Below are 57,671 nucleotides of genomic sequence, written 5' to 3' on the forward strand. Positions count from 1 at the left end.
CTTCCCTTCCGAGGGCTCAACGATGGGCTGGAGCGCAAACTGACAGATTTGGTTGGCCATCAGCCCCAGACGTTCGCCAAAGGGTAACGCTTCGGGTGAAAGCGTCCATTTTTCAGGAACGTAACGCGCACCCGACGGAGCCGGACGTTTGCCCATAATGAACGTCTGAATAAATTTGAACACCCGATCGTCAGAGGTCAGATAGCTGTCCAGCTTGCTGTAATGCAGGACCGACTCCAGCACCTCTTTCGGTGACTGCATCTGCAGATCGAACAGCAGCATACCGACGTTTTCGAAGCGTCTGCGCGGGCCATAATCCCGCATCAGTTCAACCACTCCACTGTGCCGCTTATCATCACGGATTTTATGGAACAGTTTAACCACACTCTCTTCCGACCCTTCCAGGATTTGCAAAACGTCACTCCCTTTAGCAAGGAGTACACCGGTAATGTTCAGTTTTGCGTTACGGCCTCGGGCGCGCTCCACCAGCTCCCGCAGCTCGGTAGAGGGGCGGGATAAATTCAACTGGCTTCGGTAAATCAGAGTCGTCAGCACAAAAATGGGTTCCGATGAGAAAGAGAGGTGCCTTGAAGCTATTATTTAACATACTTAATCAATGCGACCTAACATATTCACACCACAAGGAACGTTACTGTTTCCCGTCCCCAATGCGGCTGTTGATCCTCTCCTGCATGTAGTCGTAAAACGGGTTCGAGGTGACCCGCATCAGCGCCTCTTTTCCGACGCTCAATACGGACGTTTCGCCCCAGAGCGCAATTGTTCCCAGGCTAATGCCATAGCGGTTTTTCACCCCAGGCTCACGGCCATAGAGATCGTCATCCGGCGGGAACGGCACCGCAACATGCGACAACGAATAGACATCCTGCGGCCAGGACTGCGCAAGCGGCACGACCGTTTCCTGGGTGCTTCCTGCCGGGGTGATTTTCGCCACCGTCGAGAAACTGTGCTCGTCGGCATTGGTGACGACCGTGACACTGTAACGTCTCTGCATAACCGGCAGTAGTGCCGAGGTTGCCGTCCAGGACGACGGTTTGAACAGCGGACGGAAGCTCGCCGCCTGGTTGATATCAAACACTACCAACTCGCTGCCGTTTGCCGGAAGCTGATCAAACAGGCCGGTCACCACCGCGCGGGTGCTGACCGTAGAATCCATAACCGACTGGAACGCCAGGACCGGCGGCAAACTCGCCAGCCTGTTCTCCCGCGCCTCGCGGCCTATCTGCTCCTGAAGAGCCTTCGTCAACAGCCACGACTGGCGGGCGGCGTTCACCGGGAACGAGTTATATTTATACGGGTTATATTCCGGGGAGATGTTCAGCCACGCCGCTTTTGCAAACGCTGGCAGCAGTGCCGGTAATCCGGCGAAACCAGCAAACCGCGCAAATGCCGTCACGCCGATCATCGGTGACAGCAGTATCACCTGCTGCGGTCGACGAAGCGCAGGCGCGTCCAGCGCATCGAGGGCATATTTCATCGCCAGCGCCCCGCCGTTGGAGTAGCCCACCAGATGCAGCGGCACATTCTCGCCCGCCAGACGCGTGGCTTCCCGCACGGCAAGGCGCGTTGCCGCCAGCCACATCTCCCAGTCAACGTCCGTCAGCGCGCCGGGCGCGGTGCCGTGCCCGGGCAAGCGCGGGACAACCGCGACAAAGCCGCGTTGCTGATAGTTCACGGCAAGGTGCCTGACGCTGTAAGGCGAGTCGGTCAAACCGTGCAGCAGCACCACCGCGCCGCGGGGCTTTCCGGCAGGCATCAGCACAAATGAGCGGTTGGCATCGGGTGAAAACTGACCGGGCCACACCAGGCTCTGGCGGTAATAGCGGTTTAACGGGGTTTGTTCCTCGCTCCTTGTTTTCGCCGTCACTGCGCTATCAAGATCGGCGAAAATGGCGTTTTCCCGGGCAACATACCCGGCAAAATCGGCGTTATCCATTTCACGCACGGACATCTCGTCTGCCCGCCAGGTATGCCACAGATGCAGTTCCGGCCCCTGCTGCGAGAGATACACCCGCACCGCCAGCAGAACGAGCAGGACGATCCCTACGACCATCCCTATTTTCTTTGCAAGCGCCATCAGGCGCACGCTGACTCGCCAGGGCAAATTCGCCATGCCGGGATCCCTTTTATATTCACAGTACATCTATCTTATCAAAAATGTGAACGGGCTGACGTATTCACCAAATTCATACCTGCCGCGTCAGACAGTGCACCAAAAGTGAACTACGCTGCACAAATGTTGATCATTGGTTAAACAAATATTGCATGAAGTTTACCGCACAGCGGGTTTCATCCGCCCTGTGAACATGGCACGCGTCATGCATTGTTAACCAGGTAACACAAACCCAGCCATTGACAGCCTGTTAACAGCGAGGCGGTATGACGACGAAACCTGAGATGTTGAGCCGTATCGAAGCGACGTTCAGCCAGCTCACGCCCAGCGAAAAGCGGGTCGGAAGCTGGCTGCTGGCGCACGCCGCGCAAATCCCGTTTGAAACGGCTGAGAGCGTGGGTCAGGCGAGCGGGACCAGCGGAATTACCGTCGGACGCTTCCTGCGCAAGCTGGGGTATCGCAACCTGGAAGATGCCAAAAAGAGCCTGCGCGATCCGTATCAGCCCTGGGGCATGAACGAGCGGCTGGACTCCTGGCAGCAGCAGCGACCCCTTTCCAGCCGCCTTCAGCATGCCCTGTCGCTGGAAGTGGATGCCATCACGCAGGTGTATCAACTGGCACAAACGGACGCCTTCCGTCAGGTGGTGCACAACCTCGCCCACGCGGAGGCGGTATTTGTGCTGGGGATCCAGTCCACGCGCGGGATTGCCAACGCCTTCTTCAGCCACCTCGAGTACCTCCGCCCGCGCGTGAGCTATTCGGAGGGCGCTTCAGGGAGCTGGGTTGAATCCCTGAACTCGGGATTTTCGCACCCGTACGTCGTACTGACCGATACGCGCACCTACTCCTCGATGGCTCGTCAGTACTGCCGCGTCGCCAGCGAGAAAGGCATTCCGCTGGCCTTAATCACCGACATCTGGTGCCCGTGGGCGCGGGATTACCCGATTGATTTACTGCAGGTGAAAACCGATACCGGCCATTTCTGGGATTCACTGGCCCCCGTGAGCTGTCTGTTCAACCTGCTGCTGTCGGGCGTGGTGGAAGCGCTGGGCGATGCGCTTCCGGCGCGTCTGGCGGTCAACCGACAATTACAACAAGAGTTTGGTCAATTCGAACGCTAAAGGAGCGGAGCTATGCCCGAAGAGAGTGAACTGATTGATGTGGCGAAGACGTTTCCCACGCTGCATATCGATCTGAAGTACGCCACCGCCGACAACATCACCGGCCGCCCGATCTATCAGGAGGCGCTGTGCCTGCTGCATACCGACGCGGCTACCGCGCTGGCAAAAGCCATCAGCATTGCCACGCTGGCCGGGCTGAAGCTGGTGGTCTACGACGCCTATCGGCCGCAGCAGGCGCAGGCTCAGCTGTGGGATGCCTGCCCGAACCCGGAATATGTGGTCGACGTGGCGATTGGCTCCAATCACAGCCGCGGTACGGCCATCGACGTCACCCTGATGGATGAACATAACGCCGTGCTGGATATGGGGGCCGGTTTTGACGAAATGCATGACCGATCGCATCCGTATCACCCCTCCGTGCCGCCGCACGCCCAGCGCAACCGTCTGCTGTTGAACGCCATCATGTTTGGTGGCGGTTTTGTGGGTATCAGCAGCGAATGGTGGCATTTCGAACTGCCGAACGCCGCCAGCTACCCGCTGCTTGACGACCGTTTTGCCTGTTTTCCACTGACGCACACCCCTCTTTAAACCTGGAGCACTGCCATGAAAACATCGCTTCTCTCGACGCTGATCGCCGCCACACTGACGCTGAGCGCACCGCTGGCGTTGGCTGCCGTCCCGAAAGACATGCTGGCGATCGGCAAAGCCGCCGACCCGCAAACGCTCGATCCTGCCATCACCATTGATAATAACGACTGGACCGTCACCTATCCGTCCTACCAGCGTCTGGTCAAGTACAAGCCAGGCTCTACCGAGGTGGAAGGCGATTTGTCGACGGGCTGGAAGGCGTCCGACGACCAGAAAGAGTGGACCTTTACCCTGGCGGATAACGCGAAATTCTCCGACGGTACGCCGGTCACCGCTGAAGCGGTAAAACTCTCTTTTGAGCGCCTGCTGAAGCTCGGTCAGGGGCCGTCTGAAGCCTTCCCGAAAGATCTGAAAATTGATGCCGTCGATGACCATACGGTGAAATTCACCCTCAGCCAGCCGTTCGCGCCTTTCCTGTACACGCTGGCAAACGACGGGGCCTCCATCATTAACCCGGCAGTGCTGAAGGCCAATGCCGCGGATGATGCGCGCGGTTTTCTGGCGCAAAATACCGCCGGCTCCGGGCCGTTTATGCTCAAAAGCTGGCAAAAAGGCCAGCAGCTGATCCTGGTGCCTAACCCCCACTGGCAGGGTGAAAAGCCGCACTTTAAGCGCGTCTCGGTGAAAATTATCGGTGAAAGCGCCTCGCGCCGATTGCAGCTTTCCCGCGGCGATCTGGACATTGCCGACGCCCTGCCGGTCGATCAGCTTGCGGCCCTGAAGCAGGAAGGCAAAGTCGCCGTCGCGGAATACCCGTCCCTGCGCGTGACTTACCTCTATCTCAACAACAGTAAAGCGCCGCTCAATCAGGTGGATTTACGCCGGGCCATCTCCTGGGCGACGGATTATCAGGGGATGGTGAAAGGCATTCTGAGCGGCAACGGCAAGCAAATGCGCGGCCCGATCCCGGAAGGCATGTGGGGCTTTGACGCCACGGCAATGCAGTACAGCTTTGATGAGGCCAAAGCCAAAGCGGCGCTGGAGAAGGTCAAAGACAAACCCGCCAGCCTGACCTTCCTCTATTCGGATAACGACCCGAACTGGGAGCCGATCGCCCTCTCAACCCAGTCCAGCCTTGGCAAGATTGGCATTAACGTCAAGCTGGAAAAGCTGGCCAATGCCACCATGCGCGACCGCGTCGGCAAAGGTGATTACGACATTGCCATCGGCAACTGGAGCCCGGACTTTGCCGACCCGTACATGTTCATGAACTACTGGTTCGAATCAGACAAAAAAGGGCTGCCGGGCAACCGTTCGTTCTATGAGAACAAAGCGGTCGATTCCCTTCTCCAGGCCGCGTTGAAAACCACCGACCAGGCGGAACGCACCAAAGATTACCAGCAGGCGCAAAAGGTGGTCATCGACGAGGCGGCCTACGTTTATCTGTTCCAGAAAAACTACCAGCTGGCGATGAACAAAGAGGTCAAAGGCTTCACCTTTAATCCGATGCTTGAGCAGGTATTCAACATCGCCACCATGAGTAAATAGCGGTTCTCGCCGGGGGAAAATGTATGACGTTCTGGAGCATCGTGCGCCAGCGCTGCTGGGGGTTACTCCTGGTAGTGGCCGGTGTCTGTATTATCACCTTTATTATTTCACACATGATCCCCGGCGATCCGGCCCGTCTGCTGGCCGGCGATCGCGCCAGCGACGAAATCGTGCAGAACATCCGCCAGCAGTTAGGGCTGGATCAGCCGCTGTATATTCAGTTTGGCCGCTACGTGGACGCCCTGGCGCACGGTGATTTAGGCACGTCCATCCGTACCGGACGGCCGGTCGCCGAAGACCTGAAGGCCTTTTTTCCCGCCACGCTGGAACTGGCCTTTTGTTCTCTGATGCTGGCGCTGGTCATCGGCGTGCCGCTGGGGATTTTATCGGCGGTGTACCGCAACCGCTGGCTGGATCACCTGGTGCGTTTAATGGCGATGACCGGGATCTCCACGCCAGCCTTCTGGCTCGGTCTGGGCGTCATTGTGCTGTTCTATGGGCACCTGCAGATTCTGCCGGGCGGCGGCAGGCTGGACGACTGGCTCGACCCGCCGACACACGTTACCGGGTTTTATCTGCTGGACGCGCTACTTGAAGGCAACGGTGAGGTCTTTTTCAATGCGCTTCAGCACCTGATTTTACCCTCGCTGACGCTGGCGTTTGTTCACCTGGGGATTGTGGCGCGCCAGGTCCGTTCGGCGATGCTGGAACAGCTTAGTGAGGACTACATCCGCACCGCGCGCGCCAGCGGCCTGCCCGGCTGGTACATCGTCCTGCGCTACGCCCTGCCCAATGCAATGATCCCGTCCATCACCGTGCTCGGACTGGCGCTGGGCGATCTGCTTTACGGCGCCGTGCTGACCGAAACCGTCTTTGCCTGGCCGGGCATGGGCGCCTGGGTGGTGACATCCATTCAGGCGCTCGATTTCCCTGCCGTGATGGGCTTTGCCGTCGTCGTTTCGCTGGCCTACGTGCTGGTTAATCTGGTGGTCGATCTGCTTTATCTGTGGATTGACCCGCGAATCGGGCGCGGAGGTGCCGAATGATGTTAACGCAGGAAACGCCCGTCCCGGTGAAAACCGCCAGACAACGCATCAACTGGGCAAAGCTGTTCTGGATGCTGCGTCAAAGCCCGCTCACGATCGTTGGCGGCGTTATTATGATTGCGATGCTCTTCCTGATGGTGACCTCACCGTGGATTGTGCCCCATGACCCGAACGCGCTGGATTTGACCGCCCGCCTGCAGGCGCCTTCTGCGCAACACTGGTTTGGTACCGATGAGGTGGGACGCGACCTGTTCAGCCGCGTGCTGACGGGCAGCCAGCAGTCGATTACCGCCGGGCTGGCGGTCGTGGTGATTGCGGGTGGCATCGGTTCGCTGCTGGGCTGTTTGTCCGGCGTACTGGGCGGGCGCGGCGACGCCATCATCATGCGGGTGATGGACATTATGCTCTCGATTCCCTCCCTGGTGCTGACCATGGCGCTGGCCGCCGCGCTCGGGCCAAGCCTGTTTAACGCCATGCTGGCGATTGCGATTGTCCGCATCCCGTTTTACGTCCGCCTGGCACGCGGGCAAACCCTGGTGGTACGCCAGTTTACCTACGTTCAGGCCGCCCGCACGTTTGGCGCTTCCCGCTGGCATTTGATCCGCTGGCATATCCTGCGCAACGCCCTGCCGCCGCTGATTGTGCAGGCTTCGCTGGATATCGGCAGCGCTATTCTGATGGCCGCCACGCTGGGGTTTATTGGCCTGGGCGCGCAGCAGCCCACCGCCGAATGGGGGGCGATGGTGGCCGTAGGCCGTAACTACGTTCTGGACCAGTGGTGGTACTGCGCCTTTCCCGGTGCGGCGATTTTGATTACCGCCGTGGGCTTTAACCTGTTTGGCGACGGTATCCGCGATCTGCTGGATCCAAAGTCAGGAGGGAAACAGTAATGACCGAATCGGTACTTAATATTGAAGACCTGCATCTGAGCTTTCCGATTTTTCGCGGTGAGGTCCACGCGCTGAACCACGTCTCGCTGGAGATCAACAGGGGCGAAATTGTCGGCGTGGTGGGCGAGTCGGGATCGGGTAAATCCGTGACCGCCATGCTCGCCATGCGCCTGCTGCCGGAGGGCAGCTACCGTATCCATCACGGTCAGGTGAAATTACTCGGCGAAAACGTCCTGACGGCGTCCGAGAAGCAGCTTCGACAGTGGCGCGGTGCCCGAGTGGCGATGATTTTTCAGGAGCCCATGACCGCCCTCAACCCGACGAGGCGGATTGGCAAACAGATGGTGGAGGTGATCCGCCAGCATCAGCCGCTTTCGCGGCGCGAGGCGCAGCAAAAGGCAATAACCCTGCTGGAAGAGATGCAAATCCCGGACGCGAAGGCGGTGATGGAACGCTATCCGTTTGAACTGTCCGGCGGCATGCGCCAGCGGGTGATGATCGCCCTTGCCTTCTCCTGCGAGCCGGAGCTGATCATCGCCGACGAACCGACCACCGCGCTGGATGTCACCGTCCAGCTCCAGGTGCTGCGCTTACTGAAGCATAAGGCGCGGGCCAGCGGTACCTCGGTGCTGTTTATCAGCCATGATATGGCCGTGGTGTCGCAGCTTTGCGACAGAATGTATGTGATGTATGCGGGCAGCGTGATCGAGAGCGGTGCCACGCACACGCTGATCCACCGCCCTGTGCATCCCTATTCCATTGGCCTGCTGCAGTGCGCACCGGAAAACGGCCAGCCGCGTGACCTGCTTCCCGCCATCCCCGGGACGGTGCCCAACCTCAGCCAGCTTCCGCAGGGATGCGCTTTCCGCGAGCGTTGCTTTGCCGCCGGGGCGAAATGCAGCGAAACGCCGCGCTTACAGCCCACTGGCGCAGAAGGCCAACAGGCTGCCTGCTGGTATCCGCAACGGGAGAAACACCATGTCTGATGTACTGCTGGAACTGGATAGCGTGCACGTGAACTTTGCCGCGCGCAAAAACTGGCTGGGGCGCGTAACGGAGCAGGTCCATGCCCTCAACGGGCTCGATCTTCAGATCCGTCGGGGGGAAACGCTGGGCATTGTCGGGGAATCCGGCTGCGGGAAAAGCACGCTGGCCCAGCTGCTGATGGGCATGCTTAAGCCCAGCACCGGCGCATGCCAGCGTGCGCACCACGCGGGCGGCATGCAGATGGTGTTTCAGGATCCGCTCTCCTCGCTCGACCCGCGATTGCCGGTCTGGCGCATCATCACCGAGCCGGTGTGGGTGCAAAAACGCAGCAGCGAGCGCGAACGCCGTCAGCTGGCGGAGGATCTGGTGCTGCAGGTTGGTATTCGCCCGGAATATCTCGACAGGCTTCCGCACGCCTTCTCCGGCGGGCAGCGCCAGCGCATTGCCATTGCCCGGGCGCTCTCGTCCGACCCCGATATTATCGTGCTCGATGAACCCACCAGCGCGCTGGATATCTCCGTGCAGGCGCAAATCCTCAACCTGCTGGTGACCCTGCAACAGCAGCGTAATCTGACCTACGTGTTAATTTCGCATAACGTCTCGGTGGTCAGACACATGAGCGACCGCGTGGCGGTGATGTACCTCGGGCAGATTGTGGAGCTGGGCAGCGCCGTGCAGGTGCTTGGGGAGCCGCGCCATCCCTATACCCGTCTGCTGCTCGACTCGGTTCCCCACACCGGTGAACCGCTGGATGAAAATCTGGCGTTACGCAAAACGGAGCTTCCCGGCAACCGTCATCTGCCTGAAGGCTGTTTTTTCCGTGACCGTTGCCCGATGGCAACGCAGGGGTGTGAACGTCCCCAGCCGTTACAGCCCTCACGCGAGGGCCGTAACGTCCGCTGCTGGCGCAGTCTGGGTTAAATTTGCGCCATCCCGCCGTCCACAAACAGTTCGGTGGCGTTAATAAAGCTGGCCGCGTCGGAGGCCAGAAACGCCACCGCTTTACCCACCTCACCCGGCGCGCCTAAACGCCCCAGCGGTACCTGCGCGGCCAGCGCGTCGTACAGCCCCTGACGGTGTTCTTCCGGCACCAGATCGCCGAGACCTGGCGTTTTGATCGGACCCGGGCTCACCACGTTGACGCGGATCCCGCGGCCCTGCAAATCCAGCGCCCAGGAGCGGGCAAAGTTGCGCACAGCGGCCTTACTGGCGCTGTAGACGCTAAAGTTTGCCGTCCCTTTAATGGACACCGTCGAGCCAGTCAGAATAATCGACGAGCCGGTGGATAACAGCGGCAGCGCCTTCTGCACCGTGAACAGCACCCCGCGAACGTTGGTGCCAAAAATCCGGTCAAACTGCTCTTCGGTGATCGCGCCCAGCGGCAGCATATCGCCGCCACCCGCATTGGCGAACAGGATATCAAGACGGCCTTCTTCTTTTGCTATCCGGGCATAGACCTCATCCAGATCGGCAAGCTTTGAGACGTCAGCGCGAATGCCTACCGCGGTTGAAGCAATCTCTGCTACCGCGGCGTCAAGTTCGGCCTGACGACGCCCGGTGATGTACACCTTCGCGCCCTGCGCCGCCAGCTCCTGCGCCGTGGCAAGACCAATACCGGTACTGCCGCCAGTGACCAGTGCGATTTTTCCTGAGAGAGTCGTGTTCATGTCATTTACCTTTTGTTGGGTTTGCGTTGGACAAACTTTAGCCCTTGCGGCATTAGTGAAAAACAGGCAAAAATGAAAATGACTATTCACCCACAGAAATAATCAGAGGTCATCATGGACCAGTTAATGGCGATGCGCGCTTTTACGCGGGTAGTGGAGTCCGGCAGTTTTACCCGCGCGGCGGACTCTCTGAATATGCCGATCGCCACGCTGAGCAAGCTGGTTAAATCGCTTGAGGCGCACCTGGAGATACGCCTCCTGCACCGGACGACTCGCCGGGTGGTCGCGACGCCTGAAGGGATGGAATACTATGAAAAAGCGCTCAGGGTGCTGATTGATATCGAAGATATCGACACCTCGTTTCGCGTTTCCCGCGCGACGCCAAAAGGGCATTTGCGGGTTGACGTGGGTGGATCAACCGCCCGGGACGTGCTCATCCCCCTGCTGCCGGGTTTTATGCAGCGTTACCCGGATATCCGCATCGACCTTGGCGTGGCCGATCGTCCGGTCGATCTCATCAGCGGTAACGTAGACTGCGTGATCCGCGGCGGCCCGCTGGACGACTCGACCCTCATCGCCCGTCATCTCGGTAATGCCGAAATGGTCACCTGCGCAACGCCGGGTTACCTGAAAAATCATGGCATCCCGGCCTATCCGCAGGAGCTACGCAACGGCCACAAGCTGATTAGCTATCTCTCTCCCGTCACCGGACGGGCATTTCCGTTTCGCTTCAGACAGAACGGCGAGGCGCTGGAAATCAACATTCCGCACTATCTCGGCGTCAATGAAAGTAATGCCCATCTGGCGGCTGCCGTGGCGGGGTTGGGGATCGTTCAAACCTTTGAGTATTCGGTAAAGCCGTATTTGCAGGCGGAAACATTGACGGCGATCCTGGGCGACTGGCGCCCTGCCGCGTATCCGTTTCATGTCGTTTACCCACAGAACCGGCATTTGACGCACCGTCTGAAGGTGTTTATTGCCTGGCTGGCAGAGGTGTTTCCCGCCGCGCTGAAGGGGTAGCCGGGCGCGAACCCGGCTGTGGCTTAGTTAAGCTTATAGTCCAGCGTAATCTCAGCTTTCAGGAGCTGCGATACCGGGCAGCCCGCTTTTGCTTTCTGAATAATGCCATCGAACTGCTGAGGGGCAATGCCGGGAACGGTCACCTTGCTTTTCAGGGCAACCTTAGTAATGGCAAAGCCGCCGTCGGTTTTATCCAGAGAGACGTCCGCAGTGGTATCAATGGAATCGGCGGTATAACCCGCTTCCCCGAGCATCAGCGACAGCGCCATTGAGAAGCAGGCCGCATGTGCCGCGCCAATCAGCTCTTCGGGGTTGGTCCCCTTTTCGCCCTCAAAGCGGGTATTGAAACCATAAGGCTGTTGATTGAGAACGCCGCTCTCGGTGGAAACTGTTCCTTTTCCGCGCTTAATGTCGCCAGACCAGTGTGCCGAACCGTGCTTATGAATAGTCATTCTTGCTCTCCTTTTGGCTTACAAAGGGTTAAGTATAGACTACGCATCTGACCCACCCTGGAACACAGACAATTCCAGGACTTTCACCTGCTGTACCGACAAAAAGGATAATGATATGGCGCTAAAAATCAGGATGGCCGTTGCCGTAACCGCACTGGCTGTTTCGCTATCTTCACCGGCGAAAACACCGGAGAACTTTATCTATACCAGCTCGGGCGATCTCGGCGCGGCGTTTCCGCTTGTTGCGCGAAGCGACATCGGCGGCGTGCAGATCGTTTACAACTGGCGCTTGCTGGAACCCGAGAAGGACAACTATGACTTCTCGCGGATTGAACAGGATCTGGCGCACGTTAAGGCCGCCCGAAAAAAGCTTTTTATTCAAATTCAGGATCGTTTCTTTGAGCCGGACGCCCGCTACGTTCCGGACTATCTGATGCACGATAAGCGATACGGCGGCGGAATTGCGCCGCAGTTCGATAATCCAGGTGAAGGGAAGCCAGTCGGTTCAGGATGGGTGGCGCGTCAGTGGGATCCTGCCGTGCGCCAGCGCTACCAGGCGCTGCTGGCCGCCCTTGCGAAACGCTTTGATGGTGAGGTGTATGGGGTAAATCTGCCTGAAACCGCCATTGATATCGACGAAAAAAATCCCCCCGCCGGGTTTACCTGCGACAGCTATTTCGCGGGTGAAATGGAAAATCTGGCCTTCGCGCGGAAGGCTTTTCAGAAATCACATGTGGTGCAATATGTGAACTTCTGGCCGTGCGAATGGGATAATGACCACAACTACATGGGGCGTCTGTTTGCGTATGCCAGCGCCAACAATATCGGCCTCGGTGGGCCGGACATTGTTCCCAACCGCAAGGCACACATGAAGAATGCCTATCCCTTCTTCCATAAAAATAAACAAGTGCTGCCGCTCATCGCCATGGCGGTTCAGGAACCGACCCTGACCTATAAGAATCCTCAGACCGGTAAGCCCTTTACCAAAGCAGAGTTTGACCAGTTCGCTGAACGCTATCTCGGGGCCGATATTATTTTCTGGAGCACAACGTCTCCCTGGCTAAAGGCAAAGTAATCGCCTGCGCATCCCGCTCTTAAGCCAGGTAACGGGCCAGTTCGTCGAGGAACACGCGCAGCGCGGCAGGCTGATATTCCCGGGACTGATAAATGCCATGGATGGCAAGCGGTTTCGGCTCCAGTGCCTCGAGTACCGGCACCAGTAATCCCTTTTCCAGCGCAGCAGACGCTTCGCGCTCCGGCAGCATGGCGATACCGCAGTGCTTAATCGCCGCGTCCATCAACAGCGAAGAGATGCTGGCGCTCAGGTTGCCGCTGACGGCCACGCTCAGGCTTTCACCTTCCGGCGTCAGGAAGTGCCAGGACTGGCCGGCGAAAAAGCTGTAGTGCAGGCAGTTGTGCTGCGCTAAGTCTTCGGGGCTGACGGGGTTACCGTGCTGTGCCAGATACTCCGGCGAGGCGCAGAGCACCGAGCGACACTCCCCCAGCCGGCGGGCAATCATGCCGGGTTCGGGGTTGTCGGTAATGCGCACGGCGACATCAATGCGCTCTCCCACCAGGCTGACCGGGTGGTTATTCACGTCCAGCTCAATGCGCAGCTGCGGATAGCGCAAGAGCAGACCAGGCAGGACCGGCGCAATCAGATGCATGGCGGTAAAGTGCGCACAGGCCACCCGCAGCGTGCCGGACGGAAGATCTTTCTCCGACTGACCTTCAATTTCCTGCGAGATTTGCGAGAGCGTCCGCGTTTTTTGCAGCACCTTTTCCCCTGCCGCGGTCAGCGTCAGCTTGCGCGTGGAGCGGTTAACCAGCCGCGTTCCCGCCCACTTCTCCATTTGTTCAAGATAGCGGCTCACCATCGGTCGGGAAATGCCCAACGCGCGGGCTGCTGCGCTCAAACTTCCCAGCTCGCATATTCGGTTGTAGACCTGAGCGGCGATAACGCGATCCATATAAGCTCCATTTGCTCGATTTATGAAACTAAGCATGTCTTGTTTCAGGAATTCTGGCAAATGCGAATATCCGTACAATAGAGACATTCCTGAACAACAGAGACAACAGCATGAAACTCACTCACCTTGCCCTGCTTTCCACCCTTATCACGCCGGCTGTTTTTGCCGCGCCGTTGACCATTGATACCTATAACCCACAGGATAAAGGCATTTTCGCGGTATCCTCCACGCTGGTTTCCGGCCCGAAAGAGGCGGTGCTGTTTGACGCGCAGTTCAGCGTGAAAGATGGTGAAGCGCTGGTAGAGAAAATTCGCCGCAGCGGTAAAACCCTGAATAAGATTGTGATCACCTCCGGCGATCCGGATTTCTATTTTGGCCTGCAGCCGCTGGTCAAAGCCTTCCCGAATGCCAAAGTGGTGGCCACGCAGCACGTTGTTGACCATATTAAGGCCACCAAAGACGCCAAGCTCGCCTTCTGGGGACCGCAGATGAAAGACGGCGCGCCAACGGAGCTGGTCGTCCCGCAGGTGCTTGCCTCCACCACGTTCATGGTTGACGGGGAAAAGGTCGATATCGAACAGCCAGACAGCTATGCGGCCTATGTGTGGATCCCGTCAGCAAAAACGATCCTCGGCGGCACCGGGGTAGCCTGGGGTATTCACGTCTGGACGGCAGATACCCAAACCCCAGCAAGCCGCAAGCAGTGGCAGGAAACCCTGGAGAATATGGCCGCGCACAAACCAGAGCGCGTGATCCCGGGTCACTATCTTGGCACGCCACCCGCCGGGACTGGCGCGATTGATTTTACCCACGACTATCTGCATCGCTTTGAAAAGGCCTTGTCCACGCATAAAGATTCCGCAGGCGTCATCAGCACCCTGAAAAAACAGTATCCGGGTCTGGCGGAAGAGAGCTCACTGGAATTAAGCGCCAAAGTGAATACCGGCGAAATGAAGTGGTAATTTAAAATCTGCTCCTGCTATATTTCCGTGATAGCAGGAGCACCACCAAAATATCCCCGCCGTTCCCCGTCGAGTTGCCCACACATTTTAAAAGCGCATAAAAGCATGCACTTATGTCATTTTTATTTCTAAGATGAATCTGAGCCACAACCGGGAAAATATTTGCCATCCTGTTTATGAATTAAATTTTTGCGAGCCGTACCATTAAACAGACAACGACACGGAGGCAGCATGTTTACTTATTACCCGGCGAATACCACAGCAGCACAACCTGAACTCGTTAACGCGATTGCGCAGGGTCTTCACGCCGAGCACGGTGCTGTGACTGAAGATGACATTTTGATGGAACTGACTAAGTGGGTGGAATCCACAGATAATGACATCCTCAGTGACATCTACCAGCAGACCATTAACTACGTTGTCAGCGGGCAAAACGCACCTTTGTAAAAACCTGCTAAGCTGGATCAGCAACCTAAGGGGTTACATTTCGTTTGCGTAAGCAAACTGGTCCTTAAAACTATCAACAGGATTGAGGAGTTAACATGAAATCGAACCGTCAGGCACGCCATATTCTGGGACTGAACTACAAGCTTTCTAATCAGCGTAAAGTGGTGATTGAAGGCGACCATGAAACGCAGGTCACTCACACCACCGGCAGAAAACGCCACGCGGGCAAGTAAGTTCCAGACTGAGATCCAGAACACCATCGGTAATCCCGATGGTGTTTTTGTTTATGTGTTGCGGTAATTAATATTTAGCTCCTTTATAATACCGCCTGACCGCACCCCATCGCACAGGCCAGAAAGATGACAAACAGCAGTGTCAGGGACGGATCTTCATAAAAAGAGTGAGTGACATGGACAACAAACTGAAAAAACATCGTTCCTTATACATCCCATACGCCGGACCGGTTTTACTTGAATTCCCCCTGCTCAACAAAGGCAGCGCCTTCAGCATGGAAGAGCGCAGCAGCTTTAACCTGCTTGGCCTGCTGCCGGAAGTGGTTGAGACCATTGAAGAACAGGCGGAGCGCGCGTGGATCCAGTATCAGGGTTTCAAAACTGAAATCGACAAACACATCTACCTGCGTAACATTCAGGACACCAATGAAACCCTCTTCTATCGCCTGGTGCAGAACCATCTGGAAGAAATGATGCCGGTGATCTACACCCCGACGGTGGGTGCGGCCTGCGAGCGTTTCTCAGAGATCTACCGTCGCTCCCGCGGGGTATTCATCTCTTATCAGAACCGTCACAACATGGACGATATTCTGCAGAACGTGCCTAACCACAATATCAAAGTGATTGTGGTGACTGACGGCGAACGTATTCTCGGCCTCGGCGACCAGGGCATTGGTGGGATGGGGATCCCAATCGGTAAACTCTCTCTCTACACCGCCTGCGGCGGCATCAGCCCGGCGTATACCCTGCCGGTGGTGCTGGATGTCGGCACCAACAACCAGCAGTTGCTCAACGATCCGCTCTATATGGGCTGGCGCCACCCGCGTATTACCGACGACGAGTACTATCAGTTTGTCGACGATTTCATCCAGGCCGTGAAGCACCGCTGGCCGGACGTTCTGCTGCAGTTTGAAGACTTCGCGCAGAAAAACGCGATGCCGCTGCTGAACCGCTATCGCGATGAGATCTGCTCCTTTAACGATGACATCCAGGGCACCGCTGCCGTGACCGTGGGTACGCTTATCGCCGCCAGCCGCGCAGCCGGCAGCCAGCTGAGCTACCAGAAAATCGTCTTCCTGGGCGCAGGATCTGCGGGCTGCGGTATCGCCGAGCAGATTATCGCCCAGACGCAGCGCGAAGGCTTAAGCGAAGAGCTGGCCCGCTCCCGCGTCTTTATGGTTGACCGTTTCGGCCTGCTGACCGACGGTATGCCGAACCTGCTGCCGTTCCAGACCAGGCTGGTGCAGAAACGTGAGAACCTGAAAAACTGGGATACCAATAACGAAGTCCTTTCCCTGCTGGACGTGGTGCGCAACGTGAAGCCGGATATCCTGATCGGCGTTTCCGGGCAAACCGGTCTCTTTACCGAAGAGATTATTCGCGAGATGCACAAGCACTGCGAGCGCCCTATCGTGATGCCGCTTTCCAACCCGACCTCCCGCGTGGAAGCGACGCCGCAGGACATCATCGCCTGGACAGAAGGTAACGCGCTGGTCGCGACCGGCAGTCCGTTCGACCCGGTGGTGTGGAAGGATAAAACCTATCCGATTGCCCAGTGCAACAACTCTTACATCTTCCCTGGCATTGGTCTGGGCGTGATCGCCTCCGGTGCGTCCCGCATTACCGACGAAATGCTGATGTCGGCGAGCGAAACCCTCGCGGGCTACTCGCCGCTGGTCAACAACGGTGAAGGGCTGGTGCTGCCGGAGCTAAAAGACATTCACAAGGTGTCGCGCGCTATCGCGTTTGCGGTAGGTAAAATGGCGCAGCAGCAGGGCGTGGCGGTGAAAACTTCTGCCGACGCGCTGCAGCAGGCCATCGACGACAACTTCTGGATGCCGGAATACCGCAGCTATCGCAGGACGTCCATCTAAAACGTAGGCCGGGTCAGGCGCAGCCGCCACCCGGCAAATCGTTTGCACAGTGCCCGCTTGCCGGGCCAGAAAATCCCCGCTACACTCCTTTCATTCATTAACCCACTGAATATATAAGGAGGCCAATTATGCTGTACTGTGAAATTTTTAATTTTTCACATACTCTTGGTGATCGCACCAGCTCAAGCGTTATCGGTATCGTGCTGCGATAACTTCTGCTTGAGCGAAGACACCAACCCCTGAAATCCCTTCTCTCGGGCTTACTGAGTTATCGTCAGCGATGTTTGACGAGGCATAAACATGCCTGTAACTCTTGGGTAAGCAACAATGAGCACTTTACTCACTGCACAATCTTTACGCGTTGATACGGCGTTTGGCACGCTCTTCGACTCACTCTCCTTTACGCTGAAAAAAGGCGACCGCATTGGCCTGCTGGGCGACAACGGCTGCGGAAAAAGCACGCTGCTGAAGGTGCTGGACGGCACAGACTCCCCTGCCGTCGGAACGGTAGCGCTGGCCGGACAGTGCCTGATGGCACGTGTGGAGCAACATCTTCCGGACGCCATTTTCCCGCTAACCATGCTGGATGCCGTACTTGCGCAGTTACCTTTAGCTGAGCACGATAGCCTGCGGTGGAAAGCCGAAACGCTGCTGGCGAGCATGGGCTTCACGCCGCAGGATATGATGCTGCACGCGGCCACGCTCAGCGGCGGGCAACACACCCGCCTGCTGCTTGCACGGGCGCTGATTCATGACCCGGACCTGCTCCTGCTCGATGAACCCAGCAACCACCTTGATTTGCCGACCATGCTCTGGCTGGAGCACTTTTTACAGAACTGGTCAGGCAGCTTCGTGCTGGTCTCGCATGACAGACAGCTGCTGGATGCCGTCACTAACGGCAGCTGGATCCTGCGCGATAAAACGCTGCACTACTTCGCTCTTCCCTGCACGGCCGCCCGCAAGGCGCTGGAAGCAAAAGATGAAAGCGACGCGCAGCGCCACAAGGCAGAGCAAAAAGAGATCGACCGCGTGACCGCCAGCGCGAAGCGGCTGGCGACCTGGGGCAAGGTTTACGACAACGAAGACCTGGCCCGTAAAGCCAAACAGATGGAAAAACAGGTCGAACGGTTGAAGGAGAGCCAGACGGCGCTTACGGCAGGCAGCCAGTGGACGTTAACCCTGCGCGGCGACGCGCTGCGGGCAGACCGTTTACTGGAGATGCAAAACCTCGACGTGCCCCCTGCTCCTGGCCTGCCGGCCTTGTTCAGCATCGATGTGGCGCGGCTAAAAAGCGGCGATCGCGTGGCGATTGTCGGTCGTAACGGCTGCGGCAAATCGTCACTGATGAAGCTTATCTGGCAACAGTTTGCCAATGTGCTGATCCATGATGGCCTGAAGCTACACCCGCGCGTGTCGCCAGGCTATTACGACCAGACGCTTCATCAGCTTGCGGACAACGCCACGCTGCTCGACGCGCTGGAGCCTTTCGCACCGGATCCGCAGAACCGCAAAATGGCACTGATAAGCGCGGGTTTCCCGTGGGCGCGTCACGGGCAAACGGTCAGCACGCTCAGCGGGGGCGAACGCTCGCGCCTGCTGTTCGTTGGCCTGACGCTTGCCCGCTACAGCCTGCTGATGCTGGATGAGCCGACCAACCACCTTGACATGGAAGGCAAAGAGGCGCTGGCGCAAACCCTTCAGCAGTTCGAAGGCGGCGTTATGCTGGTCAGCCATGACCGTCAGTTAATTAGCCAAAGCTGCAACCGTTTCTGGCTGATTGAAGAGGGAAAGCTGAGCGAGTGGCACGATGCAGAAGCGGTGTTTGAGCGCCTGCGTGAAAGCGCGGGGCTGGTGACATCCACCGCACCTGTTATCGCCACTACGACGGTTCAATCTTCGCCGTATGACGATCTGCTCGAACGGCTGGTCGCGCTGGAAACGCTGCTGGAAGACGATCTGGCGCGTAAGCCAAAGCATCAGAAGCCACAGCTTCAGGCACAATGGCGTAAAGAGATTAAGGAGATAGAAGCACAGCTGTAAGTCTGCGCCCGGCGAGCATCTCGTCGGGCCAGTATTTTCCCCCTAAATTATTGGAGGAACGCCGTATTCTTAATCTGTAATCGAATCAAATGATGGCATTATGTTGCCGCAGCCTTGCATTACCAGGCTAATGTATCAATCCTTAAGGAGTACTACACCTGCTATGCAGATTCTTATCATGAACAAGGAGATACACATGAAGGCTGCTGTTGTCACTCAGGATCACCAGGTCAATGTCACTGAAAAAACCTTACGCCCGCTAAAGCACGGAGAAGCCCTGCTGAAGATGGAGTGCTGTGGCGTATGCCATACCGATCTTCACGTGAAGAACGGTGATTTCGGTGATAAAACCGGGGTTATCCTGGGCCATGAAGGGATTGGTATCGTAAAAGAAGTCGGCCCGGGCGTGAAGTCGCTGAAAGTCGGCGACCGCACTAGCGTGGCCTGGTTTTTTGAAGGCTGTGGTCACTGCGAATATTGTAATACCGGCAATGAAACCCTGTGCCGTGATGTGAAAAATGCCGGTTATTCCGTAGACGGCGGGATGGCGGAGGAGTGCATCGTCACCGCGGATTACGCGGTAAAAGTGCCGGACGGTCTGGATTCGGCGGCGGCCAGCAGTATCACCTGCGCTGGCGTTACCACCTACAAAGCGGTGAAGGTCTCTGGTATCAAACCGGGCCAGTGGATTGCAATCTATGGTCTGGGCGGGCTGGGCAACCTCGCGCTGCAGTACGCCAAAAACGTCTTTAACGCCAAAGTCATCGCCCTTGACGTTAATGACGAACAGCTGAAGCTGGCGGCCAGCATGGGTGCGGATTTAACCATCAACTCCCGCAGCGAAGATGCCGCTAAAATTGTGCAGGAGAAAACGGGCGGTGCGCATGCCGCAGTCGTCACTGCCGTCGCAAAAGCAGCATTCAACTCAGCCGTGGATGCCGTGCGTGCCGGTGGCCGCGTGGTCGCGGTTGGCCTGCCGCCGGAAGCGATGAGCCTCGACATTCCGCGTCTGGTGCTGGACGGCATTCAGGTGGTGGGTTCGCTGGTCGGTACCCGTCAGGATCTGCAGGAAGCCTTCCAGTTCGCCGCTGAAGGTAAGGTCGTGCCGAAAGTCACGATGCGCCCGCTGGAGGACATCAACGCCATCTTTAAAGAGATGGAACAGGGCCAGATTCGCGGCCGTATGGTGATCGACTTACGTTCATAACCGTGCATCTTTCATCACCGCTCCTCACCGGGGCGGTTTTTTTATAGCCACTTTCCGGCAATCCTTATCTTAATTCCTTTGTTCCCTTGTTTTCCCCCGCGCCCGATGATGAATCCGACGCTAACAAGAAGATAACAAAGGAATTCACCATGCAAACCCCATTTCGTCTGCCGCTGCTGACGGCGCTGATCCTGGCGACAACCGCAGCCTGGTCCGCTGATGCGCCCGTCAAAGGCGGCACGCTGATTTATCTGGAGCAACAGGCGCACACCAACCTCTATCCGCCTGCCGGTGGTTTTTACCCGAACGGCGGCATTCTGAATCAAATCACCGATAAACTGACGTGGCAGAACCCAAAGACGCTGCAGGTGGAACCCTGGGTAGCAGAAAGCTGGACCACCAACGCCGATAAAACCGAATACACCTTTAAACTTCGTCCCGGCATCACCTTCTCCGACGGCACGCCGCTGGACGCCAACGCCGTGGCGAAAAACTTTGATACCTACGGTTCAGGCAATAAGGCGCAGCGCCTGCCGGTGTCAGAAGTGATCAATAACTACGACCGTAGCGAAGTCATCGACCCGCTGACCGTGAAGTTCTACTTCAAAAAACCGTCGCCGGGGTTCCTGCAAGGCACCGCCACCATTGGCTCGGGTCTGGTCTCGCTCAGCACGCTGAAGCGCAACTTCGAAGAACTAGGGGATGCCCGCCACATCATTGGTTCCGGCCCGTTTGTCGTGAAGGACGAGAAGCTGGGTCGTGAAGTGACGCTCGAAGCACGCAAAGACTACCAGTGGGGACCGAAAAATCTGCCACAACAGGGGCCAGCCAATCTCGATGGCATTAAGTTTATCGTGACCCAGGAAGACAGCGTGCGCGTCGGCGCCCTGCTGGCCGGCCAGGCCGACTTTATTCGCCAGGTGCAGGCGTATGACGAAAAGCAGGCTACAGACCAGGGCTATAAGATCTACGCGGCCCCGACGCGCGGGGTGAATGACAGCATCAGCTTCCGCCCGGATAACCCGCTGGTCTCCGATATCCGCGTACGCCAGGCGCTGCTGCATGCCACCAATGCAAAACAGGTGGTCGAGACTCTCTTCTCGGCCAACTATCCGCAGGCGAAGTCAGTGATTGCTGATTCCGCCGCAGGCTTTGTCGACCTCAGCGACAAACTGACCTTTGACCCGGCAAAAGCCAACCAGCTGCTGGACGACGCGGGCTGGAAAGCAGGCAGCGACGGGATCCGCACCAAAGACGGCCAACGTCTGGCACTGACGGTGTATGAATCCCTGCCGCAGCCGCAAAACAAAGAGGTGCTGCAGCTGGTTGCCCAGCAGTGGCGGCAGGTGGGCGTGGCGCTGAGCGTCAAAGCCGGTGACGCAGGCAGCCGCACGCTGGATAACCTTGACCCGCTGAAAACCCCGTTAACCGTCTCCGAAGTGGGCCGCGCCGATCCTGACGTGGTGAAAAGCATGTTCTACCCGGCTAACCGCGACGCGCTGCTGCAAAAAGGCGGATCCAGCGACAAGGTCAAAAACTTCCGTGACGACAAGCTGAATGAACTGCTGGTGAACATTTCTGCTGAGGTCGATCCGCAAAAACGTCTGCAGCTGGCGGGAGACGCCCAGCGCTACCTGCTGGATAACGCCTACGTCATTCCGATTTTCGAAGAGCCGCAGGTCTTTGCCGGTGCGCCGTGGCTGAAAGGCGTCAATTTTGAAGCGGTAGGCCGCCCGTCGTTCTACGGCGCGTGGATTGAGAAACACTGAGGAGCTGACGATGCGCCACGCACTTCTTCAACGCTTTGGGCACGGGCTGCTGGTGCTGTGGGCCGCCTTTACCCTCTCGTTCGTGTTGCTCCAGGTGCTGCCGGGCGACGCGGTGCTGATTAAATTTCAGAACCCGGACCTGGGCTTAAGCCCGGCGCAAATCGAGGAGATGCGCGTGGCCTACGGCGCGGACAGCCCGCTGTGGCAGCAATACGGCCACACGCTGCTGGCGATGCTGCGCGGGGATTTCGGCTATTCGTTACAGGCCGGAGTGCCGGTCAGCGAGCTGATTGCCAGCAATCTGCCGGATACCCTGAGTCTCGCCCTGCCCGCGTTTGTACTGGCGGTCCTGCTGGCATTTGCGCTGGCCTTTGCATCGCGTCTGCCAGGGCTGCGCTGGCTGAGCAATACCCTCCAGTCACTGCCGGTCCTGTTTATCTCCTTACCGACGTTCTGGCTGGGGATTGCCCTCATCCAGCTCTTCTCTTTTCAGCTGCGGCTGATCCCGGTGATTAACCCGACGCCTCTGCAGGGGCTGATCCTGCCGATCGTGACAGTCGCGATCCCTATCTCCGCCCCGCTGGCACAAATTCTGATGCGCAGTCTGGACCAGGTAGCGACGCAGCCGTTTGTCGCCGTCGCCCGGGCCAAAGGGCTGAGTGAAACCGCCGTCCTGTGGCGTCACGTTACTGGCAACGCCCTGCTGCCGGTCCTGAATATTGCCGGGCTGCTGCTGGGCGAGCTGATTGCCGGGGCGCTGATCACGGAAACCGTTTTTGGCCGCAGCGGGCTCGGGCAGCTGACCCAGCAGGCGGTGAATAACCAGGATATCGCGGTGCTTCAGGCAGTGGTGATGATTTCCGCCCTCGGTTTTGTCCTGATCAATCTGCTGGTGGATCTGCTGATGCCGCTGCTGGATCCCCGTCTGCAAACCGTTACCGGAGGTGCATCATGAGTCTGGTCGATTACGCTGCCGCCGCGCGAAAACGCGTTCCAGCGTGGCAGGGAGTGGAATGGCAACCGGGGCTGTGGCTGGCATGGGGGGTGATTATACTCGCCGCTTTTGCCGCCGTGGCGCCCGGCCTGTTAACCCACTACAGCCCGATTGAGGGCATCGCCGGCGCACAACGCCTGGCGCCGCAGGCGGGACACTGGCTCGGCACCGATCAGCTTGGCCGCGATGTTTACACGCGTATTGTCTATGGTGCATCACACTCTCTGAGCGCGGCGCTGGCCGCCGTGACGATGGGTCTGCTGGTCGGTACAGGCTTAGGGGTGATTGCCGGGGCGTTCGCCGGACGCGTTGAGTCGCTGCTGATGCGCTTTGTCGACGTGCTGCTGTCCATCCCGTCTCTGCTGCTCTCGCTGACGGTGATTATTCTGCTCGGATTTGGCACCGTTAACGCCGCGATTGCCGTCGGCGTGGCCTCCATTGCCAGCTTCGCCCGCCTCGCGCGCGGTGAAGTGGTGCGCATCCGGCACACGGATTATGTCGAAGCGGCGTTTGGCAGCGGCGGGACGTTTTTCGCCGTGCTGTGGCGACACATCCTGCCCAACGCGTTAACCGCCGTCCTCGCCTTTGCCACGCTGCAGTTTGGTCAGGCCATCCTGGCGCTCTCCACGCTGAGCTTTCTCGGCTACGGCACCCCGCCGCCGGTGCCGGAATGGGGCTTGCTGATTGCCGAAGGTCGTAACTATCTCTCTACCGCCTGGTGGCTCACCACCTTCCCCGGCGCGGTCGTCATTGCCGTGGTGCTGGCCACCAACCGTATTAGCCAACAGTTCAGCGGAGGTCGCAAATGAGCGTGCTCTCAGTAGAAAATTTGACGATCAGCTACCGTACCGCTCGCCAGTGGCGAGAGGTGGTGCATAACGTCAGCTTCACGCTCGGGCGAGGGGAAATGCTGGCGTTTGTCGGCGAATCCGGATCCGGCAAAACGACCACGGCGCAGGCGATCATTGGCCTGCTGGCCGATAACGCCCGGCGCGATGCGGGAAAAATATCGCTCAACGGCGAGGAGATTAGCCGATGGTCCGCTAAGCGTCTCGATACCCTTCGCGGGGCGCGAATTAGCCTGGTGCCCCAGGATCCGGGTAATTCGCTCAACCCGGTGAAAACCATCGGTGCGCAGGTCGGAGAAATCATTCAGCTCCACCAGAAAGTGACCCGCGCCGAGCGCGACGAGCAGGTGCTCGCCCTGCTGACAAAGGTCGGCCTGAGCCACCCCGAACAACGCATGACGCAGTATCCCCATCAGCTCTCCGGCGGAATGAAACAGCGCGTGTTGATTGCCATCGCCATTGCCCTGCGCCCGGATGTGATCGTGGCCGATGAGCCCACCAGCGCGCTGGATGTGACGGTGCAAAAACGCATTCTCGATCTGCTGGATATTCTGCGCCGGGAATCAGGTACCGCCGTTCTGTTTGTCACCCACGATCTGGCGCTGGCTGCACAGCGCGCGGACAGGCTGCTGGTTTTTCGCGATGGCGAGGTTCAGGAGCACGGCAACACCACCGATATCGTCCGCACGCCGCAGCACGCTTACACCCGTCAGTTGTTGAGCGATCTCCAGGGCCAGCGCCTGACCATCGCCCCGGTGGCCGGCCGCCCGCTTGCTTCACCGACCATTCGCGCCCGCGCCATCAGCAAACAATTCTCCCTGGGCAAAGGTCATCAGCTTCAGGCGCTGGATCGGGTGACGTTTGACGTCAGGCGCGGAAGCACGCATGCGCTGGTCGGTGAATCCGGCTCCGGGAAAACCACCCTCGCCCGTATTTTGCTGGGTTTTGAACAGGCAGACAGCGGACAGGTCATCATTGATGATATTGATGCCACCGCGCTCAGCCGCGAGGCCCGCCGTCAGCTGCGCCAGAAGATCCAGTTTGTCTACCAGAACCCGTTTGCCTCTCTCGACCCACGTCAGACGCTGTTTGAGATCGTCGAAGAGCCCCTGAAGAACTTTTCTCGCCTCAGTAAGGCGGAGCGAAAGGTCCGGGTAGAGACAGTGGCGCAGCGGGTTGCCCTGCCCGTCGATATCCTGAGCCGCCCCGCCCGGGAACTTTCAGGCGGGCAGCGTCAGCGCGTTGCCATCGCCCGGGCGCTGATCCTGGAGCCGACCATTCTGGTGCTGGACGAAGCCACCTCCGCGCTGGACGTCACCGTGCAGGCGCAGATCCTGGCTCTGCTTCAGCAGTTGCAGCAGCAACTGGGATTAACCTACCTCTTTATCACGCACGATCTGTCAACCGTCCGTCGCATCGCCCACAGCGTCACGGTGCTGCGCAGCGGTCAGGTGGTTGAACAGGGCGACGTCGGAACCTTATTCGCGTCGCCGCAGAACGATTATACCCGCGAGCTGATTGCCGCCATTCCCCATTTTTCACCCGCTACGGAGGAGTTCGCATGACGCGAAAACGCCTGGGATTTTTCACCCGCCTGCTTGACGACGCTACGCCGAAGGAGCGCTATCGTCTGGCAACTGAACAGATCCGCCACGCCGAACGCCACGGTTTTGACAGCGCCTGGATTGCGCAGCACCACTTCCACGAAAGTGAAGGCGGCCTGCCGTCGCCGCTGCTGTTTCTGGCGCACGTAGCCGCGCATACCGAAACCATCCGCCTGGGCACGGCCATCATTACCCTGCCGATGGAAAACCCGCTGCGCGTCGCAGAAGATGCCGCCGTGCTCGATTTACTCGCCAATGGCCGCCTTGAAGTCGGTTTTGGTTCGGGTGGCACACCGACCTCATTTCTGCCGTTCGGCCTGACGTTTGAGGAGCGCGGCGCGGCCTTTGCCGACCATTTGCATGTGATCCAAAGCGCCTGGCGCGGGGATTCACTCACCCATCCGGATAACCACCTTTACCCGCCTGCGCCACAGCTTGCTGACCGTATCTGGATTGCCACCTTCTCTGTTGACGGAGCCGTTCGCGCCGCGCAGGCTGGACACGGTTTAATGCTCTCGCGCACGCAGCCGCGCCCGGCCGATCGGCTGGATTTAACGCTCGACGAGATCCAGAACCCGATTGTGGATGCCTACCTCGATGCGCTGCCTGCGGGCATCGCACCGCGTATTCTGGCCTCCCGTACGGCGTTCATTGCCGACAGCGACGACTATGCGCTCAAGGTCGCAGCGCCGGGCCTCACGAAACAAGCCCAGCAGCATCGCGCTGCCGGTCACACGGTTAAAGGTGACAGTGTCACCGACTATCGCCGTCAGTTTGACGCCCATATTGGTTCGCCCGATACGGTGCTGCATTCACTGAATGCTGATTCCATTCTCAGGCGCGCCACGGATATCTCATTCCAGGTCCATTCGGTCGAACCCACGCATCGCGACACGCTGCGGTCCATCGAACTGATCGCCGAACGTATTGCCCCCCACATCCTTTGAGGAGACACCTATGTCATTAAGTCAGGACATTCACGCCGAGCTGGCGGAAATTAAACCCGGTTCCCCTCTGGCTGAGGCGCGCGCCACGCGGGATGCCGCCACGCGCCACGCGCAGGGCAGCTACGAAATCCTCTTTAGCCAGCAGGATGATGATTTTGCACTCGACGAGCGTTTCGCCGTGGCGGCGAAAGTTGCCAGGTGGCACAGCGCGGAGGCGCTGGCCGCGCACTATGCGGGGTTTGGCCTGGCCGACCCCACCTCAGAACGCCTGACCCCGGCGCTGAATTTCGCGCGGCTGCTGACGTTCTCCCCCGTCGAAGCGACGCCTGCAGCGTTAAAGGCGCTGACCCAGGCGGGATGGAGTAAGGAAGGCATTGTTACCCTGGCGCAGCTCGTCGCGTTTGTGAGCTTCCAGAGCCGACTCATCACCGGGCTGCGGCTGCTGAACGACAAGCCCGTCGCCAAAAGCGATGCGCCGGTGGCGGCAGGCATCTGGCACACGACCGCAACAACGGTCACCGGAAAGGCGGCCCCCGTCGCGTTTACCCAACAGGAGCTGGGATGGGAGCCGTGGATAGCGGCCAAACCACTGGCGGACTTCCGTGACGATGAGGTTGCCATCCTGACGAAATTTGGTCATATCGATTCCGACTACTTCCGCCTGCTGGCGCGCAACCTGCCGGTGCTTGAACAGCGCACACTGACGGATAAAGGGATTTTTTATACATCGGGGGGATTGCCGCGCGCCGAGCGCGAGCTGGCCGCAACGGTAGCCAGTAAAATTAACGGCTGCATTTACTGCGCATCTGTCCATGCGCGTAAAGCCAGCCAGCTGTCAAAGGATGACGCTGCGGTAGAGGCGCTTCTGGCGGTGCGTCCGGGGCAATCCCTCAGCGAGGGGCAATCTGCTCGCTGGCAGGCGGAAATCAATTTTGCGGCGGCGCTGTCGGTCACGCCGCCTGCCGCCACGCCGTTGCACCTGGCCGCGCTGGAAAAAGAGGGGCTGGATACCTTAGCGCAGCTTGATCTGGTGCAGTCCGCAGCGTTCTTCGCCTGGGCCAACCGCCTGATGCTGACCCTGGGTGAGCCCTGGCTTTCCTGAAACCTGTCAGGCTAGCGCGCGAGCGTTAGCCTGAGCCCGTCTGGCCCGCAGGTGACCGTAGATCAGCAGTGCACTCATGGCCGAGAAAGAGAGTATTGCCGCCGGCAGCGTGACGTAACGCCAGCTAAAGCCGAGGGTTATCATCATCCCGCCAAAATACGCGCCAATCGCACTGCCGAGATTAAACGCCATCTGCCCCCCTGCCGCACCCAGCATCTCACCGCCCTTCGCATTTTGCAGTAGCAGAATTTGTAGCGGCGCAGAGAGTGCGAACAGCCCGGCACAGCAGATAAAGCCCATGACCAGCGAGGCCGTTTTCAGTTCGCCAAAGGCGAAAAGCAGCAGCAGTGAGGCGACAATCACCATGTCGGTGGTGGCCGCAATGCGCAGCGGGCTAAAACGTCCCGAGAGTTTACCGCTCAGCAGATTGCCTAACACCATGCCAAGCCCCATCAGCATCATGATGGCCGTCATCATCCCTTCTGAATAACCGGAGACGTTGACCATAAACGGCTTAACGAAGCTGAACCACGCAAACACCCCGGCGTTGCCAAACATGGTGGCGGCAAAAATCAGCCAGGGTTCTGGTTTTTTCAGAAAGTGGAACTGCTCGGTCAATTTAATTTCTGATGTGTCGTGGATGTCCGGCACCCAGAGCAGAACCGAGAGGATCACCAGCGCATCGAACACGGCAATCAGAAAAAAGGTATAACGCCAGCTGAACTGGTGCCCGAGCCAGGTCCCCAGCGGAACGCCCACCAGGTTGGCCACGGTCATACCGGCGATCATCCCCGCCACCGCGACCGTCACCTTACCCGGTGGCGCAATTTTGGAGAGGATAATCGCCCCGACGCCAAAAATGGCCCCGTGGGGAAAACCGGAAATCAGCCGTCCCAGCGCCAGCCAGAAGTACGACGTGGAAAACGTAAACAGGGCATTTCCGACAGCGGACATCGCCACCAGAAACAGCAGCGTGGTTTTTAACGAGAACTTGCCTGAGAACAGCGCCATAATCGGGGCGCCAATCACCACACCGAAAGCATAGAACGAGATCATATTCCCGGCGGAGGGAATCGAAATACCGGTGTCATGTGCCAGTTCGGTGAGCACGCCCATAAGGCCAAATTCAGCCATCCCCAGGCCAAATGTGCCAAGTGCCAACGAAAAAATTGTCTTTTTCATACTTCAACCACTGGTTAATCACTCGCGACGGGCATTATTGAATAATCTTGTATGGTGAGCCAGTTCAAATCCGTTGGCTGACAGGTTAATCCATTAATTCAGGTAAGGTTGTGAATACCGTTAGCCCAAAACAACGATGCCAAGCCGCTCCATCAGTTGGGCAATCTGATAGCTGTCAAGTTTGACACCCTGCAAATCAATACCACGCACGTCCAGTTCACCCAGTTCTGAGTTGGTCAGATCGCAGTGGGTAAAATTGGCTGCTCGCCAGTCAAAAGATGAGAACTCGCCCCCCGACATATCCGAGCCGCTGAAGGTGGCACCGAGTATTTGCGCACCGTTCCAGCGGTTTTCCCACAACTCGCATTTTTCCAGAACCACCTTCGAAAAATTGGCATAGCTCAGGTTGTTTTTTGTTATGTAAGCACTGCAAAACCAGGTACGCGTAGTGATCATGTTCATAAAACTGGCCCCGCGAAAATCAGCCCCTTGCGCCCTGCATTCACGGATTTCGATACCTAATGCATTCGAATGCCTGAAATCCGCCATCGATAAATCGCAGCTTTTGAAAATAGCATCTTTAAGTTGCGCCCGAGTAAACTTACCGCCCTGCTGGCTTTCCCGGTCATAGAACTGACAGCCGATAAACTCAGTGCTGGTTAAATCCGTGCCTGAAAAGTCGCAGTTACGAAAGATTGCATTCTCTATTTTCTCGCCGGTAAAACGAGTACGACCGATTTTTTCGCCCTCAAAAATCAATGCCATCACACCCACCTGTTTATTTATACAGTACACCTCACCATTCTAACCCGTTACCTGATGAAGGGAAACACGCTTATCAGACACACATGTCAAAAATTCCCGCGAAGGTTGCAGGTCAGCATTACACTTCAAAGTGTTAGTTCCTTCTAAGCACATCACCCGATCCGGAGATGAGGATTATCATGGGAAACGCAAAACAGAATAAAACCAAAGCAGTGACCGTGACCAAAGCGAGCGTAGATAGCATGGTTAAACCCGTGCTGAAGACCAAAGAGTACGAAAAAGAGCTACGTCGCCTGCACGTGGAACTGGTTAAGCTCCAGCAGTGGGTCGTCGCCAAAGGACTCAAAGTGTGTATTGTTTTTGAAGGACGCGACGGCGCCGGTAAAGGCGGTACCATTAAAGCAATTACCGAGCGCGTCAGCCCTCGAGTATTTCGCGTTGTTGCGCTGCCTGCCCCAACTGAAAAAGAGAAAAGCCAGCTCTACTTCCAGCGCTATGTGCCACATCTGCCTTCGGCTGGCGAAATCGTGATATTCGATCGCAGCTGGTATAACCGCGCGGGCGTGGAACGGGTGATGGGGTTCTGCACTGAGGAACAGGTAGAGAAATTTTTGGACGGCACGCCGGTGATGGAAAAAGCGATGGTGGATGCCGGCATTATTCTGCTGAAATACTGGCTGGAGGTGACGCCTAAAGAGCAGGAGCGCCGCCTGCGCGACCGTATTAACGATGGCCGTAAAATCTGGAAGCTTTCACCGATGGATATTAAATCCTTTAACCTGTGGGACGAGTACACCCGCGCACGCGACGCCATGTTTGAAGCCACCGATACCGCCTGGGCGCCGTGGTTTGTGGCGCGTTCAGAGGATAAAAAACGCGTGCGCCTGAATATTATTTCGCACCTGCTTTCGCAGATTCCGTATAAAGAAATACACGTAGACAAGGTGGATTTACCGAAACGCAAAATCGGTAAAGTCAAACCCACAAAATACCCGTTCCGGTATGTGGAAGAGCGGTTCTGAAATTACTGGAATAGGCCTCGCAGAATGTAGATTGCCAGGGGATACAGTATTGTTTTTTGTTGGCTGCGGTTGATAATAACCGCACCAACAAAGGAGATACTATGACATACCCAGCAGACCACACCCCCTCCCAACGCATCAAATCGACAAAACCGTCGAGCCACACCCCGGCAGACTCTGCTGACCTGCATCAGCCATCAGAAGCGGATCGTTCATTTATTCGGTCAATGAATGAGTTTGTCAAAAAACATGGAACCATTACTGATGATGAGTTCTTCAGGGTGCTTTAATGCTGAGACAATTTAATGTTTACCGTAATACATCTGCGGCTACCCGGGACAAGCTTCCCTACTATATGCTCATTCAGGATAATTGCTATGATGATCTTGCCACACGCGTAATTGTGCCGCTCGCGAGAAATAATAAGTTACCGTTATGGCAGAGCCATCTGGCTCCATGCGTAAATATCGATTTTGAAACGTTTCTGATTTATTCGCCAATGATAACCAACCTTAGCAACAACAAAATTAATCCTAAAGACTTTGTTTGTAATTTACGCAACGCACGTCATGACGTTATAGCGGCAGTTGATAGTTTATTGACTAACACATGACGCCAGCCGGTCAGGCATTTGCCCTGTCCGCGCAAGTGCAGCGCCGCCGGGCAAAGCCGACGGCGCAGGACTCACTTCATTCCTTCCGTACTTTCCTGTTTCGCTTCCAGACGTTCCACGTCATGATACCAGCGCGGGTGGTGTTTCTGCGCCCAGCGGCGGCTCACCTTCCCTTCAATCATTCCTTTAATCGATCCTTTCACCCAGAACGCCATATACATATGGATCAGGATGGCGTGGATCAGAATGATGGCCGATGTGGCGTGGATCAGCAGCGCGTAGCGAATCACCTGAATCGGGAAATAGTGCGCAAAATACGGACGCCAGATAATCACGCCGGTCACCAGCAGCACAAAAATCATGCTCATGATGGTCCAGAACATCATCTTCTGCCCGGCGTTGTATTTCCCCACCTTCGCGACTTTATGCTCGTTACCCTTCAGGACTTCGACGATCCCTTTCACCCACGGGATATCCTGCTTGTCCGGGATGTTATGGTGGACAAAGCGCACGAACATAAACATCAGCACCACGAAAATCAGCACGCCGAAGAACGGGTGCAGAATGCGTCCCATCTGCGGGGTACCGAAGGTTTCGGTCAGCCACTGCAGCGTCGGGAAAAAGAACGAAATCCCGGATACTGCCACCAGGAAGAAGCAGATCACCACCGTCCAGTGACAGGCGCGGTCGATAAACTTCGTGCGCACAATCATTTTCGACTTACTCATGGTGTTCCTCCTCCTCGTCGTCATCCACCTCTTTGTTTGGCCCGATACCGATGTAGTGATAAATCAGCCCCGCAAAGGTAGCGATAAAGCCTGCCGCGGAGAGTGGTTTAAGCGCGCCTTTCCACAGGTTGATGGAGGTATCGATCGCCGGATCCTTCGGCAGGTTGTGGTACAGCTCCGGCTGGTCGTTATGGTGCAGCACATACATCACATGCGTACCACCCACGCCCTGCGGGTTGTAAACGCCCGCATTGTCATACCCGCGCGCTTTCAGCTTGTCCACGCGTTCTTGCGCCACATCGAGCATCTCTTTTTTGGTCCCGAAGTGGATCGCGCCGGTTGGACAGGTCTTGACGCAGGCAGGCTCCTGTCCGACGCTAACGCGGTCCACGCACAGGGTGCATTTGTATACCCGGTTATCCTCTTTATTGAGGCGCGGGATAGTAAACGGACAGCCCGCGATGCAGTAGCCGCAGCCGATGCAGTTGTCCTGCTGGAAGTCGACGATCCCGTTTGCATACTGAATAATCGCGCCGGCAGACGGGCACGCCTTCAGGCAGCCCGGATCTTCACAGTGCATGCAGCCGTCTTTGCGGATGAGCCACTCCAGCCTGCCGTTCTGGTCGGTTTCGCTAAAGCGCATTACCGTCCAGGATTTGGCGCTCAGATCCGCCGGATTGTCGTAGACCCCAACGCAGTGCCCCACCTCGTCGCGGATATCGTTCCACTCCGAGCAGGCCACCTGGCAGGCCTTACAGCCCACGCAGGAGGAGACGTCGATAAGCTTGGCGACTTCTGCCTTGTAGTCCCGCGCGCGGGGCGCGGGAGTTATCGGGTTAGTCGCGGAGCGTTTGATAACGTCTTGTGTTTCCATCGCCATTGAATCGCTCCTTACGCTTTCTCGATGTTGACCAGAAACGCCTTGTACTCTGGCGTTTGCGAGTTGGAATCGCCGACGTTTGGCGTCAGGGTATTGGCGATATAGCCTTTCTGCGCCACCCCTTCAAAGCCCCAGTGCAGAGGGATACCGACGGTTTCCACCTGCTGCCCGTGCACGTTCAGACTTTGAAGACGACGGGTCACCACCGCCGCGGCGCGAATAAAGCCGCGCTTGCTGCTTACCGTCACACGGTCGCCGTTGGCAATGCCTTTCGCCTTCGCCAGCGTCTCGCTGATCTCCACAAACTGTTCCGGCTGCGCGATAGCGTTAAGCCGCGCGTGCTTGGTCCAGGTATGGAAATGCTCGGTCAGGCGATAGGTCGTCCCTACGTACGGGAACTTGTCCTTTTTGCCTAAGCGCAGGACGTCATCTTCGTAAATACGCACTACCGGGCTGGAGATGACGTTTGGATGCAGCGGGTTCGTACCCAGCGGCGTTTCCATCGGCTCGTAGTGCTCCGGGAACGGCCCTTCTGCCAGTTTGTTGAGGGCAAACAGGCGTCCCAGCCCTTCCGGCTGCATGATGAACGGCCCGGTATTGCTGCCCGGCGCGGCGGTGTTGTAGTCCGGGATATCGTTCCCCGTCCACTTCGCCCCGTTCCACTGGATCAGCATGCGTTTTGGATCCCACGGCTTGCCGTTGATGTCTGCCGAGGCGCGGTTGTACAGCACGCGACGGTTCAGCGGCCACGCCCATGCCCAGCCCAGCGTATTGCCCAGCCCGGACGGGTCAGCGTTGTCGCGGTTGGCCATCTGGTTGCCCTGCTCCGTCCAGCTGCCGGTGTAGATCCAGCAGGACGACGCCGTCGTGCCGTCGTCGCGCAGCAGCGCAAAACTGTTCAGCAGCTGGCCTTTCTTAGCCACCAGCGTACCGTTAGCATCATAGAGATCCGCCAGCGCGACACCGTTGTTCTCTTTGGCGACTTCCTCTGACTCGGGACGATCAGGCTGCTTGTAGTGCCAGCTCATCTTCAACAGCGGCTCAGCACCTTTGCCGCCTTCGGTGCGGTACATTTCGCGCAGGCGATGATAAATCCCGGCCAGGATCTCGCCGTCGTTACGCGCTTCGCCCGGTGCGTCCTGGCCTTTCCAGTGCCACTGCAGCCAGCGACCAGAGTTAGCAATGGAACCGTCTTCTTCTGCAAAGCAGGTGGAAGGCAGGCGGAACACTTCGGTCTGGATCGACGCCGGATCGACATCGTTTGATTCCCCGTGGTTCTGCCAGAAGGTGGAGGTCTCGGTCACCAGCGGATCGATAACCACCATGTACTTCAGCTTGCTCAGGCTGCGAACGACTTTGTTTTTATCCGGGAACGAAGCCACCGGGTTAAAGCCCTGGCAGATATAGCCCGTGACGTTGCCCTTATCCATCATGTTGAAATACTTAATGACGTCGTACGCCTGGTCCCACTTCGGTAACCACTCAAAGCCCCAGTCGTTCTCCTTCTGCGCCGCATCACCGTAGAAGGATTTCATCAGGCTGACGTAGAACTTCGGATAGTTGCTCCAGTAGTTCACCTGGTCCGGCAGCGTCGCTTTTGGTGTATTGGCCTCAAGATACGTTTGCAGATCCGCCTGCTTTTCAGACGGCAGCGTCAGGTAGCCCGGCAGGCTGGTCGACAGAAGGCCGAGGTCAGTCAGGCCCTGGATGTTGGAGTGACCGCGCAGCGCGTTTACGCCGCCGCCTGCCATGCCCATATTGCCGAGCAGCAGCTGGATCATCGCCATGGTGCGGATGTTCTGCGCGCCGACGGTGTGCTGCGTCCAGCCCAGCGCATACAGGAACGTCGTGGTTCTGTCGGCGGCACTGGTGGAGGCCAGCACTTCACACACCTTCAGGAAGTCCGCTTTCGGCGTACCGCAGACGTTCTCCACTACGTCTGGCGTATAGCGTGAAACGTGCTGCTTCAGCAGATTCCACACGCAGCGCGGATGCGTCAGCGTTTCGTCACGCAGCGCATAGCCGTTTTCATCGAACTGATAATTCCAGGATGATTTATCGTACTGGCGTTTTTCGGCGTCATAGCCGCTAAAAAGCCCGTCATCGAAGGCAAAATCATCCCGCACCAGCAGGTTCGCATTGGTGTAGTGCTTAACGTATTCCGCGTTAATTTTGTTGTTTTCGATCAGATACAGCAGTACCCCAGACAGGAACGTAATGTCCGTACCGGAGCGGATTGGCGCATAGATATCGGCCACCGATGCCGTACGCGTAAAGCGCGGATCGACGACGATAAGCGTCGCATCATTGTTGTTTTTCGCTTCCATCGCCCAGCGGAACCCGACAGGGTGCGCTTCCGCGGCATTACCGCCCATCACCACCACGACGTTAGCGTTTTTGATATCAACCCAGTGGTTGGTCATAGCACCGCGACCAAATGTTGGAGCAAGACTTGCTACCGTTGGTCCGTGTCAGACGCGCGCCTGGTTGTCTACCGCCAGCATGCCGAGCGAGCGCACAAATTTTTGCGTCAGCATGCCGGTTTCATTACTGGCCGCAGACGCGCACAGCATCCCGGTGGAAAGCCAGCGGTTAACCGTTACGCCCTGCGCGTTCTTTTCAATAAAGTTGGCGTCGCGGTCGGCTTTCATTAGTTTGGCAATGCGGGAGAAGGCTTCATCCCAGGAGATACGCTGCCATTTGTCAGATCCTGGTGCGCGGTATTCCGGGTAGCGCAGGCGGTTGTCACTGTGAACATAGTCCAGCAGCCCCGCCCCTTTCGGGCAAAGCGCCCCGCGGCTCACCGGGTGATCCGGATCCCCTTCAATATGGTAAATCGCTTCTCTGGCGTTCTTCGCGCCATCGCCCAGGCTATACATCAAAAGCCCACAACCTACGGAGCAGTATGTGCAGGTGTTACGGATCTCTTTTGCGCGCAGCAGCTTATAGTTGCGTGCCTGAGCCAGCGCCATTTTGGGAGCAAATCCCAGTATGGCTGCCGTTGTTCCGGCCATACCGCCCGCGCAGATTTTAAAAAATTGTCTGCGGCTGACGTCCATTGTTGTCCTCGTTATCTGAAAAGACTTCGTGGCGCAAACTAACAGCAACCTCCCTGATTTTTTTGCGTCAAATCAAGGTCATCTGTCTTCCCCCCCTTAATAGTCACTCCCGGTATATTTAAATACCCCTTTTTGATTAACGGTTTAAGAGAATAATTCGCGACAGCGTCAGGATGAATGCGATACATTTTTCCTTTGATTTTTATTGCAATGGCGAAGTAATGGACAGAAAAAGAGCAACGCTTATTGGGCTGGCGGCAATACTGTTATGGAGCACAATGGTCGGCCTTATTCGCAGCGTGAGTGAGGGACTGGGCCCGGTAGGCGGTGCGGCGATGATCTACACCTTAAGCGGATTACTGTGTCTGGTGACGGTAGGATTTCCTGATATCAGGCGGTTTTCACCCCGCTATCTTATTGCCGGCAGCGTTTTATTTGTCAGCTACGAAATATGCCTGGCGCTGTCGCTGGGCTATGCCGCAACGCGTTCGCAGGCTATTGAAGTGGGCATGGTCAATTACCTTTGGCCAAGCCTGACCATTGTGTTTGCCATCTTGTTCAACGGACAGAAATCAACCCTGTGGGTGATCCCCGGCTTAGCCGTCTCATTGCTGGGTGTCTGCTGGGTATTGGGCGGTGAACAGGGGTTACATCTTGATGAAATAACCCGCAATATCGTTTCCAGCCCGCTGAGCTACGCGCTGGCGTTTGCCGGAGCATTTATCTGGGCCGCCTACTGCACGGTAACCAGTAAATTTGCGAAAGGACAAAACGGCATCACCCTGTTTGTTTTGCTGACCGCGCTGAGCCTGTGGGTAAAATATGCCCTCAGCGATCAGCCCGAGATGGTGTTCACGCTTCCGGTGGTGGTGAAACTCATCATGTGCGGTATCGCGCTTGGGTTTGGATACGCCGCATGGAATATTGGCATCCTTCACGGTAACGTCACGGTACTGGCTGCCGTATCGTATTTTACCCCTGTCCTCTCAGCCGCGCTTGCCGCCGCAGTGCTGAGTTCCCCCCTCTCATTCTCGTTCTGGCAAGGCGCACTGATGGTCTGCGCCGGGTCGTTGCTCTGCTGGTACGCAACAAGACAATAATGCCGGTTTTGCTGTCGAGAAATATTCATCCCGACAGCAAAGAAATTAACATAAATTTAATATATGAGCGCACGCCAGAATATCCGTTAGGCCAGTGGAACGCGTGTTTAGATTCTGTTTATATTAGCGCCCTTTCGTAAATTTCCATTCTCTCCTACTGACACAAATTGACACCAATACGTGATTAGTTTCATGCAAATACTCACGAGGATAATAGCACAATGTGCAATAGTATATTTCTGTTTATTTCATTTAACAGAACATAAATTCCGTGCATTGAAGGATTAAAAACAAGGAATCACGGCTAAAGTCGAGGTTCCCGCTCTTTTAACAGAACGAAAATACCGATAAATACCACTTTTTATAAAACCACCATGTAACTATATCAACAGCAATCAATCACACTGGAATTTGATTAAATACTCGCCACCTCACGCTATCTCACTGCCATTAATCCGATCTCGATCACACTAAATGAAATTATTGCTAATAATTTGAAACTTATTATTGAAATAGGACTACAAGATTTTTAAAAATAGCGTGCCATTGACGATCAGCCTCGTTTAGAAATCGTTCAAAGTGGCTCAGGAAATACCAAAGAAAATTATAAGGAATGTTTAAGATGAAACTTAAATTAGTTGCAGTGGCAGTGACTTCCATGTTGGCAGCAGGCGTTGTAAACGCGGCTGAAATTTATAACAAAGACGGTAACAAGCTGGATCTGTACGGTAAAGTAACAGGTCTGCACTATTTCTCTGATGATACCAAGAACGACGGCGATAAAACCTATGTTCGTCTGGGCTTCAAAGGCGAAACTCAGATCAACGATCAGCTTTCCGGTTACGGCCAGTGGGAATATGAGTTCAAAGGCAACCGTTCTGAATCACAGGGCTCTGACGGCAGCAAAACTCGTCTGGCATTCGCTGGTCTGAAATTCAACGAATTCGGTTCTTTCGACTACGGTCGTAACTACGGTGTTGCTTACGACATCGGCGCATGGACTGACGTACTGCCAGAGTTCGGTGGCGATACCTGGACCCAGACCGATGGCTTTATGACTGGCCGTACTACTGGCGTTGCAACCTACCGTAACACCGACTTCTTCGGTCTGGTTGACGGTCTGAACGTTGCCGCTCAGTACCAGGGTAAAAATGACCGTGAAGACATCACCGAAGCGAACGGTGACGGCTGGGGTCTGTCTTCTACCTATGAAATGAACGGTTTCGGTGTAGGTGCAACCTACGCGAAATCTGACCGTACTGACCGTCAGGTTCGCGCTGGCCGCGTAGCGGATACTATGAACGCTGGTGGTGAAAATGCAGAAGTATGGGCTGCTGGCCTGAAATACGATGCGAACAACATCTACCTGGCAACGACTTACTCTGAAACTCGCAACATGACCAACTTTGGTAGCGGTTATATTGCGAACAAAGCACAGAACTTTGAAGTTGTTGCTCAGTACCAGTTCGACTTCGGTCTGCGTCCATCCATTGCTTACCTGAAATCCAAAGGTAAAGACATTGGTACATATGGCGACCAGGATCTGGTTGAATACGTTGACGTTGGCGCGACTTACTACTTCAACAAAAACATGTCTACCTATGTTGATTACAAAATCAACCTGCTGGACGACAACAAGTTCACCAAAGATGCTACCATCGCTACCGACAACATCGTAGCTGTAGGTCTGACCTACCAGTTCTAATATTTGTCAGTATAAAAGGCCAGCCCTCGTGGCTGGCTTTTTTTATTCAGTTCGACTGGCGTAATAAAGGAGCACGCCATGCATATTTTCAAAGGACGCTGCTTGTGTGGGATGAGCCAATTCAGCGTTTCCCTCAACAACTTCGACGTTTATGCTTGCCACTGTACGCAATGCCAGAAGTGGTCGGGTGGTATTGCCATGTATCTGGAAGCATTGGGTCAACCGCTTGTCGAGCAAGACTCGATTGCCCCTTCTCATTTCGCATCATCTGCGCGGGGTGAACGCTGGTTCTGTCCGGGATGTGGCTGCCCATTGTGGTTCAAACTGACGTCAACAGCGCGCTATTTCATTCCCTGGACGCTGCTTGAGATGGGTGCAGATGAACGACGTCGGCTGGTGCTCGCTGCAGAAATCTATACCGAAACCCAGCCCGCGTTTTTTGGTCTGACCGGGCAATACGCACGCTACAGCGGATCGGAGATAGAAGCGCTGGATAAACACTGCCTGCTTACGCTGTAGACGGTTCAACGCCTGCAGCCTGTCGCTAAACGGCAACGCGTCGGCTGATTTCGACAACCCGATCGCTGGGAAGGTGATAGTGGTTGATGACATGCGTGCAGTTGCGCTTCATGAAAGCAAAGATGTGCCGTTGCCAGGCAGCCATACCCGCCTCACCCTCGCCTGCCACAATGGTTTCATGCCCGACATACCAGGTGGCGTCATCCGTAGCAAAAAGCGCGTTAATCTCGCTGATCCCCTGCAACAAACGCGGGATGTCCGGGTGTTCCATAAAGCCATACTGCGCCACGCCGTGCCAGTAGCCCGGCGCGCGCTGCTCTACCCTGATACGTTGTTCTTCCCCCACATAGGGCACATTCAGAATATCAATGGTAAGCGACAACACATCTTGCTGTAGCGCCCGGTTTCGCGCGACATGCCAGCGCATAACCGGCGGGATATTGTTCTGTGTACGGGTCAAAAAGACGGCGGAGCCCGCCACTCGGGGCACCGTCTTTTGCTGAAGCTGGGCAAAGAACGCATCCACGCTGACGCCCTTCTCGCCCACCGATGCGGATACCGCTTTAACACCGCGATGCCAGATCAGCATCACTGTACAAATAGCTGCGGCCATCAGCAGCGGAATATAGCCGCCTTCCAGGACCTTAATCAGATTGGCGAATAAGAAGGTGGCATCAATCACCAGGAAACAAAAGGCAATAACCGCACTGCTGACCAGACTCCAGCGCCACACTTCCCGCATCGCCACAAACAACAGCCCCGTGGTCATCAGCATGGTTAATGACACGGCGATGCCGTACGCAGCGGCAAGTTTATCGGAGGATTTAAAGAACACCACCAGCCCGATGGTCACCACCATCAGCAGCCAGTTTATTATCCCGATATAAATCTGACCGTAGCTTTCTGCCGCCGTCTGTTTGATGCGTAATCGGGGTAACCAGCCAAGCTGAATGGCCTGGCGCGTCATGGAAAAAGCGCCGGTAATAATCGCCTGACTGGCGATGATTGTCGCCAGCGCGGCAAGAATAATGAGCGGAACCTGCAGCACCGGCGGACAGAGCGTATAGAAAAGATTTTGTTTGCTGTCGGCACCGGCCAGAATCAGCGCTGACTGGCCAGCATAGTTGAGCAGCAGCGAAGGAAAGACGATGCCGTACCAGGCAAGCCAGATGGGCTTTTTACCAAAATGCCCCATGTCTGCATACAGGGCCTCGGCACCCGTCACGCAGAGAAAAACGCCGCCCAGGACCAGGAAACTGGTGTATCCGTTCGAAAACAAAAATGCGATACCATACGCAGGATTGAGGGCCAGCAATACCGAGGGGTGTTGAACGATCCCTCGCACGCCCAGCGCAGCAATCGCCAAAAACCACAGCGCCATAACCGGGCCAAATATTTTCCCTATTCGCGCAGTACCAAAAGGCTGAATAAGGAACAGCGCCAGCAAAACCGCCACCGTCAGGGGTAAAATATACGGCTGGGACTCAGGGATCACCACCTCCAGCCCTTCCAGGGCAGAAAGCACGGAGATTGCCGGGGTTATCGCGCCGTCACCGTAGATCAAGGCTGCGCCAATCAGGGCGGAAAAAATGACCCAGCGTCCACCTTTGCCTTTTTCCACCAGAAGCGACATTAAGGCCATGATGCCCCCCTCACCATGATTATCAATTCGCATGGCGAAGGCGGCATATTTAATGGATGTCACCAGGATAAGTGTCCAGGTAATCAGGGAGAGCAGGCCCAGTATGATACCGGGCGTAGGGTCATGCTCAGAGAGCGAAAGCACCGTGCGGAAGGTATAAAGCGGGCTGGTGCCGATATCACCAAAAACGACGCCCAGCGCTCCCCCTGCAAGCAGGGTTAACCGGGAGAGCGGCTGGGACGGTTCACTGCTGTGGCGAGGGCTCATATTTTCCAGCAAGAGTCAGATAATCCTATAAAAAACATAGCTCATCTGCCTCGCCCGCGCCAACCGCCAGCCCGGCTTTCTTGCCCGGGTTACTGCGGGTTTACCCTCGCCAGGCTGAACCAGATCCCCACGGCCAGCAACAGCAGCATTGCTCCCGCACTGCCCAGCGCCACGCTGTGCGAGGTGATAAACGCGCTTTTCGCTGCCTCAATCACCGACTCCGCCAGTGTCGGGGTCAGATCCTGCGCTACCTTCATCGCTTCACCAATGGATGACGAGGCTTTATCGACGAGCGTGGCATTCAGCCCTTGCGGCAGGTCAATTGACGCCGAGAAGCTGCGGGTCAACAGCAGACCAAAGATGGCGATCCCAAGCCCGGCGCCCAGTTCATAGGACATGGTTTCAATGGCCCCTGCTGCGGCGGCCTTCTCTTTCGGCGCGGCCGCCATAATTGCCGAGGTCGAGGCCAGCAGCGCGCTGGCGGCACTGAAGCCGAGCAGCACCATCAGCCCCCACGCCTGCCACTGCTGCGTGCTGAAATCGAGCATCGACAAACCGATAAAACTGACGGCGCTCAACCCCATACCTCCAGCCGCGACGATGCGTAGCCCTAAACGCCCAACCAGCACACCCGCGATCGGACCACTGAATCCGCTCGCGACCATCACCGGCAGCATGAACATTCCCGCTTCAAACGGCGTAAAGCCATGAACAAACTGCAGCTCCTGGGCCATCAACAGCTCAAACCCGACCAGGGCAATCATGGCGGTCATCGCCATCACCACGCCGCTCAAAATGATGCGATGGCAGAACAGACGCATGTCAATCATCGGTACGCGAGCGCGGAGCTGAATACGCACGAAGATAAACAGCAGCACCGAGCCGGTCACCAGCGCGGACGCGACTACCCACGGTGACAGGACACCTTTAAGGGCGGTTTTCGCACTGTAGACCAGCAATAAAATCGCCACAATCAGCATAATGGCATGGCTAATATTCAGCGGCTGCTCCGGGCGGCCCTGCTGAGGAGGCACAAAACGCGCGGCCAGCGAAACCACTACCAGCACAATCGGCACGTTGATTAAAAACACCGAGCCCCAGTAAAAATGCTCAAGCAGCATACCGCCAATCAGCGGGCCGAACGCAGCCCCGCCGGAACCCACCGCGGCCCAGACGCCGAGCGCAATATTACGATCCCGCGCGTCGATAAACAGCGTACGGATCCCAGCAAGCGTGGCCGGAATAATCATCGCCGCACCAATGGCCAGCGAGGCACGTGCCGCAATCAGCCACCCTGCTGACGGGGCAAACGCTGCCGCCAGCGACGACAAGCCAAACAGCGTGCTGCCAATCATGAGCAGTCGTTTAAAACCAATGCGGTCACCCAGGGCACCCATCGGCAGCACCATACCCGCCATCACCAGCGAGTAAATATCGATGATCCACAGCAATTCATTGCCGCTGGCGCCCAGCGTCATGCTCAATGTCGGCGCCGCCACGTGCAGCACCGTCGCGTCGATCGCGACCGGGATATACACCAGCACGATAATCACTAACGCTAACCACTGACGAAACATAAATTTCCTTTTCTTTTAAAACATGGACACATGTCCAGGAAGCGATCCTACGTAAAGTTGAACGCATGTCCAGCTTTTTGTTACACTCGTTTCATTCCCATTGAGAGTGAGTAAACATGCGATATCTGAGCAAGGATGAACGGCGGGAAGCCATCTTACAGGCCGCCATGCGCGTGGCGCTGGCTGAAGGACTGGCGGCCATGACGGTACGACGTATTGCCGCCGAGGCCAGGGTCGCCACCGGCCAGGTGCATCATCACTTTACGTCCGGCGGAGAGCTAAAATCGCTGGCCTTCGTACGGTTAATTCGCGAGCTGCTGGATGCGGATGTCGCGAGTAAACAGGCCGGATGGCGCGAGCAGCTTCATGCCATGCTCGGCAGCGATGACGGGAGGTTTGAGCCGTACATTCGTCTGTGGCGTGAAGCACAGATCCTTGCCAGCCGTGATGCCGACATTAAAGGCGCCTATGTGATGACCATGGAGATGTGGCACCAGGAGACGGTGGCGCTAATCAAAGCAGGAACGGAGGCCGGGGCATTGCATCCGGGCGATCGGGCGGAAAATATTGCCTGGCGCTTGATTGGTCTGGTGTGCGGTCTTGACGGAATGTATATCTTAAACATGCCCGAAATGGACGAGGCCGCGTTTAACAACCATCTCGATACATTAATCACGCTCGAGTTGTTTACTACCCCGTCGCAGCAGTGATGTTGCCGGGTGGCGGCGACGCCTTACCCGGCCTATCTTTTGTCTACTCCCGGTCGGTTAAAACTGCAGCATGCCGTGCTGCATCAGGAAACCCCACCAGGGAATGCCGAGGAACATGTGGATTAAAAACGTGCACAACGCCACGAGCGTGCCGATGGTCCACCATGATCTGATGTCGTTATACCCGGCGGCGAAGATAATCGGCCCCGCTGCGCCGCCATAGTGCGTGATGCAACCCCCATAGGAGTTGGAAAACAGAATGGCGAGGGCCAGCAGAACGGGTGCCGTTCCGGTGACCAGCCCTACGGTGGCAAAGACCGGCACCATCGCCGCGACGTATGCCCCGCCGGAGGCAAAGAAATAACGAACCAGCACGCTGAGAAACACGATAATAACGATGGTCATATTCCCCGCGCTGAGAAAATCGAGATGCGCGGACAGGAAATCAGCCAGCCAGCGGAAAAATCCCTCCTTGCTTAGCGTGGCGCTCAGACCGATGATGCCCCCGTACCACATCAGGGTATTCCAGCCACCTTTGTTTTTTTGTACGTCGCTCCAGCCGATAATATTAAACAGCAGCGCCGCCCCCATCGCGATAATGGCGACGGCGGATTCATTAAGTCCAAGGTGACGAGAGAAGATCCAGCCTAATAACGCGGCGATAAAAATAATCACCAGCCCCTTCTCTTTGAGGCTCATTGCCCCGAGGCTTTGCAGGCCGTTGGTAGCAATAGCGACATTATCAATATGTTTAATTTCCGGGGAGGCAACCCGGTAGCAAATATAGGGAATGATACACAGCATCAATAACCCCAACGGGGCTCCCGCCAGCATCCAGCCGATCCAGCTAATATGAATATGGAAGATATCGGAAATGAGCTGTAGCGCTAACGCGTTTCCGGCAAAGCCCGTCAAAAACATATAGCTGGTCGTTTTAGTCACCATATAGACATTGACCATTAAATAACGGCCTGCCTTGCACGGCGTCTCTTTTGGCGTTGAGCCTAATACCGTCGCGATGCTGTTAATAATAGGAAAAACGACGCCACCTGCCCGCGCAGTATTTGAGGGCGTGGCGGGTGCCAGCACCAAATCCAGTAAGGCGGTCACATACCCCAGTCTCAGCGTCGTGCTGCCAAACTTGAGGATAAACCAGTAGGCAAGCCGTTTCCCAAGACCGGTAGTGACAAACGCCGCGCTCAGCGTAAAGGCGCTAAACACCAGCCAGGTCGTGCCTGAGGCGTATCCGCTCAGTACATCCATTGATTTGACAGGTGAATCCGGGAATTTTGTTACGGTAAAACAGGTTAATGCCACCGCGACGAGCATTATGACGGGTTCGGGATACGGTTTAATGACCAGCCCAACGATAGCGGACAGATATATGCCTGCCAGTATCCACGCCTCTTTGGTTAATCCATCAGGCGGAGGAATAAATATTGATAATAATATTATTACGGCAAGCAAGATTGTTTTTAAAACATTGGATTTAAGCATATCTCACCCATGAGAAAAGGGTCCCTGAATAGCGGAGACCGCTTCAGACAGAAGCCTCCGCCGATTAAATACATTTGCCAAATAAATAAATTGAAATCACACGCTAACAATATTGATATTATCACCTTCTTTGAGTTGATATTCGGTCAGGGTATCGAAACTGAGATAGCGATAGATATTTTCATGCGCATCGTGAAGTTTATCCGTATAGCCAAAATATTCTTCCACGGTTGGCATTTTACCCAGTATGGCCGCGACGGTGCTTAATTCAGCTGAGGCAAGGAACACTTTCGCATTCGTTCCCAGACGATGCGGGAAATTTCGGGTGGACGTCGATACTACGTTGCTCCCTTCGCGCACCCTCGCCTGATTCCCCATGCACAGGGAACAGCCCGCGGGTTCGATTCTCGCCCCCGATTTTATAAACTGATTAAAATAGCCTTCGCGGGAGAGCTGTTGGGCATCCATTTTTGTCGGCGGTGCGAGCCACAAACGCGCCTGGTTTTCGCTGGCACCGGCCATGATTTCACCCGCAGCGCGGAAGTGACCGATGTTTGTCATGCAGGAGCCAATGAAGACCTCTTCGATGGGGGTACTGGCAACCTCCGAAAGTAAGCGGGCATCGTCCGGATCGTCCGGGGCGCAGACCACCGGTTCGGTGATTTCGTTGAGATCAATGTCAATCACTGCCGCATATTCCGCGTCAGGATCGGCGCAGAGCAGCGACGGGTTAGCCAGCCACGCCTCGATTTCAGCAATGCGTCTTTCAAGCGTGGCGGCGTTCTCATACCCCTGCTTCACCATCCAGCGCAGCAGGGCCGCATTGGAACGCAGGTATTGCGCGACATTCTCTTGCGCCAGGCGCATAACACACGCAGCAGCGGACCGTTCAGCGGAGGCGTCAGCCAATTCAAACGCCTGCTCTGCGCTTAATGTTTCCAGGCCTTCAATTTCGAGGATCCGGCCCGAGAAAACGTTGCGCTTATTCTTTTTCTCGACCGTCAACAGCCCCTGCTTTCTGGCGTAGAGCGGAATGGCATGCACCAGATCGCGCAGGGTGATCCCTTTCTGCATCTCGCCTTTGAAGCGCACCAGCACTGATTCAGGCATATCCAGCGGCATGATACCGGTCGCGGCGGCGAACGCCACCAGCCCGGAGCCGCCCGGGAAGGAGATCCCCAGCGGGAAGCGGGTATGGGAGTCGGCACCCGTGCCTACCGTATCCGGCAGCAGCATGCGGTTAAGCCATGAGTGGATGATGCCGTCGCCCGGCCTGAGCGCCACCCCATTCCGGCGGGTGATAAACTGCGGCAGGGTTTCATGCAGCTGGACATCTACCGGCTTAGGATACGCAGAGGTGTGGCAGAAAGACTGCATCACCAGGTCAGCTGAAAATGTGAGGCAGGCAAGATCGGTCAGCTCGTCGCGCGTCATTCCGCCGGTGGTGTCCTGAGAGCCGACGGTAGCGATCTTCGGCTCGCAATACTGCCCGGGACGGATCCCCGCCACGCCGCAGGCTTTACCCACCATTTTCTGCGCCAGCGTAAAGCCGGTTGCGGATGGCGCAGGTGAAGCGGGCGTGCGGAATACCGCTGAAGGCTCAAGCTCCAGCGATTCCCGCGCTTTCGCGGTCAGGCTGCGTCCGATAATCAACGGGATCCGCCCGCCGGCGCGCACTTCGTCCAGCAGCACCTCGGTTTTAAGGGTAAAGGTCGTCACCCGCCGCTGGCTCTCTGTCTCACGAATTTCGCCCTTGTACGGGTAAAGATCGATCAGCATCCCGGTCGTCAGGGCGGAGACATCCATCTCTACCGGCAGCGCGCCGGAATCTTCCAGCGTGTTGAAGAAAATGGGCGCGATTTTGCCGCCAAACACAAACCCGCCGTTACGTTTATTCGGCACGTACGGAATATCGTTCCCGATGTGCCACAGGATGGAGTTGGTGGCGGATTTACGTGACGATCCGGTCCCCACGACGTCACCGACATACACCAGCGGCCAGCCTGACGCTTTCAGTTCTGTCAGCTGGCGCAAAGGGCCCCGCACGCCGGGTTCATCAGGCGCTACCCCTTCCCTGACGTTACTGAGCATGGAGAGCGCGTGCAGCGGAATATCCGGACGTGACCACGCCTCCGGTGCCGGAGACAAATCGTCGGTATTGGTCTCACCGGGAACCTTAAACACCTTCAGGGTAATTTTTTCAGGCACGGCCGGACGGCGGTTAAACCATTCGGCATTTGCCCAGGACTGAAGCACCTCTTTTGCCCGGACGTTACCGCTCTTCGCTTTGGCTTCCACCTGGCTGAATTTTTCAAAGATCAGGATGGTGGAAGAAAGCTGCTGCGCGGCCAGCGGCGCCAGGTTCGGATGGTCCAGCAGCGCAATCAGCGGCTGGACGTTATAGCCCCCCTGCATGGTCCCCAGCAGCATGGTCGCCTCTTCGGGAGTGAGTTCGTTAATCCGGTATTCCTGCAATGCCACCTTAAATAAAAATTCGGCTTTTAGCTTTGCCGCAGGATCGACGCCCGGCGGGACGTTGTGGGTTAATAAATTAATTAATGCCGGATGATGCTCGGGTGCATCATGTATTAAACGATGAATAAGCGCATCGGTTTGTTCCGCCGTTAAGGGTTTCGCCGGAATATCCGATTCAGCGCGCGCTTTCTGGTGCTGATGATAATCATCTAACATAGGTTCTCCTGTTAAAGCTAAAGTTGTTCGCAAAATTCTGTTAATCGTTCGAGTCCATATGGCCATTCACCAAAACCGGACTCAGAATTAATGTGCCCGGCCTCACCGATATCGATGAGTTGGCCGCGCCAGCACGTGGCCCAATAGTGAGCGCGCGCAAAAGGCATCAGAGGATCGTTTCGGCTGGCAAATATCATGCAGGGGACGGGTAATGGCGTTGGATGAATGGCCTCTTCAAGTCCGAAAAAAGCAGGCTCTGCCGGTGCGACCATCACCACACCGGCTACGTTTACCCGCCGCGTTTGCAGCAGCCTGCATGACGCCAGCGCCCCGAAGCTGTGGCCGACGAGAATGGCGGGCAGCGGGCACATTGCCAGCTCGCGGGTAATGGCCGAGACCCAATTTTCGATATCGGGCTCTAACCAGTTTTTCTGCTGGATCCGTTTCCAGAAGGGAAAACGCCGCCCCCAGCAGCTTTGCCAGTGATGTTCATCGCTGTCTCTGAGACCCGGGACCAGAACAAGGGTGTAAACCTTACTGAGCTGCTGCAGGCGTTGTTCAATCATGACGTTTTCCTGTTACGCTATTCGCGATTATTCGGGTGGAAATTGCGACAACAACCAACCGACGGAAATAAGATCGGCGCTACCGCCGGGGCTTAAATTGCGTTTAATAAATTCCGCGTCCATTCTGAGCAGCGCGTTAGCTAATTTATCCGCCGTGAGACGTTTTATTTTTAATAACCGCCTCGAATAGCGTCTGGCGTAATTCAGCCCTTCTATTCCGCCACGTGAAACCAGATTGGTATCCGGATTCGCCGCCATCAGACCCAGCAGCATCCTCAATAGTGCCACGTCTTCGGATTCGCCCTGACGCAACGCGGTATGCAGGTGCGGGAGACCCGCCTGGCGGACGGTCATAAAACCACTGGCCGCTTCCCCTCTCGCCCCGGTAAACCCGTATGTCTGGAACTGCTGCTCGCCCTTCGTTCTGGCGACACCGGTCGTTTTCAGTTCCTGTTCAACAATGCCGGTGCAGATAATGCGGGTCTCACGGCATAAACTGCGCTGCGTAAGCGCGTCATCCCTTTGCGTCAGACGTCCCGCCGCGGCACACAGCAGCCCCAGAGAGAAGACTCCGCCTTTATGAGTATTCACCCCGCCGGTGGCGTTAAACATTGCCTGCTCGCAGGCCAGACCGGTCGGTCTTAACGCCCGCAGCGTTTGCGGGCCAGCAAGACGAGCGGTTTCTCTGCCAACGTTAAAGAACGTTGAGAACCAGGGCGCAATCGCCGCGATACTGGTCATGAACAGCGCGAAATCCATGTCGCGATGCGCCCCGCAGTTTGCGCGATCCACCAGACCCGGCTTCGGGGTTAAGCGAATTTCCCGATACATGGCCTCGGCAGCCAGCTCAGCGAAGGTGCGCTGAACGTCTGGCGCATTACATCTGGCAAGCGAAGTAGTCATCGGTTAACGCCTCGATTACGCGCGTGAGTTCGGCCTGCGAATGACGCCGCGCACGCGAGCAAACGTGGGCCGGTTCATGACAGATAAAGCATCTGCGCATCGGCTGCTGGATGGCGTTTCTTTTCAGCTGTCCCGTCTTTGGACAAAACACGTCGATATCCCATAAGCGTCCCAGAAGATGGTTATCTTCCAGATGCGCCGTGACGTGTTTTATCATCCACGCGGGTGCCGACACCGACCAGAGCGCTTCCGGCCCCGTGACCGGCTGCAGGATCTGATGCCGACAGACCGTCCACTGATGCGCGCGGAATACCTCGGCAAGCGCCTGATCCGCGGCGGCCATCACCCGTCTGGCCAGGTCGGTATCCTTCACCTCCCCCGGCCAGACCAGCGTGACGGATACCACGGTTTGTTCGGACTGAAACAGCCACGCCTGCTGCCGACGGGCTCGCTGCTCTCTGGCGCTCAACACCTGCTCCAGAGAAACTTTCGCGTTCGAGGCTTTATCCGTCATGAGGATGACTCCTTCACCTGACGAACCACGTCAATCACGCTGCCGTCGCGGTAGCGCACCACGCCGACGATCCGGTCAGTGAACTCGACAGGCTTAGGTTCACCCGAGATGAGCAGCGCCTTTTGATACAACGCGTCAATGTCGACGACAGCCAGCCCGGCGTTAAGCAGGCGTTCGCGAATGTCCGGGCGCGCCGGGTTAACGGCAATACCGTGATCGGTAACCAAAACGTCGATACTTTCGCCCGGCGTCACCAGGGTGGTGACCTGTTTGACGACGGTAGGAATGCGGCTGCGGATCAGCGGGGCAACCACAATGGTGAGATTTGCCGCCGCGGCGACGTCGCAGTGTCCGCCCGATGCGCCGCGCATCACGCCGTCGGAGCCGGTCAGGACATTAACGTTGAACCGGGTGTCCACCTCCAGCGCGCTGAGGATCACCACGTCCACCCTGTCACAGCAGGCGGCTTTCGCAGCCGGGTTCGCATAGACGTTGGTGGAGATCTCCACGTGGTCGGAATTGACCGCCATGGAGGCTGCCGCCGCGCCGTCGAAGCTTTGCGTATCGAGGATCTTTTCAATTAACCCTTTCTGATGCAGATCGACAATGCTGCCGGTGATCCCGCCGAGCGCGAAGCGGGCAACAATATTGTGTTTACGCATACGGGTTTCCATAAACCGCGTGCAGGCGGTTGATGCCGCCCCTGAACCGGTCTGAATGGAAAAACCGTTGCGGAAATAGCCGGAGTGTTCGATAACGTCGGCCGCAGAGCGGGCAATCATCAGCTCGCGCGGATTACTGGTCACCCTGGCGGCGCCTACGCTGATTTTTGCCGGGTCGCCGACGCTCTCAATCTGCACAACATAGTCAACCTGATCCTGAACGATACTGGCTGGCAGGTTGGGGAACGGCTTCAGGGTTTCGGTAAGCAAGACCACTTTTCTGGCATATTTCGCGTCGACCATCGCATAGCCGAGAGAGCCGCACTGCGATGCACCGCCGTTGCCGCTGGCATTGCCATATTCGTCGCTGCAGGAGACCGCCAGAAACGCGACATCAATGGCAATTTCGCCCTTCTGAATCAAATTCACCCGCCCGCCGTGGGAGTGGATCTGTACCGGCTCGTCCATCAGCCCGTGCGAAATCGCATCCGCCAGTTCGCCGCGCATGCCCGAGGTGTAGATTTTGCCGATCACGCCATTGCGAATGTGTTCAATAAGCGGCGTATTGCATGACATTAACGAACTGGAGGCGAGCGTGATCCCTTTCAGACCGCGCTGAGCGAGCTTATCCATCACGTAATTGATGACCTTATCCCCTTCGCGGAAAGCGTGATGAAAAGAGACGGTCATGCCGTCATGCAGATCGCAGCGGGCCAGCACATCGTCCACGCAGGCAAACAGTTTGCGCTGAGACTTTTGCTGGCTGTCAGCAAGATAAGGCGTCGTCGCGTTAGCGCCGCTGAATGCGACGTACTCACGGCGAGAGCCAGGAATGTGATGCAGGGTTTCAGTAAGGTTTTTCATTATTCATCCTGTCGCTTGCGGTATAGGGATTACTGACGAATGCCGGAGGCATTTTTGCGTTCAATCACGACGCGGGCATGGTTGATGATTGGCGCATCGATCATTTTGCCGTTCAGCGAAATCACCCCCAGTCCGTTGCGTTCCCCCTCTTCTGCGGCGGTAATCACGCGCTGTGCGTAATCCACCTCTTCCTGCGTTGGCGCGTAGGCGTTATGAAGAATTTCAATCTGGCGCGGGTTAATCAGCGATTTTCCGTTGAAGCCCATCCGGCGGATGAGATCCACTTCTTTCAGGAAACCGGCCTCATCATTCACATCGGCGTACACCACGTCGAAGGCGTCAATACCGGCCCCGCGCGCGGCATGTAATACGGCACACCGGGCATAGAACAACTCTGTTCCGTCGCCACGCTCGGTTTGCATATCCATCACGTAGTCAAAGGCGGCCAGCGCAATACCCATTAAGCGGTCGGAGGATTTCGCAATGGCGACAGCGTTAATCACGCCAACGGCAGATTCTATCGCCGCCATTAATTTCGTTGAGCCAACGGGACGCCCGCAGTTCTCTTCAATGCGGACGATTTCACGTTCGAGCTGATGAATATCTTCCGGAGAGTCGGTTTTTGGTAAACGGATCACATCGACACCCGCCCTGACGGCGGCTTCCAGATCTTTTAATCCAAAAGGCGTATTCAGAGGATTAATTCTGACAACGGTTTCAATATCGTTGTACATCGGATGTTGCAGGGCATGAAATACCAGAAGGCGGGCGCTGTCTTTTTCTTTTAGCGCTACGGCATCTTCCAGGTCAAACATTATAGAGTCGGGTTTATAGATAAATGCCGTCGACAGCATGGCGGCACTTGAACCGGGAATAAATAACATACTGCGGCGTAGCTTTTTCATTATAACGTTTCCCATGCAATGTCTTCCCGGGCCATTCCTCTGAGCAGAGCAGCCTGCACGCGGGCGCGGATCACGCAATCCAGCGCGCCTTTATCATCAATAACGACAAGCCCCTGCTCGATGTTGAACGCAGCCAGGGTTTCGTTGACAACTTCTGTAATTCGGTCGCCAAATTGCTTATACACTTCACTCTGGATGACCACTTCCAGCCCGCTCTCTACTGGGCTCACCTTCACCATCAGGTCGCTGGACTCCAGCGTTCCCGCCATTGCGGCTTGCACAATTTTCATATCAATTTTCCTGTGATAATGCGGTTAAATCGCTGCCGACATCGGTTCCGATAAACAAGGCTGATGCTGCACCCCGTTATTCAGAAACGCGCGCGTGGTAGCCGGCACCATGCAGCTGGCGGCAGAGATTTTGTTTTCATTTAATAAACGACGAACGGCTGAAGCCGACACCGGCACATTATTACCATCCGTTTTTCTTTCTATTTCGTGTACGCTGATACGCGCCGCTGTACTCGTTTCGTCTTCCAGCCAGCGGTGCATCGCCCGGTTATATTCTGCGGTTAACAGGCAGAACGGTTCGGTACCGACAAAACGATGGTTAATATTCAACGCGGGAGCGATGTAATTTCTGAACAGCATGAGATCAATGGCGGCGTAGGTTTTATCAATGACCTGCTTATCTTTCAGGAAATAGCCCGGGAATGTGCCGCGAGAAATAATATACGCCGACCCTGGATGCACAGTGACATTTTGCAGATGCTGCGATCCGTCCCTGACCATCGCAAACCGTTCTTTAAATGAAAAAGCAGAGACATCTTCCTGAACCACGAAAACATGCAGCCAGTCGCACCGGCTGGCCGCATGCTCGATAAGATATTGATGACCCAGGGTGAAGGGATTGGCGTTCATCACAATCGCGCCAATATTTTTCCCCGACACCAGATGATGACCACGCAGCTGGCTGCAGTAACGGTGAATACCAACGGGCGTATTCTCCATTAAAGCCGCACACTTCTCGATCGTCACCAGCGGATAAAACCCGCATCCACGAAACGACTTTACGTTATCCGGACAGGTAAAGAGAAAGAGCTGATGTTCACCGTTTTGTGCCGCCAGTAGTTCGGCCTCATGAATTAACGTCAGGCTTAACGACGTGCCCCGCCATCCGGCATCCACGGCGATGCATTTTAGCGTGTTACCCGCAATGCCTGTGCAGGCGACCAGATGACGCTGATAGCGCGCAACGATAAATTGCTCAATATCGTCATCAATGCCTAAACCGTTGCGGGCCAGGAAACGGGCGACTTCCTCTCTTGCCTGAACGTTACCGGCTTTAATCACCTCAAATTCTGGCGTTGTGGCGGTGTACATCGTCTCTCTCCTGAGCGTCTAGACAGTCAATTCTTGCTGCTGGGGTTGCGCTTCCACGATGGTGTTCATCAGGCGGCCAATGTTTTCAATTTCGACTTCAACGCGATCGCCATCGCGCATAAACAGTGGCGGAGTACGTTTTTTACCGACGCCACCAGGCGAGCCGGTAATAATGACGTCCCCGGCACTGAGAGAGGTGAACGTGCTGATATAGGCGATAAGATCCGCCACTTTGTGGATCATGCTGCCGGTGGAGTCATTCTGAACCAGCATGCCGTTCAGCCAGGTGTGGATGGTCAACGCGTGAGGATCGGGGATCTCATCCGCCGTGGTCATATAAGGGCCGAAGGCGCCGGTTTGCTTCCAGTTTTTACCGGCGGTGAACCAGGCGTGCTGCCAGTCGCGAACGGAACCATCCATATAGCAGCTGTAGCCCGCGACGTGGCTGAGCGCGTTATTGACGTCAATTCGGGTACCGGGTTTACCGATGATCACGGCCAGCTCGCCTTCGTAATCAAACTCGCTGGAAACAACCGGCTTTAAAACGGGCCGGGCATGTCCGGTTTGCGAATCAGGAAAGCGGATAAACAGCGTGGGAGCATTATTGGTTTCAGCAAACTCTTTTCTTTTTTCAGCGTAATTCATCCCAACGCAGAAAATCTTTCCTGGCTCTTCTATCACGGGAAGGAAGGTAATGTCTTCAGGCATCATATCCACAGGGCAATCGTGATATTGCCTGGCGACGTCAACCGCATCCCATTGCAGCAGGTCTTTCAGTGTCGCATAGTGATGGCCGATTTTATTACCCAGATCGATAATGCCGGACGGTGTATAAATCCCGTAGCTTTTACGGCCCTGATGAATATAACTTGCTAATTTCATAATAATACCCGATTGATATACGTGCTCATTCTGTGTTCACGCCCCGAGGCGTGAACACATTGCCATGCTATTTATTCAGCTGACTGCGCTGGAACCAGTGCCTGTTTATTGCCGGATGCCAGATACGTTGCCACCACAACGCCCACGCCAAGTAATGCCAGAATAAATCCGGTCATCCCCTGCCAGCCCATTGAATGGAAGACAAAACCGTTGATGAAACCAATAACCGAACCGCCCATGTAGTAGAAGAATAAATAAAGCGCGACGGCCTGGCCTCTTGCATGGGTTGCGTTTTTACTGACCCAGCTTAAACCGATAGAGTGGCAGCCGAAGAAACAGCCGGTAAAAATCACCGCGCCAACAATAAAGGTGACGACATTTGACGTCAGCGTCAGCAGCATCCCTAAGGCCATCATCAGGAACAGCACGCGCAAGACTTTCATAGCGCCATATTTCGCCGATAAGCGACCGGCCTGCGGAGCCGTAAAGAAACTCAGGGCGAAGCTAAAGGAGAGCAGACCTGCGTTTGCCGGTGAAATATGGAACGGCTCACCTTTCAGGAAGAAGGCCAGATAGTTATAAAGTGAGGTAAATGCGCCGAAGATAATGAAGCTGATGACAAACGCCAGCGCCAGATTTTTGTTCTTGAAATGCGATGCCGCCCCTTTCACCATACGCATAACGTTAAGACTCTGCGTAGGCTTGAAGTTCTTCGATGCAGGCAACAGGAAGTTCACCAGAATGGCAACCGCAATCAGGCTGACCGCAAACCCGTAAAAGATGACATTGATTGAAACGTGATCGATCAGCTGGCTGGCAACAATACGCCCGGACATGCCGCCCATCGAGTTACCGAAGACAAAATATCCCGTTACGATGCCTGCCGCCACCGGGGCGACCTCTTCACTGATGTAGGCGGTTGCCGCCGCAGCGATGCCGCTCAGCGCCAGACCAATCACCGCACGCAGCGCCACCAGCATCGCCCAGGATTCCACCAGCGGGCAGAGCAGCGTCAGAATGCCGCCCAGCAGGAGGGAGACGATAATTAACCGCTTCCTGCCATAGTGATCGGATAACGTTCCGGTAAACAGCAGTCCAATTGCCAGCAACGCCGTTTCTGCGGATAAAATAATACTCACCTGACTGACCGGGACATTATATTCCACAGCAAGCGTCGGGAGCAGTGGCTGAATAAAAAACAACGAAGCAAGTTCCGCAAGCCCGGATAATGCCAGCGCCAGAATGACGCGAATATACGCGCTGGCTTTTACCGGATCGGGAGCTTTCAGGGTATTGTTAGCATGCGTTAACGCCATAATAACCTCAGTATTATAGTTAAGGTATAGAATGTATTTTTGTAAGATGAATAGCTTTTTAGTTCAGACTTTACTCAATCAACTTCAGAGAGTATTTTTCCTGGCACACAAACGACGCCTTCAAATAATTTTCGTGACGTGCGAATAACCGCCGCCCGGGTATTTTCGATATTATTTCCGTCCCTCAGCAACGATACGGATATTTTTCCACTCGGGTGTTCAATATCAATAATATTGGTAAAGCGTTCCTTTGGGCGGTCAGCAACAATTTTAGCGGCGACGGAGCCTTCAATAAGCGTCGCGGTCGAAATACCAATCGAGCCGGTAATCGCCAGTGATTTATGGCAGGTATGCGGCATGAAATAACGCACCTGAAGCGTTCCGCCGTTACGCGCCCGGCTGAGAAGAACCGGTTTAGGGATCACTTTGTTTGACACATCCCCTAAGCCCATCGCTGCACCAGCCTGGCGGCGCAGGCTCTCCAGCCTTTCCTTAAACGCCTTATCGCCATCTAATTCTGCCGGTGACTCCCCGCCTGTTTTGCCCAGCGCCGAGGCGTCAATCAGGACCATCGGCATCGCCATATCAATACAGGTGACTTCAATACCATCGAACACGTTTGTCACGCTGTCCGTCGGCAGCAGTTTCCCGGTTTTAGACCCCGCAGAATTCAGGAAGGTTAAGCCAATCGGTGCCGCTGTACCTGGGACACCGTCGATTTGGGTATCGCCTTCATACACGACACGATAATCAGGCGTTTGCACTTCCGCATCAACCAGTGTCCCGGTGTTGAGATTGCGGATACGCACCGTCGTCACCGGGCTTTGCGCCTTCACCAGCCCCTTTTCAATGGCAAAGGGTCCCACGGCACAGAGCATATTGCCGCAGTTAGGCGTGGTATCGACGCGACGTTCGTTCACCATCACCTGAGCGAATAAATAATCCACATCCGCGTCCGGGCAGTTGGAAGGACTGACGATCGCTACCTTACTGGTTTGGGGACTTCCACCGCCAATGCCGTCAATTTCGAGTTCATGGCCTGCGCCCATCAGGCTGAGTAAAACCGAGTCACGCGCTTCGGTTTCCGCAGGCAGGTCGCTGGCCAGAATGACCGGGCCTTTTGAGGTACCACCACGCATTAATACGCAAGGGATCTTTAACATGTCTTTTTCTCATTTCGCGTTTATCAGGAACGCAATAAGGTTTTCACACTCCAGTTGATAACTCTAATGTCAAAAAAAGCAGGATTAATACGCTTTGCACATTAATAACCCTTGCGTTATCGTGGATTAAGGAAAGCAAGAATTGGGTGCCGAAATGCAGCATGAATTACAGGGAATACAAGCATTTGTAAAAATTGCAGAAATCGGATGTTTTACAAAGACGTCGCAAGTTCTTCATATTTCACAACCGGCTTTAACACGCAGAATTCAAAAACTGGAAGAGAGCCTGGGAACCACGCTGTTTGAACGCTCCACGCGAAGCGTCAAGCTCACGACAGTGGGAAGAGAATTTTTGCCTAAAGCTAAGAATTTAATCGATTTTTATGAAAGCTCAATCCTGAGCATTAAAGAGATGGCGACGCATCAGGCGGGGGTTATTACCGTTTCCTGTATCCCGACTGCCGCGTTCTATTTTCTACCTTCTGTGATACGAGATTATAACAATGACTACCCCAACATCCGTATCCGTATACTTGAACACAGTGCCAGCGATTGTCTCGAAGCGGTGTTAAATGGCGACGCAGATTTCGGCATAAATATGATAAACATCACACATCCCAATATCGATTTCGCCCCACTGGTGAATGAACCCTTTGTTCTGGCATGTCGGCGGGACAATGAGCTGGCGAAAAAACCGCTGGTGACATGGGACGATCTGGCAGGTATGAAGTTGATTGGGGTAAGGCGCTCCAGCGGGAACCGGTCGCTTATCGATCAGGCGTTCGAGAAAATGGCCTGGAAACCGAACTGGTTTTATGAAGTGCGCCATCTGTCAACGTCGCTGGGGATGGTGGAAGCGGGTCTTGGCGTGTCTGTCGTTCCCAGCCTGGCGATGCCGACCGACGAACATCATGTCCTTGTCAGCCGTCCGCTGATTGAACCCGTCATACGACGAACGCTGGGCCTTGTGCAGCGCCGCGAAACGACCCTGAGTCCGGCGGCGGAAAAATTCCGGGAGCTGATTTTACATCTGTGGTCAGGCGAAAACAGCAGCCCCTGGATCGGCAAATTTACTCAACTGTAAACCCTGGCACAGCAAAGGGGCCAGCG

At 56.1% G+C, this 57,671-nt stretch carries 53 protein-coding genes (1 of these 53 only partly in view); 29 read left to right on the forward strand and 24 right to left on the reverse strand.

Annotation, left to right across the window (positions count from 1 at the left end):
• On the reverse strand, positions 1-555 hold the 5' portion of the coding sequence (locus FU672_RS00265) for a diguanylate phosphodiesterase (RefSeq protein WP_148241699.1). 657 nt of this gene lie to the left of the window's left edge; the window shows 555 of its 1,212 coding nt (coding positions 1-555); the start codon lies at positions 553-555; its stop codon lies beyond the left edge, outside the window.
• 94 nt (positions 556-649) lie between these two features.
• The gene (locus tag FU672_RS00270) at positions 650-2,131 is read right to left on the reverse strand and encodes an alpha/beta hydrolase (protein WP_148241700.1); all 1,482 of its coding nucleotides are present in this window, start codon (positions 2,129-2,131) and stop codon (positions 650-652) included.
• 266 nt (positions 2,132-2,397) lie between these two features.
• Here FU672_RS00270 and FU672_RS00275 point away from each other — a divergent pair, with 266 nt between their 5' ends.
• From FU672_RS00275 to FU672_RS00305, 7 genes are read left to right on the forward strand one after another with little or no spacing between them, the layout of a single operon-like run.
• Positions 2,398-3,252, forward strand: a complete 855-nt coding sequence (locus FU672_RS00275) for a MurR/RpiR family transcriptional regulator (RefSeq protein ID WP_148241701.1) — start codon at positions 2,398-2,400, stop codon at positions 3,250-3,252.
• Positions 3,253-3,264: 12 nt separating this feature from the next.
• Positions 3,265-3,840: a D-alanyl-D-alanine dipeptidase gene (gene ddpX / locus FU672_RS00280; RefSeq protein ID WP_032636457.1), complete on the forward strand. Its 576-nt coding sequence runs from the start codon at positions 3,265-3,267 to the stop codon at positions 3,838-3,840.
• Between the two features lie 15 nt (positions 3,841-3,855).
• Complete coding sequence (locus FU672_RS00285) at positions 3,856-5,388, forward strand: ABC transporter substrate-binding protein (protein ID WP_148241702.1); 1,533 nt, start codon at positions 3,856-3,858, stop codon at positions 5,386-5,388.
• 23 nt (positions 5,389-5,411) lie between these two features.
• A complete protein-coding gene (locus tag FU672_RS00290) occupies positions 5,412-6,434 on the forward strand; it encodes an ABC transporter permease (RefSeq protein WP_148241703.1) in 1,023 nt (340 codons plus the stop codon).
• Complete coding sequence (gene ddpC, locus FU672_RS00295) at positions 6,431-7,324, forward strand: D,D-dipeptide ABC transporter permease (protein WP_148241704.1); 894 nt, start codon at positions 6,431-6,433, stop codon at positions 7,322-7,324. Before FU672_RS00290 ends, ddpC begins: the two co-directional genes overlap by 4 nt.
• Positions 7,324-8,310, forward strand: coding sequence for an ABC transporter ATP-binding protein (locus FU672_RS00300; RefSeq protein ID WP_148241705.1), 987 nt, complete (start codon positions 7,324-7,326; stop codon positions 8,308-8,310). The genes ddpC and FU672_RS00300 overlap by 1 nt, the downstream gene beginning before the upstream one ends.
• Positions 8,303-9,232: an oligopeptide/dipeptide ABC transporter ATP-binding protein gene (locus tag FU672_RS00305; protein WP_148241706.1), complete on the forward strand. Its 930-nt coding sequence runs from the start codon at positions 8,303-8,305 to the stop codon at positions 9,230-9,232. Before FU672_RS00300 ends, FU672_RS00305 begins: the two co-directional genes overlap by 8 nt.
• Here FU672_RS00305 and FU672_RS00310 read toward each other — a convergent pair.
• Positions 9,229-9,978, reverse strand: a complete 750-nt coding sequence (locus FU672_RS00310) for an SDR family NAD(P)-dependent oxidoreductase (RefSeq protein ID WP_126328579.1) — start codon at positions 9,976-9,978, stop codon at positions 9,229-9,231. The two genes, FU672_RS00305 and FU672_RS00310, sit on opposite strands and share 4 nt — an antisense overlap.
• Before the next feature lie 114 nt (positions 9,979-10,092).
• Here FU672_RS00310 and FU672_RS00315 point away from each other — a divergent pair, with 114 nt between their 5' ends.
• Complete coding sequence (locus FU672_RS00315) at positions 10,093-10,998, forward strand: LysR family transcriptional regulator (RefSeq protein ID WP_148241707.1); 906 nt, start codon at positions 10,093-10,095, stop codon at positions 10,996-10,998.
• A 23-nt stretch (positions 10,999-11,021) separates the two neighbouring features.
• Here the strand turns inward: FU672_RS00315 and FU672_RS00320 are convergent, their stop codons facing one another.
• Positions 11,022-11,450, reverse strand: a complete 429-nt coding sequence (locus FU672_RS00320; RefSeq protein ID WP_023311893.1) for an OsmC family protein — start codon at positions 11,448-11,450, stop codon at positions 11,022-11,024.
• A gap of 115 nt (positions 11,451-11,565) precedes the next feature.
• On the opposite strand from FU672_RS00320, the gene FU672_RS00325 reads away from it, so the two are divergent.
• A complete protein-coding gene (locus tag FU672_RS00325) occupies positions 11,566-12,525 on the forward strand; it encodes a hypothetical protein (protein ID WP_148241708.1) in 960 nt (319 codons plus the stop codon).
• A gap of 19 nt (positions 12,526-12,544) precedes the next feature.
• Here the strand turns inward: FU672_RS00325 and FU672_RS00330 are convergent, their stop codons facing one another.
• A complete protein-coding gene (locus tag FU672_RS00330; RefSeq protein WP_148241709.1) occupies positions 12,545-13,420 on the reverse strand; it encodes a LysR family transcriptional regulator in 876 nt (291 codons plus the stop codon).
• 110 nt (positions 13,421-13,530) lie between these two features.
• Between FU672_RS00330 and FU672_RS00335 the strand changes: the two genes are divergently transcribed.
• The 12 genes from FU672_RS00335 (at position 13,531) to FU672_RS00390 (ending at position 27,447) form a co-directional block, all read left to right on the forward strand.
• Entirely contained in the window at positions 13,531-14,382 is an 852-nt protein-coding gene (locus tag FU672_RS00335) for a Vmh family MBL fold metallo-hydrolase (RefSeq protein ID WP_148241710.1), read from the forward strand.
• 231 nt (positions 14,383-14,613) lie between these two features.
• Complete coding sequence (bdm, locus tag FU672_RS00340; RefSeq protein ID WP_023335793.1) at positions 14,614-14,829, forward strand: biofilm-dependent modulation protein; 216 nt, start codon at positions 14,614-14,616, stop codon at positions 14,827-14,829.
• 95 nt (positions 14,830-14,924) lie between these two features.
• Positions 14,925-15,062: a stationary-phase-induced ribosome-associated protein gene (gene sra, locus FU672_RS00345; RefSeq protein ID WP_100122084.1), complete on the forward strand. Its 138-nt coding sequence runs from the start codon at positions 14,925-14,927 to the stop codon at positions 15,060-15,062.
• Between the two features lie 176 nt (positions 15,063-15,238).
• Positions 15,239-16,936 carry an NAD-dependent malic enzyme gene (locus tag FU672_RS00350; RefSeq protein WP_148241711.1) on the forward strand — a complete coding sequence of 566 codons (1,698 nt, stop codon included), beginning with the start codon at positions 15,239-15,241 and terminating at the stop codon, positions 16,934-16,936.
• A 327-nt stretch (positions 16,937-17,263) separates the two neighbouring features.
• Complete coding sequence (locus tag FU672_RS00355) at positions 17,264-18,976, forward strand: ABC-F family ATP-binding cassette domain-containing protein (RefSeq protein ID WP_148241712.1); 1,713 nt, start codon at positions 17,264-17,266, stop codon at positions 18,974-18,976.
• 196 nt (positions 18,977-19,172) lie between these two features.
• A complete protein-coding gene (gene adhP / locus FU672_RS00360; protein ID WP_148241713.1) occupies positions 19,173-20,183 on the forward strand; it encodes an alcohol dehydrogenase AdhP in 1,011 nt (336 codons plus the stop codon).
• Between the two features lie 149 nt (positions 20,184-20,332).
• A complete protein-coding gene (locus FU672_RS00365) occupies positions 20,333-21,952 on the forward strand; it encodes a TIGR04028 family ABC transporter substrate-binding protein (protein WP_148241714.1) in 1,620 nt (539 codons plus the stop codon).
• A 10-nt stretch (positions 21,953-21,962) separates the two neighbouring features.
• Positions 21,963-22,907: an ABC transporter permease gene (locus FU672_RS00370; RefSeq protein ID WP_024909556.1), complete on the forward strand. Its 945-nt coding sequence runs from the start codon at positions 21,963-21,965 to the stop codon at positions 22,905-22,907.
• Complete coding sequence (locus FU672_RS00375) at positions 22,904-23,755, forward strand: ABC transporter permease (protein WP_148241715.1); 852 nt, start codon at positions 22,904-22,906, stop codon at positions 23,753-23,755. Before FU672_RS00370 ends, FU672_RS00375 begins: the two co-directional genes overlap by 4 nt.
• Positions 23,752-25,359 carry a dipeptide ABC transporter ATP-binding protein gene (locus FU672_RS00380; RefSeq protein ID WP_148241716.1) on the forward strand — a complete coding sequence of 536 codons (1,608 nt, stop codon included), beginning with the start codon at positions 23,752-23,754 and terminating at the stop codon, positions 25,357-25,359. Before FU672_RS00375 ends, FU672_RS00380 begins: the two co-directional genes overlap by 4 nt.
• Positions 25,356-26,345 carry a putative FMN-dependent luciferase-like monooxygenase gene (locus FU672_RS00385; RefSeq protein WP_148241717.1) on the forward strand — a complete coding sequence of 330 codons (990 nt, stop codon included), beginning with the start codon at positions 25,356-25,358 and terminating at the stop codon, positions 26,343-26,345. Before FU672_RS00380 ends, FU672_RS00385 begins: the two co-directional genes overlap by 4 nt.
• Positions 26,346-26,355: 10 nt before the next feature.
• Complete coding sequence (locus FU672_RS00390; RefSeq protein WP_148241718.1) at positions 26,356-27,447, forward strand: alkylhydroperoxidase domain protein; 1,092 nt, start codon at positions 26,356-26,358, stop codon at positions 27,445-27,447.
• A gap of 6 nt (positions 27,448-27,453) precedes the next feature.
• Here FU672_RS00390 and araJ read toward each other — a convergent pair whose 3' ends face one another.
• Positions 27,454-28,629: an MFS transporter AraJ gene (gene araJ, locus FU672_RS00395; RefSeq protein WP_148241719.1), complete on the reverse strand. Its 1,176-nt coding sequence runs from the start codon at positions 28,627-28,629 to the stop codon at positions 27,454-27,456.
• 120 nt (positions 28,630-28,749) lie between these two features.
• Positions 28,750-29,394 carry a QnrE family quinolone resistance pentapeptide repeat protein gene (locus tag FU672_RS00400; protein WP_148241720.1) on the reverse strand — a complete coding sequence of 215 codons (645 nt, stop codon included), beginning with the start codon at positions 29,392-29,394 and terminating at the stop codon, positions 28,750-28,752.
• Positions 29,395-29,636: 242 nt separating this feature from the next.
• On the opposite strand from FU672_RS00400, the gene ppk2 reads away from it, so the two are divergent.
• The 3 genes from ppk2 to FU672_RS00415 all read left to right on the forward strand — a co-directional run bounded on the left by ppk2 (position 29,637) and on the right by FU672_RS00415 (position 31,029).
• Positions 29,637-30,416, forward strand: coding sequence for a polyphosphate kinase 2 (gene ppk2, locus FU672_RS00405; RefSeq protein WP_148242114.1), 780 nt, complete (start codon positions 29,637-29,639; stop codon positions 30,414-30,416).
• A 101-nt stretch (positions 30,417-30,517) separates the two neighbouring features.
• Positions 30,518-30,706 (forward strand): hypothetical protein, encoded by a 189-nt coding sequence (locus tag FU672_RS00410; RefSeq protein WP_148241721.1) that lies wholly within the window; start codon positions 30,518-30,520, stop codon positions 30,704-30,706.
• Positions 30,706-31,029 (forward strand): CcdB family protein, encoded by a 324-nt coding sequence (locus tag FU672_RS00415; RefSeq protein ID WP_148241722.1) that lies wholly within the window; start codon positions 30,706-30,708, stop codon positions 31,027-31,029. Before FU672_RS00410 ends, FU672_RS00415 begins: the two co-directional genes overlap by 1 nt.
• Before the next feature lie 71 nt (positions 31,030-31,100).
• On the opposite strand, the gene fdnI is transcribed toward FU672_RS00415, so the two are convergent.
• From fdnI to fdnG, 3 genes are read right to left on the reverse strand one after another with little or no spacing between them, the layout of a single operon-like run.
• Positions 31,101-31,757: a formate dehydrogenase-N subunit gamma gene (gene fdnI / locus FU672_RS00420; protein ID WP_148241723.1), complete on the reverse strand. Its 657-nt coding sequence runs from the start codon at positions 31,755-31,757 to the stop codon at positions 31,101-31,103.
• Positions 31,750-32,637 carry a formate dehydrogenase subunit beta gene (gene fdxH, locus FU672_RS00425; RefSeq protein WP_148241724.1) on the reverse strand — a complete coding sequence of 296 codons (888 nt, stop codon included), beginning with the start codon at positions 32,635-32,637 and terminating at the stop codon, positions 31,750-31,752. The genes fdnI and fdxH overlap by 8 nt, the downstream gene beginning before the upstream one ends.
• Before the next feature lie 11 nt (positions 32,638-32,648).
• Positions 32,649-35,696: a formate dehydrogenase-N subunit alpha gene (gene fdnG / locus FU672_RS00430; protein ID WP_148241725.1), complete on the reverse strand. Its 3,048-nt coding sequence runs from the start codon at positions 35,694-35,696 to the stop codon at positions 32,649-32,651.
• Between the two features lie 221 nt (positions 35,697-35,917).
• On the opposite strand from fdnG, the gene yddG reads away from it, so the two are divergent.
• From yddG to FU672_RS00445, 3 genes are all read left to right on the forward strand, one after another.
• Positions 35,918-36,796: an aromatic amino acid DMT transporter YddG gene (gene yddG / locus FU672_RS00435; RefSeq protein WP_148241726.1), complete on the forward strand. Its 879-nt coding sequence runs from the start codon at positions 35,918-35,920 to the stop codon at positions 36,794-36,796.
• Positions 36,797-37,418: 622 nt separating this feature from the next.
• Positions 37,419-38,501, forward strand: coding sequence for a porin OmpC (gene ompC, locus FU672_RS00440; protein ID WP_148241727.1), 1,083 nt, complete (start codon positions 37,419-37,421; stop codon positions 38,499-38,501).
• A gap of 78 nt (positions 38,502-38,579) precedes the next feature.
• Positions 38,580-39,020, forward strand: coding sequence for a GFA family protein (locus FU672_RS00445; RefSeq protein WP_148241728.1), 441 nt, complete (start codon positions 38,580-38,582; stop codon positions 39,018-39,020).
• 25 nt (positions 39,021-39,045) lie between these two features.
• On the opposite strand, the gene FU672_RS00450 is transcribed toward FU672_RS00445, so the two are convergent.
• A complete protein-coding gene (locus FU672_RS00450; protein ID WP_148241729.1) occupies positions 39,046-40,929 on the reverse strand; it encodes a potassium transporter Kup in 1,884 nt (627 codons plus the stop codon).
• Positions 40,930-41,018: 89 nt separating this feature from the next.
• A complete protein-coding gene (locus tag FU672_RS00455; RefSeq protein WP_148241730.1) occupies positions 41,019-42,506 on the reverse strand; it encodes an MFS transporter in 1,488 nt (495 codons plus the stop codon).
• Positions 42,507-42,622: 116 nt separating this feature from the next.
• Between FU672_RS00455 and FU672_RS00460 the strand changes: the two genes are divergently transcribed.
• Positions 42,623-43,216, forward strand: coding sequence for a TetR family transcriptional regulator (locus FU672_RS00460; RefSeq protein WP_148241731.1), 594 nt, complete (start codon positions 42,623-42,625; stop codon positions 43,214-43,216).
• A gap of 57 nt (positions 43,217-43,273) precedes the next feature.
• On the opposite strand, the gene FU672_RS00465 is transcribed toward FU672_RS00460, so the two are convergent.
• From FU672_RS00465 to FU672_RS00520, 12 genes are all read right to left on the reverse strand, one after another.
• Complete coding sequence (locus FU672_RS00465; protein WP_148241732.1) at positions 43,274-44,713, reverse strand: anion permease; 1,440 nt, start codon at positions 44,711-44,713, stop codon at positions 43,274-43,276.
• A 96-nt stretch (positions 44,714-44,809) separates the two neighbouring features.
• Entirely contained in the window at positions 44,810-47,404 is a 2,595-nt protein-coding gene (locus FU672_RS00470; RefSeq protein ID WP_148241733.1) for a bifunctional aconitate hydratase 2/2-methylisocitrate dehydratase, read from the reverse strand.
• A 17-nt stretch (positions 47,405-47,421) separates the two neighbouring features.
• Complete coding sequence (locus FU672_RS00475) at positions 47,422-47,970, reverse strand: RBBP9/YdeN family alpha/beta hydrolase (RefSeq protein WP_148241734.1); 549 nt, start codon at positions 47,968-47,970, stop codon at positions 47,422-47,424.
• Between the two features lie 27 nt (positions 47,971-47,997).
• Positions 47,998-48,873 (reverse strand): triphosphoribosyl-dephospho-CoA synthase CitG, encoded by an 876-nt coding sequence (citG, locus tag FU672_RS00480; RefSeq protein ID WP_148241735.1) that lies wholly within the window; start codon positions 48,871-48,873, stop codon positions 47,998-48,000.
• Positions 48,848-49,387: a citrate lyase holo-[acyl-carrier protein] synthase gene (gene citX, locus FU672_RS00485; protein ID WP_148241736.1), complete on the reverse strand. Its 540-nt coding sequence runs from the start codon at positions 49,385-49,387 to the stop codon at positions 48,848-48,850. The genes citG and citX overlap by 26 nt, the downstream gene beginning before the upstream one ends.
• Positions 49,384-50,913 carry a citrate lyase subunit alpha gene (gene citF, locus FU672_RS00490; RefSeq protein ID WP_148241737.1) on the reverse strand — a complete coding sequence of 510 codons (1,530 nt, stop codon included), beginning with the start codon at positions 50,911-50,913 and terminating at the stop codon, positions 49,384-49,386. The genes citX and citF overlap by 4 nt, the downstream gene beginning before the upstream one ends.
• Positions 50,914-50,942: 29 nt before the next feature.
• Entirely contained in the window at positions 50,943-51,818 is an 876-nt protein-coding gene (gene citE, locus FU672_RS00495) for a citrate (pro-3S)-lyase subunit beta (RefSeq protein WP_148242115.1), read from the reverse strand.
• Positions 51,818-52,108 (reverse strand): citrate lyase acyl carrier protein, encoded by a 291-nt coding sequence (citD, locus tag FU672_RS00500; protein WP_148241738.1) that lies wholly within the window; start codon positions 52,106-52,108, stop codon positions 51,818-51,820. Before citD ends, citE begins: the two co-directional genes overlap by 1 nt.
• Positions 52,109-52,132: 24 nt before the next feature.
• Entirely contained in the window at positions 52,133-53,200 is a 1,068-nt protein-coding gene (gene citC / locus FU672_RS00505; protein ID WP_148241739.1) for a [citrate (pro-3S)-lyase] ligase, read from the reverse strand.
• A gap of 18 nt (positions 53,201-53,218) precedes the next feature.
• Positions 53,219-54,082 carry a fumarylacetoacetate hydrolase family protein gene (locus FU672_RS00510; protein WP_148241740.1) on the reverse strand — a complete coding sequence of 288 codons (864 nt, stop codon included), beginning with the start codon at positions 54,080-54,082 and terminating at the stop codon, positions 53,219-53,221.
• A 71-nt stretch (positions 54,083-54,153) separates the two neighbouring features.
• Positions 54,154-55,398 (reverse strand): MFS transporter, encoded by a 1,245-nt coding sequence (locus FU672_RS00515; RefSeq protein WP_148241741.1) that lies wholly within the window; start codon positions 55,396-55,398, stop codon positions 54,154-54,156.
• 74 nt (positions 55,399-55,472) lie between these two features.
• Entirely contained in the window at positions 55,473-56,561 is a 1,089-nt protein-coding gene (locus FU672_RS00520) for a 4-oxalomesaconate tautomerase (RefSeq protein ID WP_148241742.1), read from the reverse strand.
• Between the two features lie 154 nt (positions 56,562-56,715).
• Here FU672_RS00520 and FU672_RS00525 point away from each other — a divergent pair, with 154 nt between their 5' ends.
• On the forward strand, positions 56,716-57,645 hold the full coding sequence (locus FU672_RS00525; RefSeq protein WP_148242116.1) for a LysR family transcriptional regulator: 930 nt from the start codon (positions 56,716-56,718) through the stop codon (positions 57,643-57,645).
• Positions 57,646-57,671 lie beyond the last annotated feature (26 nt).

Source organism: Enterobacter asburiae, assembly GCF_008080435.1.
GTDB lineage: Bacteria > Pseudomonadota > Gammaproteobacteria > Enterobacterales > Enterobacteriaceae > Enterobacter > Enterobacter asburiae_C.

Bases quoted from the DNA above. Each gene is read 5' to 3' on its own strand.
- FU672_RS00270 (WP_148241700.1), bottom strand. From the start codon at position 2,131: ATGGCGAATTTGCCCTGGCGAGTCAGCGTGCGCCTGATGGCGCTTGCA.
- FU672_RS00275 (WP_148241701.1), top strand. From the start codon at position 2,398: ATGACGACGAAACCTGAGATGTTGAGCCGTATCGAAGCGACGTTCAGC.
- ddpX (WP_032636457.1), top strand. From the start codon at position 3,265: ATGCCCGAAGAGAGTGAACTGATTGATGTGGCGAAGACGTTTCCCACG.
- FU672_RS00285 (WP_148241702.1), top strand. From the start codon at position 3,856: ATGAAAACATCGCTTCTCTCGACGCTGATCGCCGCCACACTGACGCTG.
- FU672_RS00290 (WP_148241703.1), top strand. From the start codon at position 5,412: ATGACGTTCTGGAGCATCGTGCGCCAGCGCTGCTGGGGGTTACTCCTG.
- ddpC (WP_148241704.1), top strand. From the start codon at position 6,431: ATGATGTTAACGCAGGAAACGCCCGTCCCGGTGAAAACCGCCAGACAA.
- FU672_RS00300 (WP_148241705.1), top strand. From the start codon at position 7,324: ATGACCGAATCGGTACTTAATATTGAAGACCTGCATCTGAGCTTTCCG.
- FU672_RS00305 (WP_148241706.1), top strand. From the start codon at position 8,303: ATGTCTGATGTACTGCTGGAACTGGATAGCGTGCACGTGAACTTTGCC.
- FU672_RS00310 (WP_126328579.1), bottom strand. From the start codon at position 9,978: ATGAACACGACTCTCTCAGGAAAAATCGCACTGGTCACTGGCGGCAGT.
- FU672_RS00315 (WP_148241707.1), top strand. From the start codon at position 10,093: ATGGACCAGTTAATGGCGATGCGCGCTTTTACGCGGGTAGTGGAGTCC.
- FU672_RS00320 (WP_023311893.1), bottom strand. From the start codon at position 11,450: ATGACTATTCATAAGCACGGTTCGGCACACTGGTCTGGCGACATTAAG.
- FU672_RS00325 (WP_148241708.1), top strand. From the start codon at position 11,566: ATGGCGCTAAAAATCAGGATGGCCGTTGCCGTAACCGCACTGGCTGTT.
- FU672_RS00330 (WP_148241709.1), bottom strand. From the start codon at position 13,420: ATGGATCGCGTTATCGCCGCTCAGGTCTACAACCGAATATGCGAGCTG.
- FU672_RS00335 (WP_148241710.1), top strand. From the start codon at position 13,531: ATGAAACTCACTCACCTTGCCCTGCTTTCCACCCTTATCACGCCGGCT.
- bdm (WP_023335793.1), top strand. From the start codon at position 14,614: ATGTTTACTTATTACCCGGCGAATACCACAGCAGCACAACCTGAACTC.
- sra (WP_100122084.1), top strand. From the start codon at position 14,925: ATGAAATCGAACCGTCAGGCACGCCATATTCTGGGACTGAACTACAAG.
- FU672_RS00350 (WP_148241711.1), top strand. From the start codon at position 15,239: ATGGACAACAAACTGAAAAAACATCGTTCCTTATACATCCCATACGCC.
- FU672_RS00355 (WP_148241712.1), top strand. From the start codon at position 17,264: ATGAGCACTTTACTCACTGCACAATCTTTACGCGTTGATACGGCGTTT.
- adhP (WP_148241713.1), top strand. From the start codon at position 19,173: ATGAAGGCTGCTGTTGTCACTCAGGATCACCAGGTCAATGTCACTGAA.
- FU672_RS00365 (WP_148241714.1), top strand. From the start codon at position 20,333: ATGCAAACCCCATTTCGTCTGCCGCTGCTGACGGCGCTGATCCTGGCG.
- FU672_RS00370 (WP_024909556.1), top strand. From the start codon at position 21,963: ATGCGCCACGCACTTCTTCAACGCTTTGGGCACGGGCTGCTGGTGCTG.
- FU672_RS00375 (WP_148241715.1), top strand. From the start codon at position 22,904: ATGAGTCTGGTCGATTACGCTGCCGCCGCGCGAAAACGCGTTCCAGCG.
- FU672_RS00380 (WP_148241716.1), top strand. From the start codon at position 23,752: ATGAGCGTGCTCTCAGTAGAAAATTTGACGATCAGCTACCGTACCGCT.
- FU672_RS00385 (WP_148241717.1), top strand. From the start codon at position 25,356: ATGACGCGAAAACGCCTGGGATTTTTCACCCGCCTGCTTGACGACGCT.
- FU672_RS00390 (WP_148241718.1), top strand. From the start codon at position 26,356: ATGTCATTAAGTCAGGACATTCACGCCGAGCTGGCGGAAATTAAACCC.
- araJ (WP_148241719.1), bottom strand. From the start codon at position 28,629: ATGAAAAAGACAATTTTTTCGTTGGCACTTGGCACATTTGGCCTGGGG.
- FU672_RS00400 (WP_148241720.1), bottom strand. From the start codon at position 29,394: ATGGCATTGATTTTTGAGGGCGAAAAAATCGGTCGTACTCGTTTTACC.
- ppk2 (WP_148242114.1), top strand. From the start codon at position 29,637: ATGGTTAAACCCGTGCTGAAGACCAAAGAGTACGAAAAAGAGCTACGT.
- FU672_RS00410 (WP_148241721.1), top strand. From the start codon at position 30,518: ATGACATACCCAGCAGACCACACCCCCTCCCAACGCATCAAATCGACA.
- FU672_RS00415 (WP_148241722.1), top strand. From the start codon at position 30,706: ATGCTGAGACAATTTAATGTTTACCGTAATACATCTGCGGCTACCCGG.
- fdnI (WP_148241723.1), bottom strand. From the start codon at position 31,757: ATGAGTAAGTCGAAAATGATTGTGCGCACGAAGTTTATCGACCGCGCC.
- fdxH (WP_148241724.1), bottom strand. From the start codon at position 32,637: ATGGCGATGGAAACACAAGACGTTATCAAACGCTCCGCGACTAACCCG.
- yddG (WP_148241726.1), top strand. From the start codon at position 35,918: ATGGACAGAAAAAGAGCAACGCTTATTGGGCTGGCGGCAATACTGTTA.
- ompC (WP_148241727.1), top strand. From the start codon at position 37,419: ATGAAACTTAAATTAGTTGCAGTGGCAGTGACTTCCATGTTGGCAGCA.
- FU672_RS00445 (WP_148241728.1), top strand. From the start codon at position 38,580: ATGCATATTTTCAAAGGACGCTGCTTGTGTGGGATGAGCCAATTCAGC.
- FU672_RS00450 (WP_148241729.1), bottom strand. From the start codon at position 40,929: ATGAGCCCTCGCCACAGCAGTGAACCGTCCCAGCCGCTCTCCCGGTTA.
- FU672_RS00455 (WP_148241730.1), bottom strand. From the start codon at position 42,506: ATGTTTCGTCAGTGGTTAGCGTTAGTGATTATCGTGCTGGTGTATATC.
- FU672_RS00460 (WP_148241731.1), top strand. From the start codon at position 42,623: ATGCGATATCTGAGCAAGGATGAACGGCGGGAAGCCATCTTACAGGCC.
- FU672_RS00465 (WP_148241732.1), bottom strand. From the start codon at position 44,713: ATGCTTAAATCCAATGTTTTAAAAACAATCTTGCTTGCCGTAATAATA.
- FU672_RS00470 (WP_148241733.1), bottom strand. From the start codon at position 47,404: ATGTTAGATGATTATCATCAGCACCAGAAAGCGCGCGCTGAATCGGAT.
- FU672_RS00475 (WP_148241734.1), bottom strand. From the start codon at position 47,970: ATGATTGAACAACGCCTGCAGCAGCTCAGTAAGGTTTACACCCTTGTT.
- citG (WP_148241735.1), bottom strand. From the start codon at position 48,873: ATGACTACTTCGCTTGCCAGATGTAATGCGCCAGACGTTCAGCGCACC.
- citX (WP_148241736.1), bottom strand. From the start codon at position 49,387: ATGACGGATAAAGCCTCGAACGCGAAAGTTTCTCTGGAGCAGGTGTTG.
- citF (WP_148241737.1), bottom strand. From the start codon at position 50,913: ATGAAAAACCTTACTGAAACCCTGCATCACATTCCTGGCTCTCGCCGT.
- citE (WP_148242115.1), bottom strand. From the start codon at position 51,818: ATGAAAAAGCTACGCCGCAGTATGTTATTTATTCCCGGTTCAAGTGCC.
- citD (WP_148241738.1), bottom strand. From the start codon at position 52,108: ATGAAAATTGTGCAAGCCGCAATGGCGGGAACGCTGGAGTCCAGCGAC.
- citC (WP_148241739.1), bottom strand. From the start codon at position 53,200: ATGTACACCGCCACAACGCCAGAATTTGAGGTGATTAAAGCCGGTAAC.
- FU672_RS00510 (WP_148241740.1), bottom strand. From the start codon at position 54,082: ATGAAATTAGCAAGTTATATTCATCAGGGCCGTAAAAGCTACGGGATT.
- FU672_RS00515 (WP_148241741.1), bottom strand. From the start codon at position 55,398: ATGGCGTTAACGCATGCTAACAATACCCTGAAAGCTCCCGATCCGGTA.
- FU672_RS00520 (WP_148241742.1), bottom strand. From the start codon at position 56,561: ATGTTAAAGATCCCTTGCGTATTAATGCGTGGTGGTACCTCAAAAGGC.
- FU672_RS00525 (WP_148242116.1), top strand. From the start codon at position 56,716: ATGCAGCATGAATTACAGGGAATACAAGCATTTGTAAAAATTGCAGAA.